Raw genomic sequence first — 41,516 nt, forward strand, 5'->3', positions numbered from 1 at the left:
GGGCGCCTGCTTCTGTCAGCCTTCGGTCCCTGCGTCGGCCAGGTGCCTAGCCGGCGCGACGGCGGTTGCCACCGCCGTTGTTGCCACCGCCGCCGCCACGCGGCTGGCGGCGCGCCTGCTTGCGCTCGGTGGCCGCCGACGGGGCGATGTCGTCGTCGTCCGTGGCCAGGTCGGGTGACTGGAAGATCACCATGAACGGGCTCGCGGGGACGATGCGGTCCGGCTCCTGGCGCACCGGGGGCGGCGGCGTGGAGAAGCTCGTCTCGGCGATCGGCGCCCGTTCCATGACCCGCTCCTCCACGACCTGCTCCTTCGCGATGTGCTCCTCCGTGCTCCGCTCCGCTGCGGGAGCCTGCTCGACGACCTGCCTGCGCTCGGCGGCGGGCTTGCGCTCCCTGGTGGGCTTGCGCTCGGCCACGGGCTCGCGCTCGGCCTTCTGCTCGACAACCGGCTCGCGGTCGGTGAGCGGGGCCTCCGGGGCGTCGGCGAGGGCGTTCTCGATGGCGGCCGAGGCGGCCCCCCTGCGAGTGCGACCGCGCCGCGGCTCGGCGGCCGCCTCGATCTCGTCAGCTGAAATGATGGCGGGTGTCTCCTCCGTCTTTCTGGCGGTCGCCTTGCTGGAGCGACTGGGCACGGGCTCGACCTCCGGCGTCTCGACGGGTGCGGTGCCCTCTTCCGTGGGCATTCCGCCGCGGGTGCGGCGGCGCTGGCGCGGCGTGCGCGCCGGACGCTCCTCGCGCTCGTCACGGCGGCGACCACCGTTACGAGAGCGCGTCCTGCCGGTCTCGCCGAGATCCTCGATGCGCTCGGCCGACAGGCCCGCCCGCGAACGGCTGGCATGCGGCAGGACGCCCTTGGTGCCCTCGGGGATGTTGAGCTCGGTGAAGACGTGCGGCGAGGTGGAGTAGGTCTCCTCGGGCTCGGCGAAGTCGAGCCCGAGCATCTGGTTGATCATCTTCCAGCGGGTCAGCTCCTCCCACTCCACGAACGTGACCGCGATGCCCGTGCGCCCGGCCCGGCCGGTGCGGCCGGTGCGGTGCACGTAGGTCTTGTCGTCGGTGGGGCAGTCGTAGTTGACCACATGGGTGACGTCGTCGATGTCGATGCCGCGGGCCGCCACGTCGGTGGCGACCAGCACGTCGATCTTGCCACTGCGGAACGCGCGCAAGGCCTGCTCGCGCTGGCCCTGGCCGAGGTCGCCGTGGACGGCCGCGACCGCGAAGCCGCGGGTCTCGAGCTGCTCCGCGACCATGTCGCAGGCCCGCTTGGTCTCACAGAAGACCATGGTGAGCCCGCGGCCCTCGGCCTGGAGCAGCCGGGCGACGATCTCGATCTTGTCCATCCGGTGGACGCGCCAGACGATCTGGCGTACCTGCGGGTGCGGGATGCCCTCGCCGCCCTCGCCGTTCTCGTGCTCGGCGCGTACGTGAGTGGGCCGGTTGAGGTATTTGCGGGACAGCGCGACGATCTCGCCGGGCATGGTCGCCGAGAACAGCATGGTCTGCCGCTCGTCGGGGATCAGCTTGAAGATCCGCTCGATGTCGGGCAGGAACCCCAGGTCGAGCATGCGGTCGGCCTCGTCGAGCACCAGTGAGGTGATCTGGCTGAGGTCGAGGTGCTTCTGCTTGACCAGGTCGAGCAGGCGCCCGGGGGTGCCGACGATGACGTCGACGCCCGCCTTGAGCGCTTCGACCTGCGGCTCGTACGCCCGGCCGCCGTAGACGGTCAGGACCCGCGAGCCGAGCTTGCCGGCGGCGGTGACCAGGTCTTCGCTGACCTGTACGGCCAGCTCGCGGGTGGGCACGACGACCAGCCCGCGTGGCTTCTTGCGGTTCTTACGCGGTTTGCCGATGCCCTGGAGCATCGCGATGCCGAACGCGTAGGTCTTTCCCGTGCCTGTGCGTGCCTGACCGATCAGGTCCTGGCCGCTCAGCGCGAGCGGGAGTGCCATCTCTTGGATGGGGAACGGTGTGGTGATGCCCTCGGTCTCGAGGGCATCAGCGATCTCAGGTGTGACTCCGAGGTCTCGGAAAGTCGTCAGCGTGGCCTGCCTCAGTCTCAAATGAAGGCGGGCCTGCCGGGACCGACGGGCGGAAAACAAACCCCGTGCCTGGGTCCTCGCGGTAGAGCCAGCCCTCTCGCGTCATCGCGACCGCAGACCCGGGAGTGGGGGGTTAACGGGGAATTCCCCCGAATTAACACAGTGCGGTCGCACTTTCACAGAGCAGTGTACTCGATACCACAACGTTGGCCGAGTTTCCGAATGTTCCCGAAGTACGCTGCCTTCCATGAACGAGTCTCCAGGAGTCGTCGATCTGCTCGGTGTGCTGGCTTATGCCGAGCTCAGCGCCTTCGCGCGGATGACCGAGGACGCGGCGTCCCTCGCCCCCTCCTTGGCCGATCAGGTCGCGCTGAGCGAACTGGCCGTGGCCGAATATGCCCACTTCCGCCTGTTGCACGACCGGCTGACCGAGCTCGGCGCCGATCCCGAACAGGCGATGTCCCCGTTCGCCGAGGCGCTGGACGCCTGGCACACCCAGACGGCCCCGGCCGACTGGCTGCAGGCGCTGGTGAAGGCGTACGTGGGTGTGGGCATCGCACTCGACTTCTACCGGGAGGCGGCCAGGCACCTCGACCCGTCGATCGCGAAACTGGTCGATGAGGTGCTCGTGGACGAGGGCCGCTCGGAGTTCGCGGTGGAGCGGGTCAGGGCCGGGCTCGTGGCCGACCCGACGGCGAGCGGCCGGCTGGCGCTGTGGGCGCGGCGGCTGGTCGGCGAGGCGCTCAGCCAGGGGCAGCGGGTCGCGGCGGCCCGGCCGGAGCTGGCGCTGCTGCTGGTCGAGTCGGCGTCCGACGACCAGGCGCAGATCTCCCGGCTGTTCGCCACCCTGACCGAGGAACACGGCAAGCGGATGGCCGCCCTCGGCATCTGAACGGCTGATCGCTCCGCTCAAGCGAGGGTACGGCGCTCGCCGCCGCACCCCGCTCGAGCCGCTAGAGGGTGCCTCCGAAGCCGACGGGCCTCGACTCGTCCTCGCCGATCTCGATGAAGCCGATCGACGCGACCGGTATGATCACGCGCCGCCCCTTCACGTCGGTGATGGAGAACACGCCGCGATCGGCGGCGAGCGCGTTTCTGATCTCCTCTTCGACCTGCTCGGACGATAGTTCGGTCTCGACGACGAGTTCGCGGTGTACGGAGCGTACGCCGATCTTGACTTCCATCATGCTCCCTTTCGACGGGGCCGGCTCACCCCATCGTCGTCGCTGACCGGCCGGGAAACGCCGCTGATCGCGCCCAGCGAACGGGTTTAAGCCGTACGCGGAAAACCGCTGATGCCGCGCCAGGCCAGCCGGGCCATGAGCTGCTCGGCGGCGTCCTTCGGAATGGAGCCGTGCTGGGTCACCCAGTAACGGGCGCTCACCTCGGCCATGCCGACCAGCCCGACGCCGAGCAGGTGGGCCTCGTCGCTGGTGCAGCCGGTGTCCTCCTGGATCACCGCACTGACCATTTCCGCGCATTCCTGCAGCGAACGCTCCACGCGCTGGCGCACCGGCGCCACGTTGCGCAGGTCCGACTCGAAGACGAGCCGGAACGCCTCGCCCTGGGTGGAGACGAAGGAGTAGAACGCGCTGAACGTTGCCTGCACGCGGAGTTTGTTCTCGTGCGTGGAGGCCAGCGCCTCGCGGCAGCGGTTGACCATGTCGTCGACGTGCAGGTCGAGCAGCGCGAGATAGAGCTCCAGCTTGCCGGGGAAATGCTGGTACAGGACGGGTTTGCTGACTCCTGCCCGGTCGGCGATCTCGTCCATGGCGGCCGCGTGATAGCCGTTCTCCACGAACACTTCCTGCGCCGCGCTGAGTAGCTGCCGGCGGCGGGCCAGTCGGGGCAGCCGGGTGCCCCGGGGCTTGGCGTCCGGGGTTGCGGTCACGCTGGTCTCCATGGGTCTCTGAGTCGGCTGTTCGGACATCCTACGTGCGGCTCAGCGGCTCATCAGCGATAGTCGTCATCATCGAGGTCCACCTCACGGGCCTGCTCGGCGGCGTCGGCGGGGTCGACCTCCAGCGGGGTCTCCCGGAGCGTCCCGCCCCCGGCGCCGCGAATCAGGAGGAGCTGTTCGGCGGCGTCGGCCTCGGGAGCCTGGACCGGGAGTTCTTCCATTTCGTCGAAGGGGAGGTCGTCCCCACGTACGTCCATCTCCGACATTGCAGTCCCCTTCTAGGTGCGGACGGAACCAGACTACGCCTGACCGAAAAGGTCGCCGTGTTCCTCGACTCTGGCCAGTACGTCGTGTGTCGCGAACACCAGGTCCTCCGGATGCTCGCAGCCTTCGACCTCCTTCCACAGCAGCGGCGTCGAGACCGTGGGCCGCTCCCTGGCCCGCAGTGAGTAGGGGGCCACGGTGGTCTTGGCCGGGTTGTTCTGGCTCCAGTCGATGAACACCTTGCCGGGGCGGGCCTTCCTGGCCATCACGCTGACCACCTGCTCGCGGTGCGCCTTCTCCAGTACCTGGGCCAGTCTCTTGGCGTACGCCGAGGGCTCCTCGCGGCCGTCCCAGTCCGCGTACAACTGCATGCCCTTGTTGCCGCTGGTCTTCGGCCGGGCGGTGAGGCCGTCGGCGCGCAGCACCTCGCGCAGCATGAGGGCCACCCGGCAGCACTCCACGATGGTCACAGGAGGGCCCGGGTCGAGGTCGAACACGAGCGTGTCGGGCGGCAGCGCCTCCCCGTCGGCGGACACCCGCCACTGGGGCACGTGCAGCTCCAGGGCCGCCAGGTTGGCGTAATAGACGAGCGAGGGCAGATCCTCGATGACGGCGAAGTCGATGGTCTCGCGGTTCTTGGTGCTGCCCGGCACGGGCAGCGTGACCCTCCTGATCCAGTCCGGGGTGTGCTCGGGCGCGTTCTTCTCGAAGAAGGACTGGCCGGTCACGCCGTTGGGGTAGCGCTTGACGGTGAGCGGCCGGCCTTCGAGGTGCGGCAGGAGTACGGGGGCGACGCGGCTGTAGTAGTCGATCACCTCGGCCTTGGCGAAGCCGGCCTCGGGATAGAGGACCTTGTCCAGGTTGCTCAGCGTCAGCTGCCGCCCGCCGACCTTCACCGCCACCTTCTGGGGGCTCACAACGTCACCTCCGAAGGGAGTTTGTCCGGGCGCAGCCCGCGCCACACGGGGTGGCGCAGTCGCAGATCGTCGGTCCACATCGTGTAGGCCACCTCCCCGACGAGGTCGGGTCTAACCCATCGGTTGCGCCATGGGACGTCGTTCTGGAAGGGACTGCGCGGGATCTCCAGCGGGCGCAGGAACGCGTCGAGCTGGTCGAGCACGTCGTCGGTGAAGCCGGTGCCGACGTGCCCGACGTAGGTCAGGCCGCGCTCCGTGAACACGCCCATGATCAGCGAGCCGACCCCGCCCGACCTGCGGCCCTTGCCGGGTTTCCAGCCGCCGATCACGACCTCCCGCGTGCTGAGGTGCTTGACCTTGATCCACCATGGCGAGCGCGTGCCCGGCCGGTACGGCGAGTCGAGGCGCTTGGCGACCACGCCTTCGAGCCCCTGCTCCTTGGTGGCGGCGAGCAGGTCGGACTCTCCGGGGAAGTACGGCGGGGCGCCGATGTCCAGCTCGTCGAGGAGGCTGCGCCGGTCGCGGTACGGCAGGTCCAGCAGGGTGGTGCCGTCGAGGTAGAGCAGGTCGAAGGGCAGGTACGTGACCGGGTACAGCTTCAGCATCGTCTCTTCGGGGTCGGTGAGATGCATGCGGTGCTGCAGGCGGACGAAACTGGGGCGGCCGCGCGGGTCGAGCGCGACGACCTCCCCATCGATCACCGCATTCTTCACCCCGAACCCCGAAATTTCGGGATACCGGCGGGTGTAGTCGGCTCCGTGCCTTCCCGTCACCTTCAGGGCGCCGTTCCGGTGGAGGAGGGCGCGGATGCCATCCCATTTGACCTCCAGGCCATACCGCTCGCGATCCTGAGGTAGTTGCCCAGGTACGGCGAGCATTGGTTCGATCGGATATGGCATTGGTGGCCCCATGGGGGGGTATGTGCCCATTGGGCGAGCCCGCTAGAGCTGAGGAGTGCCCATGCGCAGCATCTGGAAAGGGGCGATCTCCTTCGGCCTCGTGACGATTCCCGTCAAGCTCTATTCGGCGACCGACCAGAAGGACGTCACCTTCCACCAGGTGCACCGCGAGGACGGCGGCAGGATCCGCTACAAGCGCGTGTGCACGCTCGACGGTGAGGAGGTCCCCTACGCCGACATCGCCAAGGGCTATGAGCTGGCCACCGGCGAGATCGTGGTGCTGACGGACGAGGACTTCGAGGACCTGCCGCTCAGCACGTCACGCAGGATCGACGTCCTCCAGTTCGCGCCGGCCGAACAGATCGACCCGATCTACTTCGCCAAGTCGTACTATCTCGAACCGGACGCTCAGGGCGCCAAGCCGTACGTGCTGCTTCGCAACGCCCTGGAGAGCTCGGGGCAGGTCGCGGTCGTCAAGGTGGCGCTGCGGCAGCGGGAGTCGCTGGCCACGCTCAGGGTGCGTGACGGGGTGTTCGTGCTGGAGACCATGTACTGGCCGGACGAGATCCGCGTGCCCGACTTCAATTTCCTCGAAGAGGACATCGAAGTGCGGGCCCAGGAGCTCAAGATGGCCGAGTCGCTCATCACCACGATGGAGGCGGACTTCGACGCGACCGAGTACCACGACGCCTACCGCGAGGCACTGCAGCAGGTGATCGAGGCGAAGGTGGAGGGCAAGGAGGTCGTCGCGCCGCCGGCGGGCGAGGAGGAGGCGGGTCCCGCCGTCGACCTCATGGCCGCGTTGCGGGCGAGCGTCGACGCGGCCAAGCGCGAGCGTTCCGGCGCGGCCGCCAAGCCCAGGAAGACCGCCAAGGAGTCCAAGGACGAGGGGGAGAAGGCCGCCCCCAAGCGCAAGGCCCGCAAAACCGCCTGATCGGGCGGTGCGCCCGGAAAAGGCAAGGCGCCTTCGGCTTTATTGCCGAAGGCGCCTTTATGTTCACACATCCAGGAGAGAAGCGACTTTATCGGCCGCTCCCCTCAATGCCATGGGGAATGAATTCCCGTCGGCTCCGTACGCGTGGGCGTGGCGACTTTCTGAGTGCCTGTGTTCCTTTATGAGAACACAGGCACTCAGCACGCGTCCGGAACTCCCCCAAACCGGAGAACCGGTTGCATGGCTATCTCTTCGGACCGTATCCGGCGACCCTTGCTGGAGTGTCCCCGGACGGGTCGTCTGCGCGTTGTTACTGGGCGATCTCGCGCTGCAGATCGCGCTCGCGCTCGAGCTGAGCCTGGGCCTGGCGGGCGTCCGCGTCCGCGTCGGCGTCGTTGCGGTTGAAGTTGCGGGCGTCCGCGTCAGAGTCACCGCGCACGTTGTTCGTGTTGGTGTTGTGCAGGTGGATGTGGACCTTGACCCGGCCGCCACGGTTCCTGCGGCCCCAGCCGCCCCAGCCGCCGCCCCAGCCGCCCCAGCCGCCACAGCGACGGTGGCAGCCGCCACCCCAGCCTGCGACGACACCCGCGTTGGTGGCGGCGGAGGCCGTGGCGTTGGCGGACGATGCGGTGGTCAGCGCGCCCAGACCGATGACGGTACCGGACATGGCCGTGCTCAGCGCGAGCCCTGCGAGGACACTCTTGAACTTGGGCATTGAATTCCCCCCTAAAGGATCGGTTGCCCCGTTCCAGATATTTACCGGACTGAACGGTAAATACCTTGGATGTCGTCTAATGCGTCATCCGTGCGGATTTATTTCCGGCGGGCTGGCGGATAAACGGGCCTTGTTGTGTTTTGCTATACGCTAACTCTCTCATTGCTCTCATTAAGCATTTATGAAATGAAATGAAAGGATTTGTCCGTTTTGCGGGGTGGCGACTCCGCGTGCCTCTGCGTGAATCGCGGGATCATAAATGCTAATAAAGGAGCATTTGTCGTAAATGTAGGCTGGAAGGCGAGGGCGGCTATCGTTGAGTGAGCGAGGAGGGCACATGGCAGCAGCGCCGATCCCGCACTGGCCAGGACGCATGTTCGGGTCGGTGCACGTACGAGCGACCCCGGAAGGCGCCCCCGAGAAGGCGGTCTTCGTCCACGGCCTGGCCGGTGCGGCCACCAACTGGACCGACCTGATGGACGAGCTGAAAGACCTCGTCACCGGCTACGCCATCGACCTGCCCGGAGCGGGGTTCTCGCCCGAGCCCGCCGACGGCGACTACACCATCGCCGCGCACGCCCGCGCGGTGATCGGCCTGCTGCGGGAGACCGGTCCCGCGCATCTGTTCGGCAACTCGCTGGGCGGCGCGGTCGCCGTCAGGGTGGCCGCCACCCGCCCCGACCTGGTCCGCTCGCTCGTCCTCATCTCGCCGGCACTGCCCGACCTGCTGCCCAGGTACGGCCCGGTACGCGTCGCCGCCGCGGCGCTGCCCCTGCTGGGCGAGTGGGTGGCCGCCAAGCTCCGGCTGATCCCCGCCGAGCAGCGGATCAAGGCCTCCTTCGCCATGGTCTGGGCGGACGTCGCCGCGGTCCATCCGATACGCCTCCGCGACGCGGTCGAGGAGCAGCGCAGACGCGACGCGCTGGCCTACGCCGGCGCCGCCATGATCGGCTCGGCCCGGGGCATCGTGGCCGAGTACTTCCGCCGCGGCGAGGAGAACCTGTGGCGTCAGGCCGCCCTCATCGAGGTGCCCACCCTGATCGTCCACGGCAGGCACGACCGGCTGGTGCGGCCCGCCATGGCCGCCAAGGCAGCCCGTACGTTCAGGCAGGTCAGACTGGTGCTGTTGCCGCGGGCCGGGCACGTGGCGATGATGGAGACGCCCCGTGTGGTGGCCGCGGAGGCCCGCCGTCTGATCGGTGAGACGCGGTTGGGGAATGCCCGACTCGCCAACTAGGTTTCACAGGGGGATAGGTCCCCCTGGAACGGGAGCGTAGAAAGTGTCGTTGCCACCACTGGTCGAGCCGGCCGCTGAGCTGACCGTCGACGAAGTGCGCCGCTACTCACGCCACCTGATCATTCCCGACGTGGGGATGGCCGGGCAGAAGCGGCTGAAGAACGCCAAGGTGCTCTGTGTGGGCGCCGGTGGCCTGGGATCGCCCGCGCTGATGTACCTCGCCGCGGCGGGTGTGGGCACGCTGGGCGTCATCGACTTCGACGTCGTCGACGAGTCCAACCTGCAGCGCCAGATCATCCACGGCCAGTCCGACGTGGGCAGGCCGAAGGCCGAGAGCGCCGCGGCCACGGTCCGCGAGATCAACCCGCTGGTCGACGTCGTCATCCACAACACGGCGCTGACCAACGACAACGTGATGGAGATCTTCTCCGGTTACGACCTCATCGTCGACGGCACCGACAACTTCGCCACGCGCTACATGGTGAACGACGCCGCGGTGCTGCTCGGCAAGCCGTACGTCTGGGGCTCGATCTACCGCTTCGACGGCCAGGCGAGCGTGTTCTGGGCCGAGCACGGCCCCTGCTACCGCTGCCTCTACCCCGAGCCCCCGCCTCCCGGCATGGTGCCGTCGTGCGCCGAGGGCGGCGTGCTGGGCGTGCTGTGCGCCTCGATCGGCTCCATCCAGGTCAACGAGGCGATCAAGCTGCTCACCGGCATCGGCGACCCGCTGGTCGGCCGGCTGATGATCTACGACGCCCTGGAGATGAAGTACCGCGACGTCAAGGTCCGCAAGGACCCCGAGTGCGTGCTCTGCGGCAAGAACCCGACGGTCACCCAGCTCCTCGACGACTACGAGGCGTTCTGCGGCGCGATCTCCGACGAGGCCGCCGAGGCCGCGACGGGCTCGACGATCACCGCCCGCGAGCTCAAGGCCATGCAGGACAACGGCGACGACATCTTCCTCGTCGACGTCCGTGAGATCAACGAGTACGAGATCGTCTCCATCCCCGGCGCCACGCTGATCCCCAAGGGTGAGTTCCTCAACGGCTCGGCCCTGGAGAAGCTGCCGCAGGACAAGCGGATCGTGCTCCACTGCAAGTCGGGCGCGCGCTCGGCGGAGGCGCTGGCGATCGTCAAGAACGCCGGTTTCTCCGACGCGGTGCACGTCGGCGGCGGGGTGCTCAGCTGGGTCAAGACCGTCGACCCCAGCCTGCCCTCCTACTGAGTCCGGTCACCGAGGTCCTTTCCTGAGGGTCCGGTTTCTGCGGATGACGGCCGGTCGCCCGCATTAAGGTCGATGGCGTGGACGACGCTCGCCCCTGGCCCGCCCTCGTGGTGGCCTCCGTGCTGACGATGATCTGCGCGGTGGCCGCCGGGGTCTCGGCCAGTGCGGCGGGCTCGGAGCTGTCACGCGGCCCGAGCACCGCCGAGCTGCACGCGGCGGCCAAGCGGGAGGTCGCCGAACGCTGGCGCACCTGGGCGACCGGGCGCATCTTCCCGGCCAGCCTGCCCTACTCCGCCGAGCAGGGCGGCCGGGAGAGGGCCAGCCGGGTCGGCATCTCGCCGGGTTTCGCCTGCGCCGGCTCCGTCGACTCCAAAGCCGCCAAGGCCCTGCGCAAGGCGGGCTGCCGGGGAGTGCTGCGCGCCACCTACATCGACGCCCTGCAGGGCGTGCTCGTCACGATCGGCGTCGTGGCCCTGCCCGGCGAGTTCGAGGCCGCGCACGCCAAGACCGCCTTCTCCGCCGTCGGCGCGCCCGTGCCCGGTCTGCGGCCGCTGGCCTTCAAGGGCACGGTCTCCAACCGTTTCACCCCTTCCGTACGCCAGGCCGGCTCCGTACGTCAGGCCGGCCCGTACCTCGTGCTGACCACGGCGGGCCAGGTCGACGGCCGGCCGGCGCGCTCCGTCGGCGAGCAGCGGCCGGCCATCTTCGCCTTCGCCAGCGAGATCTCCGAGCGGATCCTGGCCGACCTGAGCACACCCCGGATGCCCGACTGCGCCTCCCAGGAGTGGCGATGCTGAGCCGCGCGGTGCTGGCCCGTGCGAGCGTGCTGATCGCGGTGGTGGCGATCTTCAGCGCGGGGCCCGCGTTGGGCGCCGGGCCCGCGCCGGGCCTCATGAGTGCCGAGGCGGCCCTGGCCGACGACGTGCGCGGCGGCCAGCAGTCGGTGATCAGCACGCTGGAGCTGAACAAGGCGTGGCGGGTCAGCAAGGGCGCGGGCGTCACCGTGGCCGTGCTCGACTCGGGCGTCGATCCCGGCCACCGCGATCTGGCCGGCTCCGTGACCGTGGGCCGGGACTTCACCGAAGGCGCCAACCCGCCGGGGGTGCCGCCGCGTCGCCTGCACGGCACGTACATGGCCTCGCTGATCGCCGGGCACGGCCACGGCCACCGGAACAAGCTCGGCGTGATCGGCGTGGCACCCAAAGCGCGGCTGCTGTCGGTCCGGGTGATACTGGAGGACGAGGAACCGGGGTTCAGGGAGTTCAACACCGCCGCGCGCTTCGAGAACGTGGTGGCGAGGGGCATCCGCTACGCGGTCGATCGGGGGGCGCGCGTGATCAACATGTCGATCTCCAAGGAGCTGGCGACCCAGGAGGAGCGGGCGGCCGTACGCTACGCGATCTCCAAGGGCGTCGTGCTGGTGGCCGCCGCGGGCAATGACGGCGCGGGCGAGCCCGACGAGACGGGATTCGCCCCCTATTCGTACCCCGCCGCCTTCCCCGGCGTCGTGTCCGTGGGCGCGACGGACCGGCGGCTGCGCCGGGCGACGTTCTCCAACTGGAACTCCTCGGTGCTGGTGGCCGCGCCCGGCGTCGACATCATGGGCGCGGGCCCCGGCGACGAGTACTGGGTCGGCAGGGGCACCTCCCAGGCCACCGCGCTGGTCTCCGGAGTGGCCGCCCTCATTAAGGCCAAATATCCGGAAATGTCGCCGCCGCTGGTCGCGCAGGCCATGACCGCGAGCGCGACCGACCGGCCGCCGGACGGCTACGACACCGGCACCGGCTTCGGCGTGGTCAACGCCGCCAAGGCGCTGGCCGAAGCGGGGCGGCTCGCCACGTACACCGAGACGGCCGCGGGGGCTCAGGCACAGGACCCGGCCCGGCCGCTCGGCGGCGGATCGGCGGGCCGGATCGAAGTGGTAAGCCGGGACAAAGCGCGGGTCAAGGTCTATGGGACGATCGCTCTGGCGGCCGCCCTCGGCGCGCTCTCCTCCATGTGGGCGATATTCGCCCTGGTCAGGCGCGTGCGCCGCGCTCAGAGCGGCCAAGGCGCATGATCCGTCCGCTAAGGGGGACGAAATAGACACGAACCGAGCCTGGGAACGAGGCGGTGGTGAAGGCACGTAGGTCCACCTCAGGGTTGCCGCGCGCCGGGGGAGCCACATCGGGACGGAAGAACCCGCTCGGTGCTCCAGCCGGTCGTCGATCCCGCGTGCGCGCGTGGCCGGCGGCCAACGGCCGTGACAGGGCGGCGTCCAGGGAGCGCGTGGAGCAGGCCGTGCTCCGGCAGGGTGTGCGTTTCCGCCGCCTGTTCGTGATGCTCGTGGGCATCATCGTGGTCATGTCGGCCGTCCTCGTGCTCCTCGGCACGATCGGGCTGCTCGAGGAGACCAGGTCGCGCCCACTGACCGCGGCAGAGCAGAACCAGTACAAACAGGAGGAGATCGCCAGGCGCTGGCAGGCGTGGCCCGCGACCGGCGTCTTCCCGGAAGAGGTGAAGTACGTCGGGCTCGACAAGGCCCAGCAGTACGCCCGGCGCGTCGGCATCGCACCCCAGACCGAGTGCGGCAAGGCCGTCGACCCCTCCGTGGCGGGCATCCTCGACGACCACGGATGCGTGACCATGCTCCGCGCCACCTATGTCGACCAGACGGCCACGTTCGTCTTCACGGTCGGCGTGGCCGTACTGAAGGACGAGGAGGCCAGGCTCTCGGCGACCGAGCAGCTCACCCAGGACGACCGGGTCGGCGTGCTGCCCGTGGCCTTCCCCGGCACGGTGACCGAGCGGTTCGGGGTGGATCAGCGCCAGCGCACCGGCTGGGTGGGCGCGGGGCCGTACATCGTGTTCTCGACCGCGGGCTACGCGGACGGCAGGACCCGGGCGGCCATCCCGCCGGAGGAGATCCTCCACAGCGAGCTGTGGCCGGCGGCCAAGTCGATCGGCAACCAGATCGCCTATTTCCTGGCGGACCCCCCGAAGGTCCCGCCCTGCACTCAGGGGAACGTGTGCTGACCGTTGTACGCGCGCTGACCGCCGTCCTGGTCATGCTGCACGCTCCGGCGGCCCCGCCGGTCAGGGACCAGCAACAGTGGGTGCTCGACGCGCTCAACGTCGAGCAGGCGTGGACGGTCACCAAAGGCAAGGGCATCACCGTGGCCGTGGTCGACAGCGGCGTCGACGGCACGCTCAAGGAGCTGCGCGGCCGCGTGACCGCCGGTCCCGACATGACCGAGGCCACCGTCGAACGCACGGCCAAGCCCGGCAAGCACGGCACCGCGATGGCCGCGCTCATCGCCGGGTCCGGAGCCGACAAAGGGCTGATCGGCGTGGCGCCCGAGTCGGGCATCCTCTCCTTGGCCCTGGCCCTCGACGACGACCCCACCGGCGACACCATCGACCCCCAGCAGCAGGAACGGACCTCGCTGGAGAGCCCGCTGGCCCGTGCCATCCGCTACGCCGCCAACCACGGCGCCAAGGTCATCAGCATGTCGATCGGCACGTACGGGCCGCTCAAGTCCGAGCGCGAGGCCGTCTCCTACGCGCTCGACAAGGGCGCCGTGCTGGTCGCCGCCGTCGGCAACGACGGGCAGACCCAGTACGCCAAGGACAACGGCACCTCGTTCTGGAGCTTCCCCGCGGGCTATTCGGGGGTCATCGGCGTGGCGGCCGTCGACAAGCAGGGCAAGGGCGCGACGTTCAGCAGCGACAATCTGTCCGTCCTCGTCTCCGCGCCGGGCGTGGGCGTGCCCATCGCCAAGCGCAAGGGCGGTTACGAGCTCTCGGAGGGCACCAGCGCGGCGAGCGCGCTCGTGGCCGGGGTGGCCGCGCTGGTCAAGTCGCGCTATCCCGCCATGGCGCCCGAGCAGGTCGCGCAGGCCCTGGCCGCGAGCGCCAGGGGGCGGCCCGCCGCCGGATATGACGACAAGACCGGGTTCGGCGTGGTCGACGCCGGTGCCGCGCTCAACGCGGCCGAACGGCTGGCGGGGGAGCAGCGCGACGTCGGCGTGCCCGATGACCAGCACTTCGGCGTCGGTGAGGACTCACCCGTGCCGTCGCGACCGGGGCCCGATCCGTGGCGGCTGTGGCTCTACGGAGGGGGCGTCCTGGTGGCGTTGATCATGTTCTGCGGAGCCATCGTCGTGCTCAATCAGCGTAGAGAGTAAAGATCCGCTATGGTCGCGCGTCATGGGATACGAGCTGCGCGTAGTTCGTGAAGCGCCCCTGGCGTTCGCCGAGCTCGCGAAGGCGATCGCGCCGGCCGGTTTCGGGCTGCGCGGGACGGACGAGATCGTCGCCGGACACGCCGGTGACACGCACGTCGTAGGTCACTGGCGCGATCAGGTGATCGGCGAGCCGGGCTCCGACTGGCAACTGGCGCAGCTCATCCGGCTGGCGGCCGCGCTCGGCGCCCGGCTCGTCGGCGAAGACGGCGAGCGCTACACCGTGCGCGACGGCATCGTGGAGCTGGTGTCCGGCGGTACGGTGGTCGAAATCGGCAAATACCACGAGATCATCGAGGCGGGGCCCAACGCATGGAGTCCGTGAACCCGTACGCCGAACGGGTCCTCGAGGTGGTGGAGTCCATCCCGCCGGGCATGGTGATGTCCTACGGCGACATCGCCGAATACCTCGGCGAGGGCGGCCCGCGTCAGGTCGGGCAGGTCATGTCGACCTGGGGCGGCGGCGTGCCGTGGTGGCGCGTGGTGCACTCCGACGGCACCGGCGCGGCCCCTGACCACGTACGACGCTGCCTGGAGCACTGGCGCGACGAGGGCACACCGTTGCGCGGCGAGCGGGTCGACATGCGGCAGGCTCGCTGGGACGGGCGTTCAGCCGATTCTAAGAAATGAGTTTGACCTGCGGATTCGCGCGTTAGGCGAATCCGTTGCACGTTAGTCCCCTTACGATGGCATGAACCAGTGATGGCGGTTCGAAAGGCGGTGCCTTACCGATGGCAACCGGCGTCACAGCCCTGAGTCAGGGCGGCGATCAGATCGCCGATCGCCTGAAGGCTGTCCAGGATCTCTGTGACCGGGGTGAGCCGTTCGACGCGGTCATGCGGGCCGTGGGATCGGGCGGCCACGACTCGGCGTTCGACGCCGAGGTGCTCAGTGGGCCGCTGGGTGCCCGGATGGACCTGGCGGTCAAGCGTGGCGCGGCCCGCAGGCGCGAGCTCGTCACCTTGCTGCGCCCCTACCTGGCGGCCGTGGACGCGGGGGTCAAGCGTGACCTGCCCGTCGCCCGGCGCCTGATCTGTCACCTCATCGAGCACCGTCCGGACGACGAGCTGATCGACGGCGACACGCTCACCAAGGTCGTGGCGGCGGCGGCCGAGCCGTCCAAGCGGATCCGCCAGGGTCTGCGCTGGTACGCCGACCTGCCGTTCCGTGACGAGCTCCCGGCCGGCCTCTACCGGCTGCGGCGCGCCGACATGGTGCCCGTGACCCATATCGACGACATCGTGTGGGTCAACGGCAAGCTGCGCGTCACCGGCTTCGCCTATCTGGCGGGCCTGTCCGTCCGCAGCCGCCGGTTCAACTGGGCGACCGTGGTGCTGCGCGGGCCGCGCTGGCTGCCTCCGGTGCGCATGCGCACCCGCCGGGTGCTGGCCCCCGAGGCCACGCACGGCGCGCGCGAGCCGGGCTGCAACTATGACTGGTCCGGGTTCACCGCCGAGCTCAGCCCGTGGTCCCTGCGCTGGCGCGGAGCCGTGCGCGACGTCGTGCACGCCGTACGCAGGCGGCTGCGCCACCGGCCCGCCGTGCACGACACCACGACGTGGCGGGCCGAGATCGTCTTCTACAGCCGTGGCGCGCGGGCCACCGGTCTGCTGCGCGGCGCGTCCCCCGGCCGCACCGAGCGTCCCGCCGGGCTCAAGCTTCAACCGGGCCTGTGGGTCAGACCGGTGTGGACCTCCGACCGGGCGCTCCAGGTCGTCCTCCAGCCCAACCGCGCCGAACTCTCCGGGGTCTCCGTCGAGGGCGAGCGCCTGGAGCTGAAGATCTTCCTGGCCGGCCGTACGGTGACCAAGGGTCATGCCCGGCTGGGCGGCCACCGCATGGCCGCCGAGTTCACGCCGGTCGCCGACGGCACCGAGGTGCTGGTCAGCCTGGCCGTGCCCGCCCTGCTGCAGGAGAAGGACGGGCGGCGGCTCTGGGTCGAGCCGAAGGGCGACCCCGCCGCGTCCGTCATGCTCGCCGACCTGGTGGAGACCAGGGCGCCCTCCGGAGACCGCGAGATCACCGTGCTGGGCGACCGGCGCGACCGCGTGCTCGTCTCCGCGCACCGCATCCGCCCGGTGATCACCTCGGCGGTGTGGGAGGGGACCGCGCTGGTGCTGCGCGGCGACTACCCCGACGCCGCCGGGCCGCGCGTGCTGACGCTGCGCCACCGGTCCGGGCTGTCCTACCACGTGCCGATGGTCCGTACGGGCGATCAGTTCTCCGTACGCCTCGAGCCCGCGTCGATGGACCGCTTCGGCGACGTCGTGCCGCTGGCGTCCGGCACCTGGAACATGTCCGTCCGGCACCCGTCGGGGGAGATCGTCCCCCTGCGCATGGACCACGCGGCGCTGCCCGGCCTCGACGAGACGCCGCGCGCGACCGAGGGGCGGTCCTTCCGGATGCTCTCGACGCGTTTCGACGTGCCGGTGGTGGCGGTCGAAGAGGAGCGGCCGGCCGACGAGAAGGGCGTCGCGGGCACCCACGTGCTGCGGCGGGTCTTCTACCCGGCGCAACGCACCGAGCCGCTGACCGACGCGACCGTCTACGTGGTCAACGACGGCCGGCTCTACGCCGACAGCGTCCGGGCCATCTATGAGGAGCGGGTGCGGCGGGGCGACGACCGCGAGCACATCTGGATCGTCAAGGACGGCGCGTTCACCCCGCCTCCGGGCACGACCTCGGTGCGGGCCGGCAGCCGTGAGCACCACGCTGCGCTCGCCCGGTCCCGATTTATCGTGACAAATGCGTTTTTGCCGGTCTGGTTCCGCTCCCGCGAGGACCAGGTCGTCCTGCAGACCTGGAACGGCACCCCGGTCAAGCGCATCGGCAACGACCAGCCCCACATGACCCGCGACCCCCGGCCGCCGATCTGGCACCGGCAGGCGGCCGAGGTACGCGGCTGGGACGTGCTGCTGTCCCAGTCTCCGTGGGCCACACCGGTGCTGCGGCGGGCGTTCGGCTACCAGGGCGAGATCCTGGAGAGCGGGCTGCCGCGCAACGACGTGCTCAGCTCGCCGGACCGGGACTCGCTGGCGGCCGCGGTGCGGGCGCGGCTGGGCCTGGTCGAGGGCAAGCGCGTGGTGCTGTACGCACCGACGTGGCGTGACTATGACCGCAAGAACGCCATGGTCAAACTGGACCTGGCCAAGGCCCGCGAGGCACTGGGCGCGGACCACGAGCTGTTGGTCAGAGCCCACCCCATGCAAGCCATGCCCGCCGTCCCCGAGATCGCCCACGACGTCACGACTTATCCCGACATAGCGGATTTGCTGCTCGTGGCGGACGTGCTGGTCACGGACTACTCCTCGGTCATGTTCGACTTCGCGGCCACCGGTCGGCCCATGGTCTTCTACGGCTACGACCTGGCGAAATACTCGACGAAGCGGGGCCTGTACATCGACCTTCCGGAGCAGGCGCCGGGTCCGGTGCTGTCGACGTCGGCTGAGGTGATCGACGCACTACGCTCGATCGACTCGGTGGCAGCGGCCCACCAGGACCGCTACGACGCCTTCCGCGCCACCTTCGCCCCCAGGGACGACGGCAAGGCCACGGCCCGAGTCGTAGACCGCCTGTTCTCCTGAGGCTCTTCTCCTGAGGCTCCCAAGGCGCTTCGCCCTGGGGGCCTCAGGCATTTCCGCCTTCAAAGGGCTTCGTAGGGGCGCTTCGCGCGATGGGCTCAGGCGCCGCTTCCGCCCGACCCCACCGCCAAAGGGCTTCGCAGGGGGCGCTTCGCGCGCCGGGCTCAGGCGCATTCCCAGTCGGCGCCGGCGCCGACCCCGCGATGGTCCTCGCTCCGCTCGGGCGCCCTTCCGGACGCTTCGCCGCCTCCTTGGCGGACTACGAAAGGCGGCGGGGGACAGGAGAGGACCGTCGCGCTGACTCCGGAGGGCGGCGGGTGGGTGGGAGTGGATCGTCGCGCTGACTCCGGAAGGCGGTGGAGTCGGCCGCACCATCCGACGCAAAGCCTGACCGAATGTCCTTCATGCAGATCCTGATCGCCGCCGACTTCGCCGATCACTCCTCCATCATCAAGACGCGACGCCGAGCACGAAGATCGCCTGATGCTGTTAGCCTCACGGATTCGATCAGCTCATTTCGCTTTCGGACAGCAACATCCGGTCCGAGGACAAGGACAACCATGCCGCTGTTGGCCCGTATGCTCTCCGCACCCCTGTTCATCGACGTCCGGGCCGGTGCGGTCGCCAGCGTCGGCACGCTGCTGACCGACCTGCAGATCGCGCGGCAGGGCAGGGTGGCCGTCGCCGTCGGTCCCAGCCAGGGTGACGGCATCTGCGAGGAGTTGCGGATCGATGGGGCCGAGGTCTTCCGCGTTCCGGACGGCAGCCTCGCCGCCGCCGTCGAGCTCGGACAGCAGTTGCGGGCCGGTCAGTTCGAGGCGATCGCGGGCATCGGCGGCGGCAAGACCATCGACGTGGCCAAGTTCGCCGCGCACATGGCGGGCATCCCGATGGTGGCGGTGACCACGAGCCTGGGCCACGACGGTATCGCCTCGCCGGTCAGCACGCTGCGGCACGAGTCGGGCACGGGCTCCTACGGCGTCGTGATGCCGGCGGCCGTCCTGGTGGATCTCGATCGCGTCCGGTCCGCCCCGGCGTCGTTGTCCACGGCCGGGATCGGCGACGCGATCAGTGACCTGTCTGCGGTGGCCGACTGGGAACTGGCCGCTGCCGAGGTCGGCGAGCGCCTCGACGGGCTGGCGGTGGCGATGGCCAGATCGGCTGCGCTGGTGGTCCTGCACCAGCCGGGGCAGGCCCGGACCGACGAGTTCCTCACCGTGCTGGCCGAGGCGCTGATCCTTTCCGGGATGGCGATGGGAGTGGCCGGGTCGAGCCGGCCGGCCAGTGGTGGCGACCACGAGATCATGCATGCCGTCAACGAGCTCCACCCTGGCACGGCCAGCCACGGGGAGCTGGCCGGAGTCGGTGCTCTGTTCTGCACTTACCTGCGTCAGGACGAAGACAAGGTCGGGCTGATCTCCGCGTGTCTGGAACGGCACGGGCTGCCGCGCACTCCCGGCGATCTCGGCTTGTCAGACGCCGACTTCGCCAAGGCCGTGGCGTACGCGCCGCGGACCCGTCCGGGCAGGTACACCATTCTCGAGCACCTCGACCTGTCCGAGGCTCAGCTCGCCGATCACGTGGAGGCTTACGTCAAGGCCGTCGCGGGCTGAAGGTCGATCTGGTACTTGATGAAGCCACGGTTCTCGGCCACCTTGTCGTACAGGCGCCGGGCGGTGGTGTTCGACTCATGAGTGTTCCAGTACACGCGGCCGCACCCACGGTCCTTGGCCCAGTCGGTCACGGCCGCGATCAACGCGCGCGCCACGCCTTTGCCCCGTACGTCCTCAGCGGTGAACAGGTCCTGCAGGTAACAGACGTCGGTGTCGGGCGCCGACGTGCTGGGGTGGGGGAAGAAATGCGTGATGCCCACGAGCCGTCCGTCCAGCGTCGCTCCGAGGGCGTGTAGGCGCGTGTCCGCCTGGAACTCCTGCCAGGCCCTCTCGTACATCTCGTCCGGCTCGACGCGCTGGTAGAAGTCGATGTAGGCGCGGAACAGGCCCTCCCAGGCGATCCGGTCGGATGGGAGGAGCTTGCGGATGTTGATCATGTTGCTCCTCCTGGGGCTGCTTCGCGTGGAAGCCACAGGTTAGGGACAAGTGGTCTGCTGCGATACGGCCACTCTTAGCGGAAAGCCAAGGGCCACTTCACACTGCGGCCAGTCCGGCGAGCAGGTCCTTGACCCCGTCGAACGCGATCGCGCCGCTGCGGGACCAGGCGATCAGCCCGTCACGGACTCGGGCGACCATGATGGAGAAGGCGAACCGCTTTCCGGTGGGCAGGACGGTGCCGTGGAGCTGGTACTCGGCGATGACGATCTCCGGATCGGCCGTCTCGTAGATGTGCGCCTACCACGGAGTCGAACTCGCCCGGCGTGCCGGCCTAGTTTGAATGCCCGATGCTGAGCACGACATTTCCAGTTTTCTGGCCTGTCTCGACGTACCGGTAAGCCTCGACGATCTCGTCCAACGGATACTGTCTGTCGATGACCGGCGTGAACTGTCCGGACTCGATCAGTTCCTTGAAATACCGCGCCATCGCCGGGTCGGGCTTCGGGATGGGAAACCTGACCTTCTTGCCGCCGAGCAGCGGAGTCGTGAGTGCCAAGATCGGATTTTGCCACAGGGGACCCAGGTCCGACGCGAGATATATCCCGCGCGGTTTCAGCAGTCGCCTGCATCGGCCGAACGAACTCTTGCCGACGGCGTCGATGACGCAGTCGTATTTCTGCTCGTCCTTCGTGAAGTCCTCGGCCGTGTAGTCGACGACCTTGTCGACACCCAGACCCCTGATCAACTCAACGCTCTTCGTGTCGCAGACCGCGGTCACGCCGGCGCCAAGGCTTTTCAGGAGTTGTACCGCCGCCGAGCCGATGGCCCCGGACGCGCCGTAGACGAGGACGTCCTGCCCGCTCCGGATCTGCGCCGTTCTGATGATCGTGAGGGCATAGTGCGAACCCTCGGTACTGGGCGCGGCCTCCTCGTAGGTCAGGTCCGCCGGCATGAGCGCGAGTGTGCCGTCCTGGGGAATCGACAGGTATTCGGCGTGGGCCCCGAACCCGACATCGTTGTATCCGAACACCCTGTCCCCGACCTTGAAGGACGTGACGCCGCGGCCTATCGCCTCGACTTCTCCAGCAAACTCATTCCCGAGGATCGTCACCCTTGGCCTGACCAGCCCGGTGAAAAGTCGCAAGAAGAAGGGCTTGGCCGCCCGTAACCCGCAGTCCGTACGATTAACCGTCGCTGCGTGGACCTTGACGAGCAGTTCGTTGTCCTTGGCTGTCGGCCGCTCTACTTCCGAGACGCGAACCACTTCCGGCGGGCCATATCTGGTGCGGACTGCGGCCTTCATAGCTGAATTGTAGCCAACGTGCAGGAAATCCGATCAAGTCCCGAACTCGCTATTCGACCGCGAAACTCACTTGCGCAGTTCGATCTCCAGCGACATGGGTTCCTCGTGGATGTCGAACGTTCTGAAGTCCGTGTGGGAGATGATGGCCGTGAACTGCCTCTTGTCGTACGCCCGTCTGGGCAGGACCGAGCGCAGGATGTACCGGGTGATCGCCCGGTTCACCGGGTCGAGGCGCATGCGGGCGACGTCCGCGTCGACCGCCTCCTTGGACAGGTCGCGGCGCAGGTCGTTGATGTAGGCGCGGCCTCCGGGCCGGAGGACGCGGTGCATTTCCCGTAAGGCGCCGACCGGGTCGGAGAAGTTCTTGAAGGCGGCGCAGCAGACGATGAAGTCGAAGCTCGCGTCCTCGAACGGCATGGCCGAGACGTTTCCGTGGCGGAAGTCGACCTGGACGCCCGCCTCCGCCGCCTTCCGCCGGGCGATCTGGACGAAGGACGTGCTGACGTCGAGGCCGGTGACCGTGTAGTCGCCGGTTCTGGCCAGTTCGATGGCGAGGTAGCCGGGGCCGGGGGCCACCTCCAGGAGGTCGGCGCCGGCCGGGGCACGGGCCACCACGGCTCGGGTCTGTTCGGCGAACCTCGACAGGTCCTTGCCAGTGTTGTTCGCGTACCAGCGGGCGATCGTTCCCTCCATGCCGATGCCCTTGTAGCCCTTGTCGGTTCGCGTCATGACCTCTCCCAGGAGTCGGTGCCTACTAAGTCACGATATATCGCATTAGCTCCAAGTCAAGATATGTCGCGAGATTGCACGATGGCGGGGCTGCGGCGTGTCGGCGGGTGGCGCGACTTTTACCCCGGTAGCGTTGGCCGATCGCGTGGTAGAGAGGTCAACTCGGCACGATCTACCCCTGTGGTCTGGTGGAATCTAGTGTTGTGAGTGCTCAGACCTGGCGGTTGGTGCGGCGTGGGCGCGGGGGACCCGTGGCGGCCCCTGTGCTCGATGAGCACCAGCGTGCCGTGGTTCAGCACCGACGCGGACCGCTGCTCGTCCTGGCCGGTCCCGGCACCGGGAAGACCACCACGATCGTCGAGAGCGTGGTCGACCGGATCGAGCGACGCGGGCAGGATCCCGAACGCGTACTCATCCTGACATACAGCCGCAAGGCGGCCGGTGAGCTGCGGGAACGGGTCACCGGGCGGTTGCGCCGCACGACCAGGACCCCGCTGGCGCTCACCTTCCACAGCTACGCCTACGCGCTGCTGCGGCGGGAAGCGGTGCTGGCCGGTGAGGCGCCGCCGCGGCTGCTCACCGGGCCCGAGCAGCTGCTGGAGATCCGGCGGCTGCTGCACGGCGAGCTGGAGGACGGCGCCAGGGAATGGCCGGTCGCGTTGCGCGAGCCGCTCAAGACGCGCGGGTTCGCCGAGGAGCTGCGCGACTTTCTGTCCCGCGCGGGCGAGCGCGGGCTCAGCGGCGAACGGCTGCAGGAGCTCGGCAGGCAGTACGGCAAGGCGGACTGGGTGGCGGTCGGCCGGTTCCTGGAGCGGTACGAGGTGCGCTTCGACCTCGATCCCGAGCCGGCGCTCGACTACGCCGAGTTGATCAGGGCGGCGGCGGGCGTGCTCGCCGACCCGGAGGTGCGCCGGAGGGAACGCGCGGCGCACGACGTGATCTTCGTGGACGAATACCAGGACACAGATCCGGCGCAGGAGTTCCTGCTGCGGCAGTTGGCCGGTGACGGGCGCGACCTGATCGCGGTGGGTGACCCGGACCAGTCGATCTACGGGTTCCGGGGGGCCGATGTGCGGGGGATCCTGGGGTTCCCGCAGCGGTTTCCGACCCGTGACGGGCGGGACGCGCCGGTGGTGGCGCTGCGGGTGTGCCGCCGGAGCGGCGCCGATCTCCTGACGGCCTCCAGACGGGTGGCCGACCGCCTGCCCGCGGCCCCGACCCCCGACGCCGTCACGGCCGGCTCGCCGGCCTCCGACGCTGTCACGTCCGCGGCGCCGACCCCCGACACTGCTACGCCCACGGAGCGGCGCTCGCACGGGCATCGGGAGTTGCTGTCGCTGCCCGAGATGGAGGCCGGCGAGGTGCGGGTGCTGCTGGCCGACAGCACCAGCCAGGAGGCGGCCGTCGTCGCCGACACGCTGCGCCGGGCCCACCTGATCGACGGCGTGCCCTGGCACCGGATGGCGGTGCTCGTCCGGTCGGCGACCCGTCAGGTGCCGTTGCTGCGGCGCGCCCTGGTCGGCGCGGGCGTGCCGACGATGGTGGCCGGCGACGAGGTGCCGATCGCGCAGGAGCCCGGGGTACGCCCGCTGCTGACGATGCTCAGGGTCGCCATCGACGCGGCCGAACTCGACGAGGGCGTGGCCGAGGAACTCCTGACCGGCCCCCTCGGCGGCACCGACATGATCGGCGTACGACGCCTGCGGCGGGCACTGAAGATCGCCGAAAACGAGGCGATGGCCGCACCAGGAGACGAGACGACGGCCGAGCCGCAGGACGAAGACGAGGGCGAGGGCGAGGTCACGGAGACGACGGACGACGACGCCGAGCAGCCGCCGCCCCCGTACTCTTCCCTCCAAGCACGCACGTCCGGAGAACTGCTGGTCGCGGCCATAAAGGACACGCGTGAGCTGACCCGGATAGAGCCCCACATAGCCCTCCCCGCCGAACGCGTCGCCAGGCTGCTCGCCGCGGCCCGCCAGGCCGTACGCGACCACGCCGGCGCCGAGGAGGTCCTGTGGGCCGTCTGGCACGAGAGCGGCCTGGCCGAGAAGTGGACCGAGCTCAGCCTGTCCGGCGGGGCCAGGGGGGCACAGGCCGACCGGGATCTCGACGCCGTGGTCGCCCTGTTCGACCACGCCGCCCGGTTCGTGGACCGGATGCCCAAGGCGGGCCCCGAGGTGTTCCTGGACGACCTGGCCGCGCAGGAGATCCCCGGTGACACGCTGGCCGAGCGGGCGCCCGACGGCGACGCCGTCCGGGTGCTGACCGCCCACCGGTCCAAGGGCCTGGAGTGGGACGTGGTGGTGGTCGCGGGCGTGCAGGAGGGCGTGTGGCCCGATCTGCGGCTGCGCGGCTCGATGCTGGGCGTGGAGGACCTCGTCGAGCTGGTCGAGGGCGGGCAGCCGAACGCGGCGTCGCTGGCCTCCAAGCTGCTGGCCGAGGAGCGGCGGCTGTTCTACGTGGCCGCCACCCGCGCCCGGCGCCGGCTGGTCGTCACGGCCGTCGGTGGGGAGGACACCGACGAGAGGCCGTCCAGGTTCCTCAGCGAGCTCATGCCGGGCGCCGTCGAGGCCGCCACGGTGGACGACAGGGCGCGGTGGCTGAACATGTCCGCGCTCGTGGCGGACCTCCGCAGCGCAGTGACCGATCCCACTAAATCGGCAAAAATCCGGGGCAAGGCCGCCCACCAGCTCGCCCGCCTGGCCGCGGCCGGAGTCCAGGGCGCCCACCCCAACGACTGGTACGCCCTCACCACCATGACCGACGACCGCCCCCTGAGCTGGCCCGACGACATCGTCAGGATCTCGCCCTCAGCGGTCGAGAGCTTCACCAAGTGCGGCCTGAGATGGCTGCTGGAGACGGCGGTCGGCGCCGCGGGCACCAGTTCGGCCCAGGGCCTCGGCACGGTCATCCACGCGCTGGCCGTGCTCGCCGCCACCGACCTGCCCAGCGAGGACCTGCTCGGCAAGCGCCTGGACGACATCTGGAACGAGCTCGACTTCGGCGGCGTCTGGTTCAACCGCAAGCAGCGCCAGGTGGCCGAACAGATGATCACCAAGTTCTGGCGCTGGCACCAGGAGAACCCCCGCGAGCTCGTCGCGCTCGAAGAGGCGTTCACCGCCACGGTCTCCGAAGGCGTGCAGATCAAGGGCCGGGTGGACCGCGTCGAGCGCGACTCGGAGAACCGCGCGGTGATCATCGACCTCAAGACCGGCAGCGCGAAGCCCAAGGCGGTCGAGCTCGACCGCCACCCGCAGCTCGGCGTCTACCAGCTCGCCGCGCTGCTCGGCGCGTTCGCCAGGCACGGCATGACGGAGCCGGGCGGCGCCGCGCTGGTCCAGGTCGGCAAGGCGGCGGGCAAGCACGACGCGCTGGAGCAGCAGCAGGGCGCGCTGGCCGAGGACAAGAACCCCGGCTGGGCCAAGGACCTGGTCGACACCGTGGCGATCGGCATGTCGGGCCCGTTCTTCCAGGCCAAGGTGAACGACGGCTGCCGCACCTGCGCGGCCAGATCCAGCTGCCCCGTCAACGACAACGGGGGACAGGTGTGCTGAACCCGGTCGAGCTGGCCGAGAAGCTCGGCATCCTGCCCCCCACCCCCGAACAGTCCCGCGTCATCGAGGCCCCGCTCGAACCCATGGTCGTCATGGCCGGAGCGGGCTCGGGCAAGAGCGAGACCATGGCAGGACGGGTGGTCTGGCTGGTGGCCAACGGCCTGGTCAAGCCCGAGAACGTGCTCGGCCTGACGTTCACCCGCAAGGCCGCCGCCGAGCTGGCCACCCGGGTCCGCGAACGCCTCAACGGCCTGGCCGAGGCGGGCCTGGTCGAACCCGCGCTGCTCGACAACGAACCGACCGTCTCCACCTACCACGCCTACGCCGCGCGCCTGGTCACCGACCACGCCCTGCGCGAGGCCCTCGAACCCACCATGCGCCTGGTCACGCCCGCCGTCTCGTGGCAGCTCGCGTCCAGGGTGGTGGCGATGTACGACGGGCCGATGGACAAGATCGAGCTCGGCCCGCCATCCGTCACGGCCGCCGTCCTGGAGCTCGCGGGCGAGCTGTCCGAGCACCTGCGCACCGCCTCCGACGTGCGGCGGGTGGGTGAGTGGCTCGATGAGAGATACGCCGGGCTGAGCGGCCGTACGACGCTGGCCCAGCGCAAGCCGATCAACGTCCAGGCCGCGCGGAGGCAGCTCCTGCCCCTGGTCGAGGCGTACGAGCGGCTCAAGCGTGCCCGGGAGGTCATCGACTACGGCGACCAGATGTCGCTGGCCGCCCGGATCGCCGCCCGCCACAAGGAGGTCGGCGAGATCGAGCGGTCCCGCTTCTCCGTGGTGCTGCTCGACGAGTACCAGGACACCAGTCACGCCCAGCTCGTGCTGCTCAGATCCCTGTACGCGGGCGGCCACCCGGTCACCGCCGTGGGCGATCCCTGCCAGTCCATCTACGGCTGGCGCGGCGCCTCGGCGGGCAACTTGCGACGGTTCGCCCAGGACTTCCGGACCGGCTCCGGCGACCTGGCCCCGGTACGACAGCTCAGCGTCAGCTTCCGCAACGGCGACCGGGTCCTCGACGTCGCCGCCCGCGTCCAGCTGCCCCTCCGCATGGAGGCCCGCGAGGTGCCGGTCCTGGTCCCCGGCGCCAACCGCGTCGACCGGGGACGTGTCACCTGCGCCTTCCACGAGACCGCGGAGGACGAGGCGAAGTGGATCGCCGACGGCATCCACAAGATCCTCGGCCAGGAGGTCGCACCCGACGGGCTGCCCTGGGGCGAGAAGGAACGCAAGAAGACGCTCGCCGTACAACCTCAGGACGTGGCGATTCTCGCGCGTAAGCGGTCGCAGTTCGCCGCGCTGCGCAGAGCGCTCGAAGAGCGCGACATCCCGGTCGAAGTGGTCGGTCTCGGCGGGCTGCTGACCGTGCCCGAGGTCAACGACATCGTCGCCACGCTCCGGGTCCTCTACGATCCGACCGCCGGTGACGCCCTGGCCAGGCTGCTGGCCGGGCCGCGCTGGCGGATCGGGCCCGCCGACCTGCGGGTGCTCGGCGAGTACGCCAGGGAGCTGACCCGCGAGGCCCGCGAGACGCGCCGCGAACAGGACCCGCTCGACCAGGTGGTCGCCGACCTGGCGGAGGAGCGTGGCAGCCTGATCGACGCGCTCGACGAGCTGCCGGACCGGGAGGCGTGGCTGGAGTCGTTCTCGCCGCTGGCCAGGACCAGGCTCGTCGCGCTGGCGTACGAGCTGCGGCAGCTCAGAGCGCACACCGCGCAGCCGCTCCCGGACCTGATCACCGAGGTCGAACGGCGGCTGGGCCTCGACATCGAGGTGGCGGCCCGAGGCGGCACCGTCAGCGCCTTCGCCGCCCGGGCCGACCTCGACGCCTTCCAGGACGCGGCCTCCCGGTTCGCCGGCGACGCGGAGGATCCGACGCTCGGCGCGTTCCTGGCCTACCTGCAGGCGGCCGAGAGCGAGGAGTTCGGGCTGGAGGCCGGGCGGGTCGGCGAGAGCAACAGCGTCAAGCTGATGACCGTGCACGCCTCCAAGGGCCTGGAGTGGCCGATCGTGGTCGTGCCCGGACTGTCGCAGCTGGTCAGCTCGAAGGGGACGATCGCGACCGGCAGCATGTTCCCCGCGACACCGGTCATGAACAGTCGCTGGACCGAGAACCCACGCAAGCTCCCCTACCCGCTCCGCGGCGACGCCGCCGACCTGCCGCGGCTGACCGGGCTCACCAAGGAGGAGCTGGCCGCGTTCGACGAGAGCTGCCGCGACCGCGACCTGATGGAGGAGCGGCGGCTGGCCTACGTGGCCGTCACCCGGGCCCACTACCACCTGATCGCCTCCGGTTACCGCTGGGGGAGCGCTTCCAAGCCGCTGGAGCCGTCGGACTTCCTGCTGGAGATCCGCGACACCAGTGACCGGGTCGCGTTCTGGGCGCCGGAGCTCGCGGCCGGGGTGACCAACCCGCTGCTGGCCGAGCCTGCCGAGGCCGTGTGGCCGGTCACGCCGGAGGGCCTGCGCTACGAGTCGGTGCTGGACGGCGCGCGCCTGGTCGAGGACGCGCTGGCGGGCACGCTCGCCCCCGCCGAGGACGAGACGCTGCGCGCCTTCGAGCAGGAACGCGTCCGCGCCTGGGAACGCGACACCGACCTGCTGCTCCGCGAACGCGAGCTGCACCGCAGGCGCGCCTCCACCACCGTCGAGCTGCCCTCGAAGCTGACCGTGTCGTCACTGGTCACGCTGGCGGCCGACGCCCGCGAGCTGGCCCGCAGGATCCGCCGTCCCGTCCCGGTCAAGCCCGCGCCGCTGGCCCGCCGCGGCACGTCGTTCCACAAGTGGCTGGAGACGCGCTGGGACCAGCAGCGCCTGCTCGACGACTTCGACCTCGACCTGGTGGACGAGCCGGAAGAGGCCGACGTACGGCTGGCGGAGCTGCAGGAACGCTTCGAGGAGAGCGAATGGGCCGGGCGCCGGCCGTTCGACCTCGAGGTGCCGTTCGAGACGATGATCGCCGACCGGCTGGTGCGCGGCCGGATGGACGCCGTCTTCGAGCTGCCCGACGGGCGCTACGAGGTCGTCGACTGGAAGACCGGCGCGCCGCCGCGCGGCAAGGCCGCCCGCGCCGCCTCGGTGCAGCTGGCCGCCTACCGGCTGGCCTGGTCGCACCTGGCGGCGGTGCCGCTGGAGCGGGTGGGGGCGGCCTTCCACTATGTCCGGGCGAACCAGACCGTACGCCCGGTGGACCTCCTCGACGCCGACGGCCTGGTCGCCCTCATCGAGGCCGTCCCCGTCTCGTAGGGCCCGCCTTCTTCCGCTCCCCTGATGGCACCCCCGCCACGACGGGCGTCTTCGTCTGCTCCTCCGAAGGGGGTACTCCTTCAAAGGACCTCCGCCACGACGGGCGTCTTCGTCTGCTCCTCCGAAGGGGGTACTCCTTCAAAGGACCTCCGCCACGACGGGCCGTCTTCGTCTGCTCCTCCGAAGGGGGTACTCCTTCAAAGGACCTCCGCCACGACGGGCCGTCTTCGTCTGCTCCTCCGGAGGGGGTACTCCTTCAAAGGACCTCCGCCACGACGGGCCGTCTTCGTCTGCTCCTCCGGAGGGGGTACTTCTCCAAAGGACCTCCGCCACGACGTACCGGCACAGGGATCGAGACGGTCGTGTGAAGGGCCCGTCCCTAGTCCCGCAGGTAGTGGAAGCCTGGCTTGGGGTGCATCAGGAAGTCGTGGTGGGAGATGTTCCAGGCATAGGCCCCGGCCATCTCGAACACCACCGTGTCCCCCACCCGCACCGAAGTCACGATTTTTCGGGCGAAAACGTCTTTCGGGGTGCACAGTTGGCCGACCACGGTCACCGGCTCGTCCGTCAGGGCGGGGCCGTCGCCGGTGGGCAGCACGGTGAAGGGCTGGTCGTGGCCCTTGGTGACAGGAGTGCGCAGGTGATGCGTGCCGCCCAGCACGATCGCGTACGCCTCCCCGCGCACCCGCTTCACATCCACGACCTTCGTGACGTAGTAGCCGCAGTACGCGGTCAGCGCCCGGCCCGGCTCGACCCGCACCCGCTGCCCGGCCCGGCGCAGCGCCGCCAGACCGGCGCCATAGGCCCGCCAGTCGAACCGGGACTCCGGCGAGGCGTAGGAGACGGCCATGCCGCCGCCCAGGTTGACCTCGTCGTGCTCGGTGTCCAGCAGCGTCCCGGCCAGCCGCAGCAGGCTCGGCGCGTCCAGGCCGCTGGCCAGGTGGCTGTGCAGGCCGCGCAGGCGTACGCGGTCGGTGAAGAGCGGCAGGCACTCGCGTACGCCTGCCTCGTCCATGCCGAACGGCCCGCTCATCGTCAGCGCGGCGCCCTCGACCGGCAGGTCCGGGTTGAGGCGGAGCAGGACGTCGGCCTCGCGGCCGGTGGCGAGCAGCCGGCGCAGCTCGTTGGGCGACTCGACGTGCAGGCGGTGGCAGGGCAGGCGCAGCTCGGCGTCGGTCTTGCCGGGGCCGCCGAGGGCCAGCGGCTTGCCGGGCAAGAGGGCCGACACGTGGGCGTGCTCGCCGCCGGAGGACACCTCGAAGCCGTCCACGTGCTCGGCCAGCGTCTGGAGCAGCTCGGCGGCCGGATTGGCCTTGACGGCGTAGTACAGCTCGATGCCGGGCAGCGCCTGACGTACCCCTGAGGCGTGCTCGTGCAGCGCGGGCAGGTCGTAGACGTAGGCGGGCACGTCACCGAGCCGCAGGGCGGCCTCGCGGATTCTCGGGGTGATCACGCGAACGGGTTGGCGATCTCTCGGCGTGATCACGCGAGCGGGTTCGCGATCGGGACGTATCCGGCGGTCCGGTCGGCGGCTCTGGCCCAGCGGACCGTCAGGTTCGCCTTGGCCGGGAGTGGCGCGCCGGCCAGCAGGTCGGACAGCGGGAGCGGCCAGCCGAGCGCCCCGGCGTGGCGGGAGAGCACGTCCCGGGCGATCCGCCACAGTTCGCGCAGCAGCTGGTCGTCGTCGCCCGCCAGCGTGGCGGCGATCTCGGTGAGGTGGTTGACCAGCAGGCAGTAGACGACGCGGGCCCAGCCGCGCTCCGCGTCGTAGCTCAGGGCCTGCGCCACCTTCGCGGGCACGCCGTCGAGCGAGTGGCGGCCGGAGACGAGCTTGGTGCCTTCCAGGTCGCGGAAGACCGCTTCCACGGGCAGCCCCGAGGCGTCCAGGCCGACGAGGACGTTCTGCAGGTGCGGTTCGAGTATCACGCCGTGCGTGAAGTACAGCTCCAGCACCGGTGGCGCCACCACCGAGACGTAGGCGGTCCACCAGGCGAGCGGATCGCCCGCGGGCGCCTGGAGGGCGAGGGCGCCGGACAGGACCGGAGTGACGCCGGGGGAGCACACGGACCACGGGCTGGCCCGGACGATCACGCCGAGGCCTTCGAGCAGGCGGGTGCCGAGCGCGGCGGAGCGGTAACCCGGCTCGGGCAGCCAGCGGGTGCCCGGATGCGCGGCCGTGACCGCGTCGAACACCGGCCCCAGGCGCGAGGTCAGCTCCACCGCGCCGGCCAGCTCGTACCAGGCGTTCTTGCGCACGCAGTTGGTGATGCGGACATCGAGGCTGAACTTCAGGCACGACTCCGCCGCGGGCGCGTAGACGGTCCGCACCGACGAGGTGGGCACGGCCACCGGGCCGGGACCCAGATCGATCAGCTCGCCGCCGAAGGCCGGGCGCAGCAGGTCGAGCTGCCACGGGTGGGCGGGCAGCAGCCGGTAGCCGGGCGGCGCCTCGCCCAGCAGGTCGAGAGCCGACGCGTCGCCTTCCTCCGCGACCACGTCCGCGCGGACGCCGAGCAGTCGGACGGGGAACTCGGCGTGCGCCTCGGGCGCGTACCGCAGCCAATCGGCGCCGCCGCGCGACTTGGGGCTCGGGTGGAACGGATGCCCGTGAACCAGCGCCTGCTCGGAGGCCAGCCACGGGTCGGCGGGCGCCACGGCCTCGGCCCGGGCCGCCAGGATCGCGGCGATCGCGTCCCTGCTCGCGGCCACCTGCCCGGCGAACTCCCCATTGGACGCCGCGTTGCCGGTCAGGTCGGCCTCCGCCAGTCGTACCAGCTCGTCGGTCGTGAGGGGCTGCCAGGTGCCGCGGTCCAGACGCTCGGGCGGCCCGGCGAACCGCAGCGCGGCCCCGCCGTGCGTACGGACCCGCAGCAGCGTGCCCCCGACCCGCAGCAGCAGGTACGGTGGCGCGGGCCAGACCAGGCCACGCGGCCCGGCCACCTCCCGCACGCAGCACCGCAGCAGGGCGCCCAGCGTCGCCTCCTCGGCTGATGACACCGGCGAGACCGGTGAGTCGAGGACCAGACCGTGCATTCAAGCTCTCCTCAGATAGTTGGGCCCGCTGGTGCCGTAGAACTTGTTGATGTCCCGCGCCCCGGAACGTTCCTTGGCCACGAGGGTCCCCGCGGTGATCATCGACTTGCCGGTGAGCCTGGCCGCGTCGAGCGTCCTGGCCCGCAGCAGCCTGGCCATGGGGTCGTCGCCGTACTCGTCGAGCGCCTCGGCCAGCGTGTCGCGCAGCAGCGCGGACGCCTGGGCGGGCGGCAGGGCCCCGAACACGATCGCGGCCGCCGCCAGGTGCAGTGTGATGGTCACGAACACGTCGGCCAGGGCGTGCGGATCGTCGGTGAGCATCCGCTCGTCGCGGAACGCGGGCACCTCGACGCCCGCCGCGGCCAGCCTCGAAGGAGAGGCCAGCAGCCCGTCGTTATCCTTGACCAGCAGTTTCATCCGCCCGTCCTGGAACACCAGCGACAGGTTCTGCTGATGGGCCTCCAGCGCGACGCCGTAGCGGACGAAGAGCCGTACGTTCCAGCGCAGCAGCAGGCGCAGATAGCCGGGCAGCACGTCGCCCACCTCCTGGAGCACCCCGGGGGCGTTGAGCGCGGCGACCGGCACCATCCGGCCCGCCGGCAGTCTCCTGACCATCCAGGCGAGATACTCGTGCCCGGCGTGCGCGTAGGTCTGCTCGTCGGCGACCAGCACGTCGGGGTCGGCCAGGCGGCGCAGCAGCAGCTCGGCCAGGGCGCCGTCGTGGAGGGTGCCGGGTTTGATCGACCGCCGGTTCCGCGCCCCCAGCGTGCTGGCGGGCAGCGGCAGCTTGAGGTGGGTGCGGGCGTCGAGCTCCACGGTCCGCATGGACAGCGTGGGTCGTACGGTCAGCGACGGCTCGTCGAACAGCCGCACCCCGTCGATCTTCCGCACCTCGCCGACGGCGAGTGGATGGACCGGGAACAGCACCTCGTCGGCCCCCACCTCATGGACGGCGTGCGGCGGACGCGCGGCAGAGCCCGGCGCCAGCAGCCGGCGCGGCACCGCCGCCCAGCGCAGCTCGAACGACGGCGCGAACTCGGGCGCGTACGCGGGCAGCGCGGAGACGGGCACCCCCAGCCGCGCCCGGGAGGTCGGATACACCGGATGGTCGACGAAAGCCGCCAGCGACTCGTACGACGGCCCCCTGCCGAGGACCTCGGCCCGGTGCGCGTCGTGCAGCTCCAGCGCGGCCAGCGCCTGCGCGCACTCCTCGGCGAACGCCGCCACCCCCTGCGCGTCGGCCGGATCGGCCACCTCGGCCAGCGTGCCGAGCACCTCCGCCAGCCCCAGCCGCTCGCCGGGACCGACCACGAAGTCCTGGAACAGCAGCCCCGGCACCAGCCGCACCCGGCGCCCGCCGGCCAGCTCCAGCTCCACGCCGTCACGGCTCCTGGCCACCCGCGCGGACAGCCCGCCGTAGTCCTCGCGCAGCAGCGCGTCCAGCACCCGCGAGGCCAGGTACGCCTCCCGCGAGCTCATCCCAGGACCCACGGCCTGGCCGCCCGGAAGCCCTCGATGGCCGCCTCCACCCGCGCACGGTCCGGGCCGACGGCCCGGATGACGCCGAGATAGTCGCGGTTCGTATGGGTCTGTTCGACGACGTCACCGATCGCCCGTAGCGGCCGGTGCCACAGCCTGACGCCGTCGGAGACGAGCTCCGCCGCTCCCGGCGCCGACGTGATCGTCCCCGACCGGTCGGCGACCAGGCTGACCGCACTGCCGAACCGCGACGTATCCGGTACGGCCGGCACGTCGTCCCCCAGATGCACCCGCAGGATCCACTCGAACACCGGCACCCCGAGCACATCGGCCAGCAGGAAGTCGCAGTGGTCGCCGATCACCCGATAGTTCACCTCGACGACGCGCGGCCCGGCCGGGGTGACGACGTACTCGGTGTGGCACGCGCCGAACCCCACCCCGAGCGCCCCCAACGCGGCCAGAACATGCTCACGAGGCCCGTCCGGCGCCCAGTCCAGCCGTTCCTCGACGAAGTACGGCAACGGCCCCAGCGTCGTCCTGAACCCCCCGAGAACTCGCACTCCCTCGGCGTCCCCGAGCGTCTCCAGCGTGCGCAGCGGCCCCTCGAGGTACTCCTCCACGACCAGCGCCTCGCCGGGCCGCCGCTTCCTGAGCGTCGCCACCGCCCCGGCCAGGTCCCGCTCGACCAGCAGCACGTCCTCGCTCGCGACCCCCTCGCGCGGCTTGACGACCAGTGGGTACGGCAGACCGCCGAGCACGGGATCGCCGGGCGCCAGGCGTACCGACGAGACCCGTTCGACCCCGGCCTCGGCGAGCCGGCGGCGCATCAGGAACTTGTTCTTGGCCGCCAGGCAGGCCCGCCAGTCCTTGCCGGGCAGCCCGAAGTAGGCCGCCGCCAGCGCGGTCTCCACCTGCAGGTGGTCGGAGTTGGAGAAGATCGCGTCCGGCCGGCCGAGCTGCTCGATCGCGTCGATCACCGCCCGCGGGTCGCGCACGTCGCACGCGACGGCGCCCGGATGCTGCTCCGGCCGGTCAGTGAGAATCGTCACACGACAGCCCAGAGCCTCGGCAGCGGGCAGGAACCCGTCCGTCACCGAATCGGTCGGTTTGAGTGCGGTCAGGTAGAGCCGCAACGCGAAGGCACCCCCGGGTCTCAGGTAAGGCTAACCTAACCCGCCGATCCTAGCCCGTGGGCGATCATCCCGGATACCAGACCCCGCATTCGGTGGCGGTCATAGGATGACATGGGATTTGGGAAGGGTGGGGCCCGTGGAGACGCGAGCGGAAGAGCAACTCATCGGACCGCTGCTCCTCGCACGCGGCACCATCGACAGATCGTCCGCGCTGCGGGCGAACGCCGGTTGGCTGGAGCGCGCTTGGACCGATCCGGCGACCAGGGTGCTGGTGATCGACGACGGCCAGACCTTGGTCAAGCGCGTCGGCGACGAGGTGCACGCGGTCCTTTACGACACAGCTGAGGCACCACCGGGCGAACGCTACCTGCTGGGCGTCGAGGACGGAGTCGCCTACTTCGCGGTCGCCGCGCCGCTGCCCGGCTCGCGGGCCGGCGACGCCAACGGCCGCGTCACGATGCCGATGAGCCTGCGCGACACGGGCGAGGGCGAGCTCGTCGTCGCGGGCCTGCGCCAGGTGGGCGGCCTGCTGGGCGACCGCGACGCGGGCCTGCTGGTCTACGCGGTGGCGCTGGAGGCCTGGCACTCGACACACGAGTTCTGCCCGCGCTGCGGCAGCCGTACGGACGTGCAGGCGGGCGGCCACATCCGGGTCTGCCCACGCGACGCCAGCCAGCACTTCCCACGCGTCGACCCCGCGGTGATCATGCTCATCCGCGACGAGGACGACCGCTGCCTGCTGGCCCGCGGCCCGCAGTGGCCGGAGGGCCGGCTGTCGATCCTGGCCGGGTTCGTGGAGCCGGGGGAGTCGCTGGAGCACGCCGTCATCCGCGAGGTGGCCGAGGAGGTGGGCGTCACCGTCGTCGAACCACGCTACCTCGGCAGCCAGCCGTGGCCCTTCCCGCGCAGCCTGATGCTCGGCTTCTTCGCCCGCGCCACCACGACCACCCTCACCCCCGACGCCGAAGAGATCGCCGAGGCCCACTGGTTCTCCCGCGACCAACTGGTGAAGGCCCTGCAATCAGGCGAGCTCCGCCTCCCCCCACCGGTCTCGATCGCCCGCCGCCTCATCGAGACCTGGTACGGCGGACCACTTTCGGGGGACTGGTAGGTCGCGGCGCCATCCTCCGCGCGGTGCCACAGCTGAAGAGGCTCCTGGAGCACAAGCTCGACAGTCCCCTGAACCAGCAGGCCTGGGCGCACCAACAGCCCAGGCCTGGGTAGCGGTTGAGAAGCCTCAGGCCGCCTGGAGGAGCGCCTTGACCTCGCGCGCCGACGGGTTGGTGCGGACGACCCGCCCCGCGGGCGTCTCGATCACCACGGTGGGCACCACTTGGTTGCCGTTGTTGACGCTCATCACGAACTCGGCGGCATCGGGATTACGCTCGATGTCGATCTCGTCGAAGCTGATCCCTTCGCGGGTGAGCTGCGACTTGAGTCGTTTGCAGGGACCGCACCAGGTGGTGCTGTAAACCGTGAGCGCCATGTGGACATCCCTTCGAGGCGAAAGCAGGCGGTCGGTGCAACAACCTGGAAGGCTCCGGTAATCCCTAACCGATGCGGTCGGCGATCCACTGCTGCACGCGGTCGGCGATGCCTATCTCGCGATAGAGCGGCGCGCTGTGCGCGACGCCGGGCGAGGTGAAGATCGTCACCGGCACCCCCACCTGGCCCAGCATCTCCTTGAGCAGCTGGCTCTGCGACGGCGGCACGAACTCGTCCGTGGAGTGCACGGTCAGCACCGGCGCGTCGTTGTGGCTGGCGTGCCAGGCCACCTCCATGCTGGCCCAGACGCGCGAGCACTTGCCCCTGGGCAGGCAGCCGCCGGCGAGCTGGATCGCCGAGTTACGCAGTTTGCGCTTGTACGGGTCCGGGGAGTTGGCGCCGTCGGCGTAGGCGCGCAGCGGCGAGATGATCGGCGACAGCCCGACCACGCCCTTGAGGCCCCGCAGCTGCCCGTCGCCGTACGTGCCGATCGACGCGGCGATGTGCCCGCCCGCCGAGAAGCCCACCACGACGTACTTGTTCGGGTCGAACGACCAGCGCTCGGCGTGCTTGCGCGCCAGGGCGATTGAGGCCAGCGCGTCGACCCGCTGCGCGGGCCACGCCGCCTCGCCGGAGAGCCGGTAGTTGATGTTGAAGACCGTGTAGCCGAGGTCGGCGTAACTGCGGGCGATCTCGGTCATCTGCTTCTTGTCGCCGCTGGACCACCAGCCGCCGTGGATCAGGAAGACGCCGGGGCGCTTGGTGCCGTCCGAGGTCCACCAGATGTCCATGTCCTGGCGGCGGCGCGCGCCGTAGGAGATGGTCTCGGTTGATAAACCGCTCAGCCCGTACGGATCGGGCGATGTGGTCGACACGGGGCCCGGGGTGGGGTCCTTCGTCGCCTGCGCCGTCATCGGCGTCAACGCGACGGCAGCGAGCGCGCAAACGCTCACGAAAACCGCTGTTCGCACGGCCTGCCCTTTCCCCCATGCAGTTGGTCGGGCCCCATTGTGGGGGAAGAGACCCGTTCTTCGCATCTCGGCGACGATTCGGACGACGGGCGGCATGTTGCCAGAATGGAGCCCTTCACCGCCACTGGCTGGGAGGATTGACCGGTGACCAACGTGGACGATGTCCTGTCCGGCCTCGACCCGGAGCAGCGCGAGGTGGCCGAGGCCGTGCGTGGTCCCGTGTGCGTTCTCGCAGGTGCGGGCACGGGTAAGACCCGGGCGATCACCCACCGGATCGCCCACGCCGTGCGCAGCGGGGTCGTCGACGCGCCGAGCGTGCTGGCCGTGACATTCACCACACGGGCGGCGGGAGAGCTCAGGCAGCGGCTGCGGGCGCTGGGGGCGCCGGGGGTGCAGGCGCGTACGTTCCACGCCGCGGCGTTGCGGCAGCTCACCTACTTCTGGCCGCGGGTCATCGGCGGCGAGGCGCCCTCGGTGATCGAATCCAAGCTGCCGATCCTGATCGAAGCCTGCCGCCAGATCCGGAAAAATCCGGATCGGTCCGAGTTGCGGGACATCGCGGCGGAGGTCGAGTGGGCCAAGGTCACCCAGGTCGGTCCCGAGGACTACGCCGCGGCCGCCGCCAAGTCCGCGAGGACGCCCCCGGTGCCCGCCGAAGAGGTGTCCCGGCTCTATGAGGCGTACGAGCGGATCAGGCGCGAGCGGCACCTGGTCGACTTCGAGACGATCCTGGAGCTGACGGCCGCGGTGATGACCGAGCACCAGGAGGTCGCCGCGCAGATCCGCCAGCAATACCGCTACTTCGTCGTCGACGAATACCAGGACGTCAACCCGCTGCAGAAGCTCCTGCTCGACACCTGGCTCGGCGGACGCGACGACCTGTGCGTGGTCGGCGACCCCAACCAGACCATCTACTCCTTCACCGGCGCCTCGCCGCGCTACCTCACGGGCTTCGCCGTCGAACACCCGAAGGCCGCCGTCATCAAACTGGTCCGCGACTACCGTTCCACCCCCCAGGTGGTCGACCTGGCCAACCTGCTCATCGCCAAGGGCCGCTCCGCGCACCGCCTCGACCTGGTCGCCCAGCGGCCCGACGGCCCCCGGCCGGCCTTCGTCGACTACGACGACGAGCCCGCCGAGGCCGCCGGCGTCGCCAGGGCGATCAGGAAGCTGCTCGACCAGGGCGTCCAGTCCCGCGAGATCGCCGTGCTGTTCCGCGTCAACTCCCAGTCGGCGGCCTACGAGGAGGCCCTGTCCAAGGCCGAGATCCCCTACGTCCTGCGCGGCGCCGAGCGCTTCTTCGAACGTCCAGAAGTACGCCACGCGGTCGTGCTGATGCGCGGCGCGGCCAGGTCCGCCTCCGAAGAGCCGCTGGCCACGGAGGTACACCACATCCTGGCGGGCATCGGCCTGACGCCCACGGTGCCGGGCGGCGGCAAGGCACGCGAGAAGTGGGAGTCGCTCAAGGCGCTGGCCGACCTCGCCGAGGACATGGCCGCCGAGGGCGCCGACCTCCCCGCCTACGTCGCGGAGCTGGAGCGGCGCGCCTCTGAGCAGCACGCCCCGCCCGTCGAAGGGGTGACCCTGGCCTCCCTGCACGCCGCCAAGGGGCTGGAGTGGGACGCGGTCTTCCTCGTCGGGGTCACGGACGGGATGCTGCCCATCGTGTACGCGGAGACGCCCGAGCAGATCGAGGAGGAGCGGCGGCTGCTCTATGTGGGGGTGACGCGGGCGCGCGAGCACCTGTCGGTCTCGTGGGCCCTGGCGCGCGCGCCCGGCGGACGCAAGGGGCGCCGCCCGTCGCGCTTCCTCGACGGCCTCACCGGCCGTCCCGCGCGGGCCGGCGCCGTTGTCTCCAGCTCTCCTCCACGAGAGCGTCGCTCGGTCGCCGTTCCGGTCAGTTGCCGGGTCTGCGCCAAGACGCTGGTGTCGGCCACGGAACAGAAGCTGGGGCGCTGCGCCACCTGCCCGGCCGACTATGACGAGGCGCTGCTGGAGCGGCTCAAGGCATGGCGGGCCGCGACGGCCAAGGAGGCCAAGCTGCCGCCGTACGTGGTGTTCACGGACGTGACGCTGCAGGCCATCGCCGAGCGCGCGCCGGTCACCGAGCAGGACCTCCTGTCCATTACGGGCATCGGCCGCGTCAAACTCGACCGCTATGGGGATGCCGTCCTCGCGCTGTGCCGCTCCTGAGGCTCCTCATCCGGCGCGACATCGACGCCACACGGGCCTCGTACCAACGTCGACCGGGTGGGGGTGTCGCCCGGACGGAGGCACCCACCGCTCTACACCGCGGAGGCCGACCCGGCCATGTCTGGCGTCAGGCTGATCGCTACCGGCGCTGGTCTCCGCTCTTTCTTGTACGGCAGGCACGGGAGGGCGCCAAGCGCAGTGCGTGGCTGAGGGCATTCCAGGGATACGGTTACCGGCTTCCCCGGCCGGCCGCCGTCACGTCGCGTCGATTGGCCAGGTCCGTGGGTTTTCTGCCCATCTCAGCCGGTTGCTCCTTCGCGTTGGACAGCGACCCCGGCCCTGGGGAGATCCAGTGCCCATGGGGGACCGGGTTGGTGAGAGGTTGGGGGGCACGCCAGACTTGGGGCCAATGGTTGTTGTTTGGGGGGATCGTGAACGAGGCGTTGAAGGAGCTGCTCGATCTGCTGGACCTGGAGCAGATCGAGCTCGACATCTTTCGCGGGCGTAGCCCGGAGGAGCGGATCCAGCGGGTCTTCGGCGGTCAGGTGGCCGCGCAGGCGCTCGTCGCCGCCGGCCGTACCGTGCCGTCCGACCGGAACGTGCACTCGCTGCACGCCTACTTCATCCGCCCCGGTGACCCGTCCGTCCCGATCGTCTACAACGTCGAGCGGCTGCGTGACGGAAGGTCGTTCACCACGCGCAGGGTCCAGGCGATCCAGCATGGCAAGGCCATTTTCACCATGTCCGCGTCGTTCCACATCTTCGAGGAGGGCGTCGAGCACCAGGCGTCCGTGAAGCCGGCCGTACCCGATCCCGAGACGCTTCCGACCTTCCAGGAGCGGATGACGGAGATCGTCGGTGTCAACTCCGAATACAAGGAGTGGCTGAGCCGGCCGCGGCCGGTCGACGCGCGTTATGCCTCGCCCCTGACGTGGGAGGCGTTCCAGAACCCCGAGCTGCGTAGCGCCGAGACCAACGTGTGGTTCCGCTACGACGCGGAGCTCGGCGACGACCCGCTGCTGCACGTGGTGCTGGCCGCGTACGCCTCCGACTTCACGCTGGTCGACACGATCCTGCTCGCGCACGGCATGGCGTGGGGTGCCTCCGATGTCGTGGGGGCCTCGCTGGATCACGCGATGTGGTTCCACCGGCCGTTCAGGGCGGACGACTGGTTGCTCTACGCACATGAGTCACCCTGGTCCGGGGGAGCGAGGGGGCTAGCGCGCGGTGAGATGTTCACTGCGTCCGGTGACCTCGTCGTGTCGGTCGTTCAGGAGGCCATGATCCGTGTGAAAAAGTAACAACATCGCAGGTAGAAAATATGTTGCCGGTTCTTCGGTTCCCGGTTTAGGGTCATGGTCAAGCGAGTCGGACAGGTCCTGTCCGACGATCTCATGAGTGGAGGTGAGTCCCAGTGATCAGCATCAAGATGTCGGCCACGCAGTGGCTCGCCTTCGCATGCCGTGATCTGGTGAGGCTCGTCGATGAGCCGGCCAAGCTACGGCACCAGAAGTCTGCCCGTCGCCAGGAGCCCGCCGTGTTCACGCACGCCCACTATGGCGTGGCCACTCCGAGCGCTCCCGTCTACGTCGCAGGCAGTGAATTGCCGACCCAGCAGAACCCCAAGGGTGGACTGCGCGGTCCGCATCCCTGGAGGGATATACCGGTCACAACCTGACCGGTAACTAACCTCCAGGCCGCGGATCCGCAAACAGGATCCGCGGCCTCTTTGTTTGTCCGTGATCCCCCAACCACCCACGAGGTGCCCGACCAAGATCAAAAAGATCGATCAAAAGGAGAACGTGATGGGGGCGAAGACGATCATGGACCTGATCGACGAAGCCAAGATCCCCTGTCGTACCGACCCTGACCTGTGGTTCGCCGAGTCGCCGGAGGACGTGGAGTTCGCGAAGGCGCTCTGCGGCGGTTGCCCGATCCAGAAGGCCTGCTTGGCTCGCGCGCTCGAGCGCGAGGAGCCGTGGGGCGTCTGGGGCGGCGAACTGATCCTCCGGGGGACCGTAGTTCCCCGCAAGCGGCCCCGCGGTCGTCCGCGGAAGCACCCGGTCGCTGCCTAACCCCCAACCGCTACGAGCAGAAAGCAGACAGACAGATGAATCCGTTCTCCACCGGGAGTCTCAAAGTGCCGTATCTTTCCCATGAACTGGTAAACGACCGAATACAAACGCTCCACCGCGAGGCCGAGGAGCAACGTCTCGCAGCGCGCATCCGTCGTGTGCAGCGTGCGCGTCGCAGTGTCGAGCGGGCGAATGAGCGCCTCACCCGGGCTCTGAGCCAGGAGGTCTGAGACGGGAGATCCTGCCGCCGGCGCAGGATCTCCCGTTGATTCGCACCGCGTGAGTTTCGGTCTGAGTAAGTGAGCGGGGGGGGGGATGCAGGC

General features: G+C 70.0%; 35 protein-coding genes. 19 read left to right on the forward strand and 16 right to left on the reverse strand.

Going from position 1 to position 41,516, the window contains the following annotated elements:
• Positions 1 to 46: 46 nt before the first annotated feature.
• Positions 47 to 1,951 (reverse strand): DEAD/DEAH box helicase, encoded by a 1,905-nt coding sequence (locus tag KME78_RS60145; RefSeq protein ID WP_219539302.1) that lies wholly within the window; start codon positions 1,949 to 1,951, stop codon positions 47 to 49.
• A 337-nt stretch (positions 1,952 to 2,288) separates the two neighbouring features.
• Between KME78_RS60145 and KME78_RS60150 the strand changes: the two genes are divergently transcribed.
• Positions 2,289 to 2,933 (forward strand): ferritin-like fold-containing protein, encoded by a 645-nt coding sequence (locus tag KME78_RS60150; RefSeq protein ID WP_219539303.1) that lies wholly within the window; start codon positions 2,289 to 2,291, stop codon positions 2,931 to 2,933.
• 61 nt (positions 2,934 to 2,994) lie between these two features.
• Here the strand turns inward: KME78_RS60150 and KME78_RS60155 are convergent, their stop codons facing one another.
• The 5 genes from KME78_RS60155 to ligD (KME78_RS60175) all read right to left on the reverse strand — a co-directional run bounded on the left by KME78_RS60155 (position 2,995) and on the right by ligD (KME78_RS60175) (position 6,000).
• Entirely contained in the window at positions 2,995 to 3,228 is a 234-nt protein-coding gene (locus tag KME78_RS60155) for a DUF3107 domain-containing protein (protein WP_308127575.1), read from the reverse strand.
• 83 nt (positions 3,229 to 3,311) lie between these two features.
• On the reverse strand, positions 3,312 to 3,932 hold the full coding sequence (locus KME78_RS60160; protein ID WP_219539304.1) for a TetR/AcrR family transcriptional regulator: 621 nt from the start codon (positions 3,930 to 3,932) through the stop codon (positions 3,312 to 3,314).
• Between the two features lie 62 nt (positions 3,933 to 3,994).
• The gene (locus KME78_RS60165) at positions 3,995 to 4,207 is read right to left on the reverse strand and encodes a hypothetical protein (RefSeq protein ID WP_246654920.1); all 213 of its coding nucleotides are present in this window, start codon (positions 4,205 to 4,207) and stop codon (positions 3,995 to 3,997) included.
• 33 nt (positions 4,208 to 4,240) lie between these two features.
• Positions 4,241 to 5,122 (reverse strand): non-homologous end-joining DNA ligase, encoded by an 882-nt coding sequence (gene ligD / locus KME78_RS60170; protein ID WP_308127576.1) that lies wholly within the window; start codon positions 5,120 to 5,122, stop codon positions 4,241 to 4,243.
• Complete coding sequence (ligD, locus tag KME78_RS60175) at positions 5,119 to 6,000, reverse strand: non-homologous end-joining DNA ligase (RefSeq protein WP_219539305.1); 882 nt, start codon at positions 5,998 to 6,000, stop codon at positions 5,119 to 5,121. The genes ligD (KME78_RS60170) and ligD (KME78_RS60175) overlap by 4 nt, the downstream gene beginning before the upstream one ends.
• An 82-nt stretch (positions 6,001 to 6,082) precedes the next feature.
• Here ligD (KME78_RS60175) and ku point away from each other — a divergent pair, with 82 nt between their 5' ends.
• Positions 6,083 to 6,955: a non-homologous end joining protein Ku gene (gene ku / locus KME78_RS60180; RefSeq protein WP_219539306.1), complete on the forward strand. Its 873-nt coding sequence runs from the start codon at positions 6,083 to 6,085 to the stop codon at positions 6,953 to 6,955.
• A gap of 310 nt (positions 6,956 to 7,265) precedes the next feature.
• Here the strand turns inward: ku and KME78_RS60185 are convergent, their stop codons facing one another.
• Entirely contained in the window at positions 7,266 to 7,670 is a 405-nt protein-coding gene (locus KME78_RS60185) for a hypothetical protein (RefSeq protein WP_219539307.1), read from the reverse strand.
• 337 nt (positions 7,671 to 8,007) lie between these two features.
• Here KME78_RS60185 and KME78_RS60190 point away from each other — a divergent pair, with 337 nt between their 5' ends.
• From KME78_RS60190 to KME78_RS60235, 10 genes are all read left to right on the forward strand, one after another.
• On the forward strand, positions 8,008 to 8,907 hold the full coding sequence (locus KME78_RS60190) for an alpha/beta fold hydrolase (protein WP_219539308.1): 900 nt from the start codon (positions 8,008 to 8,010) through the stop codon (positions 8,905 to 8,907).
• Between the two features lie 43 nt (positions 8,908 to 8,950).
• Entirely contained in the window at positions 8,951 to 10,132 is a 1,182-nt protein-coding gene (gene moeZ, locus KME78_RS60195) for an adenylyltransferase/sulfurtransferase MoeZ (protein WP_219539309.1), read from the forward strand.
• A 77-nt stretch (positions 10,133 to 10,209) separates the two neighbouring features.
• Entirely contained in the window at positions 10,210 to 10,929 is a 720-nt protein-coding gene (locus KME78_RS60200; protein WP_308127577.1) for a hypothetical protein, read from the forward strand.
• Positions 10,923 to 12,191, forward strand: a complete 1,269-nt coding sequence (locus KME78_RS60205; RefSeq protein WP_246654921.1) for a S8 family peptidase — start codon at positions 10,923 to 10,925, stop codon at positions 12,189 to 12,191. Before KME78_RS60200 ends, KME78_RS60205 begins: the two co-directional genes overlap by 7 nt.
• A 155-nt stretch (positions 12,192 to 12,346) precedes the next feature.
• Positions 12,347 to 13,147: a hypothetical protein gene (locus KME78_RS60210; RefSeq protein WP_308127578.1), complete on the forward strand. Its 801-nt coding sequence runs from the start codon at positions 12,347 to 12,349 to the stop codon at positions 13,145 to 13,147.
• Positions 13,141 to 14,298 carry a S8 family serine peptidase gene (locus KME78_RS60215; RefSeq protein WP_219539310.1) on the forward strand — a complete coding sequence of 386 codons (1,158 nt, stop codon included), beginning with the start codon at positions 13,141 to 13,143 and terminating at the stop codon, positions 14,296 to 14,298. Before KME78_RS60210 ends, KME78_RS60215 begins: the two co-directional genes overlap by 7 nt.
• A gap of 22 nt (positions 14,299 to 14,320) precedes the next feature.
• Entirely contained in the window at positions 14,321 to 14,680 is a 360-nt protein-coding gene (locus KME78_RS60220; protein ID WP_219539311.1) for a hypothetical protein, read from the forward strand.
• Positions 14,668 to 14,985, forward strand: a complete 318-nt coding sequence (locus KME78_RS60225) for an MGMT family protein (protein WP_219539312.1) — start codon at positions 14,668 to 14,670, stop codon at positions 14,983 to 14,985. The genes KME78_RS60220 and KME78_RS60225 overlap by 13 nt, the downstream gene beginning before the upstream one ends.
• 101 nt (positions 14,986 to 15,086) lie before the next feature.
• Positions 15,087 to 17,939, forward strand: a complete 2,853-nt coding sequence (locus KME78_RS60230) for a CDP-glycerol glycerophosphotransferase family protein (protein ID WP_246654922.1) — start codon at positions 15,087 to 15,089, stop codon at positions 17,937 to 17,939.
• Between the two features lie 575 nt (positions 17,940 to 18,514).
• Positions 18,515 to 19,549, forward strand: coding sequence for an iron-containing alcohol dehydrogenase family protein (locus KME78_RS60235; protein ID WP_219539333.1), 1,035 nt, complete (start codon positions 18,515 to 18,517; stop codon positions 19,547 to 19,549).
• Here KME78_RS60235 and KME78_RS60240 read toward each other — a convergent pair.
• The 3 genes from KME78_RS60240 to KME78_RS60250 form a co-directional block, all read right to left on the reverse strand.
• Positions 19,525 to 19,986 (reverse strand): GNAT family N-acetyltransferase, encoded by a 462-nt coding sequence (locus tag KME78_RS60240; protein WP_219539313.1) that lies wholly within the window; start codon positions 19,984 to 19,986, stop codon positions 19,525 to 19,527. The two genes, KME78_RS60235 and KME78_RS60240, sit on opposite strands and share 25 nt — an antisense overlap.
• Before the next feature lie 332 nt (positions 19,987 to 20,318).
• Positions 20,319 to 21,290 (reverse strand): NAD(P)-dependent alcohol dehydrogenase, encoded by a 972-nt coding sequence (locus KME78_RS60245; RefSeq protein WP_219539314.1) that lies wholly within the window; start codon positions 21,288 to 21,290, stop codon positions 20,319 to 20,321.
• A 66-nt stretch (positions 21,291 to 21,356) separates the two neighbouring features.
• Positions 21,357 to 22,019 (reverse strand): class I SAM-dependent methyltransferase, encoded by a 663-nt coding sequence (locus KME78_RS60250; protein WP_219539315.1) that lies wholly within the window; start codon positions 22,017 to 22,019, stop codon positions 21,357 to 21,359.
• Positions 22,020 to 22,222: 203 nt separating this feature from the next.
• On the opposite strand from KME78_RS60250, the gene KME78_RS60255 reads away from it, so the two are divergent.
• Entirely contained in the window at positions 22,223 to 25,576 is a 3,354-nt protein-coding gene (locus KME78_RS60255; protein ID WP_372455132.1) for an ATP-dependent helicase, read from the forward strand.
• Complete coding sequence (locus tag KME78_RS60260; RefSeq protein WP_219539316.1) at positions 25,570 to 28,824, forward strand: ATP-dependent helicase; 3,255 nt, start codon at positions 25,570 to 25,572, stop codon at positions 28,822 to 28,824. Before KME78_RS60255 ends, KME78_RS60260 begins: the two co-directional genes overlap by 7 nt.
• A gap of 379 nt (positions 28,825 to 29,203) precedes the next feature.
• Here the strand turns inward: KME78_RS60260 and KME78_RS60265 are convergent, their stop codons facing one another.
• The 4 genes from KME78_RS60265 to KME78_RS60280 are packed head-to-tail and all read right to left on the reverse strand — an operon-like array spanning position 29,204 to position 34,469.
• On the reverse strand, positions 29,204 to 30,277 hold the full coding sequence (locus tag KME78_RS60265) for a type III PLP-dependent enzyme domain-containing protein (RefSeq protein WP_219539317.1): 1,074 nt from the start codon (positions 30,275 to 30,277) through the stop codon (positions 29,204 to 29,206).
• A gap of 29 nt (positions 30,278 to 30,306) precedes the next feature.
• Entirely contained in the window at positions 30,307 to 31,857 is a 1,551-nt protein-coding gene (locus tag KME78_RS60270) for an IucA/IucC family protein (RefSeq protein WP_219539318.1), read from the reverse strand.
• The gene (locus KME78_RS60275; RefSeq protein WP_219539319.1) at positions 31,858 to 33,336 is read right to left on the reverse strand and encodes an IucA/IucC family protein; all 1,479 of its coding nucleotides are present in this window, start codon (positions 33,334 to 33,336) and stop codon (positions 31,858 to 31,860) included.
• Positions 33,333 to 34,469 (reverse strand): ATP-grasp domain-containing protein, encoded by a 1,137-nt coding sequence (locus KME78_RS60280; RefSeq protein WP_219539320.1) that lies wholly within the window; start codon positions 34,467 to 34,469, stop codon positions 33,333 to 33,335. The genes KME78_RS60275 and KME78_RS60280 overlap by 4 nt, the downstream gene beginning before the upstream one ends.
• Before the next feature lie 136 nt (positions 34,470 to 34,605).
• Here KME78_RS60280 and nudC point away from each other — a divergent pair, with 136 nt between their 5' ends.
• Positions 34,606 to 35,580 (forward strand): NAD(+) diphosphatase, encoded by a 975-nt coding sequence (gene nudC / locus KME78_RS60285; RefSeq protein ID WP_308127579.1) that lies wholly within the window; start codon positions 34,606 to 34,608, stop codon positions 35,578 to 35,580.
• A 126-nt stretch (positions 35,581 to 35,706) separates the two neighbouring features.
• Here the strand turns inward: nudC and KME78_RS60290 are convergent, their stop codons facing one another.
• Both KME78_RS60290 and KME78_RS60295 read right to left on the reverse strand, forming a co-directional pair.
• Positions 35,707 to 35,955, reverse strand: a complete 249-nt coding sequence (locus tag KME78_RS60290; RefSeq protein WP_219539322.1) for a mycoredoxin — start codon at positions 35,953 to 35,955, stop codon at positions 35,707 to 35,709.
• A gap of 64 nt (positions 35,956 to 36,019) precedes the next feature.
• On the reverse strand, positions 36,020 to 36,829 hold the full coding sequence (locus KME78_RS60295; RefSeq protein WP_308127580.1) for an alpha/beta hydrolase: 810 nt from the start codon (positions 36,827 to 36,829) through the stop codon (positions 36,020 to 36,022).
• A 249-nt stretch (positions 36,830 to 37,078) separates the two neighbouring features.
• Between KME78_RS60295 and KME78_RS60300 the strand changes: the two genes are divergently transcribed.
• The 4 genes from KME78_RS60300 (at position 37,079) to KME78_RS60315 (ending at position 41,193) form a co-directional block, all read left to right on the forward strand.
• Positions 37,079 to 39,118 (forward strand): ATP-dependent DNA helicase UvrD2, encoded by a 2,040-nt coding sequence (locus tag KME78_RS60300; RefSeq protein ID WP_219539335.1) that lies wholly within the window; start codon positions 37,079 to 37,081, stop codon positions 39,116 to 39,118.
• Positions 39,119 to 39,549: 431 nt separating this feature from the next.
• A complete protein-coding gene (locus KME78_RS60305) occupies positions 39,550 to 40,419 on the forward strand; it encodes an acyl-CoA thioesterase (protein ID WP_219539324.1) in 870 nt (289 codons plus the stop codon).
• A gap of 113 nt (positions 40,420 to 40,532) precedes the next feature.
• Positions 40,533 to 40,796 carry a hypothetical protein gene (locus KME78_RS60310; protein WP_219539325.1) on the forward strand — a complete coding sequence of 88 codons (264 nt, stop codon included), beginning with the start codon at positions 40,533 to 40,535 and terminating at the stop codon, positions 40,794 to 40,796.
• 127 nt (positions 40,797 to 40,923) lie between these two features.
• On the forward strand, positions 40,924 to 41,193 hold the full coding sequence (locus KME78_RS60315) for a WhiB family transcriptional regulator (RefSeq protein ID WP_103964555.1): 270 nt from the start codon (positions 40,924 to 40,926) through the stop codon (positions 41,191 to 41,193).
• The last annotated feature ends 323 nt before the right edge of the window (positions 41,194 to 41,516 follow it).

It is taken from the genome of Nonomuraea guangzhouensis (genome assembly GCF_019396345.1).
In the GTDB taxonomy this organism is placed as follows: Bacteria; Actinomycetota; Actinomycetes; order Streptosporangiales; family Streptosporangiaceae; genus Nonomuraea; species Nonomuraea guangzhouensis.

Bases quoted from the DNA above. Each gene is read 5' to 3' on its own strand.
- KME78_RS60270 (WP_219539318.1), bottom strand. From the start codon at position 31,857: ATGCACGGTCTGGTCCTCGACTCACCGGTCTCGCCGGTGTCATCAGCC.
- KME78_RS60165 (WP_246654920.1), bottom strand. From the start codon at position 4,207: ATGTCGGAGATGGACGTACGTGGGGACGACCTCCCCTTCGACGAAATG.
- KME78_RS60150 (WP_219539303.1), top strand. From the start codon at position 2,289: ATGAACGAGTCTCCAGGAGTCGTCGATCTGCTCGGTGTGCTGGCTTAT.
- KME78_RS60315 (WP_103964555.1), top strand. From the start codon at position 40,924: ATGGGGGCGAAGACGATCATGGACCTGATCGACGAAGCCAAGATCCCC.
- KME78_RS60155 (WP_308127575.1), bottom strand. From the start codon at position 3,228: ATGATGGAAGTCAAGATCGGCGTACGCTCCGTACACCGCGAACTCGTC.
- KME78_RS60290 (WP_219539322.1), bottom strand. From the start codon at position 35,955: ATGGCGCTCACGGTTTACAGCACCACCTGGTGCGGTCCCTGCAAACGA.
- KME78_RS60230 (WP_246654922.1), top strand. From the start codon at position 15,087: ATGGCAACCGGCGTCACAGCCCTGAGTCAGGGCGGCGATCAGATCGCC.
- KME78_RS60275 (WP_219539319.1), bottom strand. From the start codon at position 33,336: ATGAGCTCGCGGGAGGCGTACCTGGCCTCGCGGGTGCTGGACGCGCTG.
- KME78_RS60205 (WP_246654921.1), top strand. From the start codon at position 10,923: ATGCTGAGCCGCGCGGTGCTGGCCCGTGCGAGCGTGCTGATCGCGGTG.
- KME78_RS60250 (WP_219539315.1), bottom strand. From the start codon at position 22,019: ATGACGCGAACCGACAAGGGCTACAAGGGCATCGGCATGGAGGGAACG.
- KME78_RS60240 (WP_219539313.1), bottom strand. From the start codon at position 19,986: ATGATCAACATCCGCAAGCTCCTCCCATCCGACCGGATCGCCTGGGAG.
- KME78_RS60235 (WP_219539333.1), top strand. From the start codon at position 18,515: ATGCTCTCCGCACCCCTGTTCATCGACGTCCGGGCCGGTGCGGTCGCC.
- KME78_RS60245 (WP_219539314.1), bottom strand. From the start codon at position 21,290: ATGAAGGCCGCAGTCCGCACCAGATATGGCCCGCCGGAAGTGGTTCGC.
- KME78_RS60225 (WP_219539312.1), top strand. From the start codon at position 14,668: ATGGAGTCCGTGAACCCGTACGCCGAACGGGTCCTCGAGGTGGTGGAG.
- ku (WP_219539306.1), top strand. From the start codon at position 6,083: ATGCGCAGCATCTGGAAAGGGGCGATCTCCTTCGGCCTCGTGACGATT.
- KME78_RS60145 (WP_219539302.1), bottom strand. From the start codon at position 1,951: ATGGCACTCCCGCTCGCGCTGAGCGGCCAGGACCTGATCGGTCAGGCA.
- KME78_RS60190 (WP_219539308.1), top strand. From the start codon at position 8,008: ATGGCAGCAGCGCCGATCCCGCACTGGCCAGGACGCATGTTCGGGTCG.
- KME78_RS60185 (WP_219539307.1), bottom strand. From the start codon at position 7,670: ATGCCCAAGTTCAAGAGTGTCCTCGCAGGGCTCGCGCTGAGCACGGCC.
- ligD (WP_219539305.1), bottom strand. From the start codon at position 6,000: ATGCTCGCCGTACCTGGGCAACTACCTCAGGATCGCGAGCGGTATGGC.
- KME78_RS60220 (WP_219539311.1), top strand. From the start codon at position 14,321: ATGGGATACGAGCTGCGCGTAGTTCGTGAAGCGCCCCTGGCGTTCGCC.